Origin of the sequence: Methyloversatilis discipulorum (genome assembly GCF_018780585.1) — a bacterium.
Taxonomy (GTDB): Bacteria; Pseudomonadota; Gammaproteobacteria; order Burkholderiales; family Rhodocyclaceae; genus Methyloversatilis; species Methyloversatilis discipulorum_B.
This window is the reverse complement of sequence record NZ_JADMJL010000036.1, coordinates 1-57671: the sequence shown is the minus strand read 5'-3', so window position 1 is coordinate 57671 and position 57671 is coordinate 1. Positions and strand designations below refer to the sequence as shown.

The window sequence follows — 57671 nt, the reverse complement described above, 5'->3', positions numbered from 1 at the left end:
TCAGCGGGCCATTGTCGTACATGGCGGCAATCGCATACAGGGGCGTGTCGCCGGTTTCGATGTCGCCGGTGAAGAGTGCTTGATTGTTGCCAGCTTCCGACAGCAGCGAGGTCGTGTAAGCGGCCAGGAACTTCAGGCCAGGGGCCAGTTCCGGAGAGATGTACACAACAGCATTGTCGGCACGGTCAGCTTGACCGAGGCCAGACGTACGACCGAACAGCGAACCGGCGTTGGCAACGGTCTGGTTCTTGAACGGGTCGTACTTGCCGACGAAGGAGTAACGGGCGCCATCCACACGGCCGCCGAGGGCGGTACCGAAGGCACCGGTCAGGCCGACCCAGCTGTGACGGTTGGTGGTGCTGCCGAACGAGGTGCCGTTGTCGCCGGAGAAGCCGAATTCGAATTCGTAGATGGCCTTCAGACCGTTGCCCAGGTCTTCGGTGCCCTTGAAGCCGAAGCGATTGGTACCGAGGATGCCATCTTCGAAGTCGTTCAGGCGGCCAGTGCGGCCACCTTGCGAAGCGGCGCCGTTGTCACCACCACGCGACATGAAACCGTAGTCGACACGACCGTAGATGGTCACGTTGGAAGCTTCGGCCATGACGGCGGCCGGGGCGAGCGCTGCGGCGATGGCAGCGGCAAGCAGTTTCTTGGACATTACGCAAATCTCCTCTTGCGATGATAGTGGGTGCCCGGATCGTATTCGGCCTCGCGGCCGCTGCACTGCCGGGCTACACACCTTCGGAGCTTCAGAAGGTGTGGCGGACTGTACCGAAGCAGTAAAGTCGGCCGCAAGCCATGCGTCGAATTACGTATGCCCCCGGCTCAAGTCTTGTGGTTTTTGCGCAACAGGAGCGGTTCGCGCCAAACCGGCGAGGCATGCGCACGCGCAAGGTGCCGCGCGCCCGGTCGCTCGGCGTGCTCCGCGGCATTGAAGCCATGTGGTCGATCGCCTCCTGCGGAGCACGGACACAAAAAAGCCCGGGCCGATCAGCGCCCGGGCTCCATGTGTCTGCCAGACGGACCACTGCGTGAATTCAGACGCCGCAGCTACCGCTGCCGCCGGAGCGGCCGATCAGGTCGAAGAACTCGCGGCGGGTGCGCGCATCGTCGCGGAACAGGCCCAGCATGCGGCTGGTGACCATGGCCACGCCCGGCTTGTGCACACCACGCGTGGTCATGCATTCGTGCGCGGCCTCGATCACGACTGCCACGCCGCGCGGCTGCAGCACCTCGTACAGTGTATCGGCCACCTGCACGGTCATCTTCTCCTGAATCTGCAGGCGCTTGGCGAACACCTCGACCAGCCGCGCCAGCTTGGAAATGCCGACCACACGCCTGTCCGGAAGGTAGGCGACATGAGCGGTACCGATGATGGGCACCATGTGGTGTTCGCAGTGGCTTTCGAAGCGGATGCCGGTCAGCGCAATCACCTCGTCGTAGCCCTCGACTTCCTCGAAGGTGCGGGACAGGATTTCGCGCGGATCTTCGGCGTAGCCCGCAAAGAATTCCTCGTAGGACTTGACCACGCGCTTCGGCGTGTCGATCAGGCCTTCGCGCGCCGGATCGTCGCCGGTCCAGCGGATCAGGGTGCGGACGGCCGCTTCGGCTTCCTCGCGGGTCGGACGACCGGTGTCAGTGCTCTTCATGTTCTTCCTGTACTTATATATATGGTGGATCGGCGGCCGGCTCATGCCCGCCTTCGGCGACCCGGATCGGTCATGGTGGCGGTGCAAGTCCGGGTTTTCAAGAGGTTTGAGCACTGTGTGACCCTTGATATGGCGTTTTTGCTCCCCAGATTGAACAGCGCTAGGCCCGCGGCTTGACGATTGTTTCCGGATGCAAGCCACCGGAACAGCCCGCCGCCGGCCCCGCTCCATCGTTCGCCCACAAGTTGCGCCGACTCATTTCAGTCCGGTTGTCAGGCGCGCAAACACACGTCAGGAGAGGACATCGATGAAGATCAAGCTTTCTCGTACCGCACTCGCCGCGCTAACCGCGACCGCCTTCGGGCTGGGCGCCACGGCGACGACGGTCGACTGGATGCGCCACGCCGAAGCGGCACCGCAGTCGAAGCCGGTGCAGATTGCACAGGCGGCGACCATCACCGCGCCGACCACGGCGCCGCTGGTTGCCGGTCTGCCGGATTTCAGCACGCTGGTCGAGCAGACCTCGCCGTCCGTGGTGAACATCAGCGTGATCGGCAAGCCTTCGCGCGTGGCGGTCAATCCGAACGATCCGATGTTCGAGTTCTTCCGCCGCTTCGGCATCCCGGTGCCGCAGAACCCGCAGCGCGGCGGCGAGGGCCCGGCGCCGCGCGGCATCGGCTCCGGCTTTGTCATCAGCCCTGACGGCTACATCCTGACCAATGCGCACGTGGTGGCCGACGCCGCCGAGGTGACGGTCAAGTTCACCGACAAGCGCGAGTACAAGGCCAAGGTGATCGGCAGCGACAAGCGAACCGACGTCGCGCTGATCAAGATCGAGGCGAAAAACCTGCCGGCGGTGAAGCTGGGCAACGCCGACACCACCCGCGTCGGCGAGTGGGTGGCGGCCATCGGCGCACCCTTCGGCTTCGAGAACACGGTGACGGCCGGCATCGTCAGCGCCAAGTCGCGCGCGCTGCCGGACGAATCGCTGGTGCCCTTCATCCAGACCGACGTGGCGATCAACCCCGGCAATTCCGGCGGTCCGCTGTTCAACCTGAACGGCGAGGTGATCGGCATCAATTCGCAGATCTACTCGCGCACCGGCGGCTTCATGGGTCTGTCCTTCGCCATTCCGATCGACGTCGCGATGCGGGTGGCCGATCAGATCAAGCAGTACGGACGCGCCAAGCACGCCCGTCTCGGCGTCAGCATCCAGCCGATCACGCGCGAACTGGCCGACAGCTTCGGCCTCGACCGCGCGCGCGGCGCGCTGGTCGCCAACGTCGAACAGGGCGGCCCGGCCGACAAGGCCGGTCTGCAGGCCGGCGACGTGATCCTGTCGGTCGATGGCCGCGCCGTGTCCGATTCCTTCGACCTGCCGAAAGTGATCGGCAATCTGGCGCCGGGCAAGACGGTGAAGATGAAGGTGTGGCGCCAGGGTGCGGAACGCGATCTGAGCGCGACGCTGGGCGAACAGAGCGACAGCGAGGTGGCAGCGCTCGACGAAGGTGGCCGCGACAGCGGACCGGTCCGCGACCGACTCGGTCTGGCCGTGCGCCCGCTGACCGGCGCCGAATCGCAACAGCTGGGCGTCACCCGCGGTCTGGTCGTGGCCGACGCCGGCGGTGCGGCCGCACAGGCCGGCATCCAGCCCGGCGACGCCATCCTCGCGGTGAACGGCCAGCCGGTGGGCAGCGCGGAAGAACTGGCAAGACTGGTGGAGAAGGCCAAGGGCCGCATCGCGCTGCTGATCCAGCGCGGCGACAACCGGCTGTTCGTGCCGATCCGGGTAGGCTGATTGCCCCACCGCTGACGTCGCGGCCAAGGCTGCTCCCACAGGAACCACGCCCGGTCGGCGACCGGAGGGGTGTTCTGTGGGACGGGCCTTCTGACCCCGACATCAGCCTGTGCCGAAGCCTATGCCGCGGAACGGCCCGCGCTCAAGACGAAGGTCTAAGCCGGGCCAGCAGCCGCCAGTCCTTGCCCACCGCCCGCATGTCGCGGACGTCTACATCGATGCGCTGGGCCAGCGTGTCGAAGGGGCCCAGATTGAACAGGCCCATGCCGCGCCCGAGCACGGTGGGCGCCAGATACATCAGCAGTTCGTCCACACAGCCCTCGCGGAGCAGCGAGCCGTTCAGCTTGTGACCGGATTCGGCGTGCACCTCGTTCAGCCCCCGCGCGCCCAGCGCCTGGAACATCGCGGGCAGGTCAACCTTGCCGCCCTCGTTCGGCAGCACCAGCAGTTCGGCGCCGGCGTCGCGCAGGGCCTGCGCCTTCGGCGTGTCGTCGGACGCACACACGACCAGCAGCGGTGAACGTTCGATGTCGGCAAACAGCTTCGCCTGCGGCGTCAGCTGCAACCGCGCGTCGACAATGATGCGCAGCGGCTGGCGCGGGGTATCGACTTCGCGCACGGTCAGGCTGGGGTCGTCCTCGATCACCGTGCCGATGCCGGACAGCACCGCACAGGCGCGTGCCCGCCAGCGGTGGCCGTCACGTCGGGCCGCGGCGCCGGTAATCCACTGGCTGACGCCGTTCTCCAGCGCCGTCACGCCGTCCAGCGTCGAGGCGGTTTTCAGCCTGACCCAGGGCTTGCCGCGCGTCATGCGCGACACGAAACCGATGTTCAGTTCGCGCGCATCGCCTTCCAGCACGCCGCAGTCGGTCGCGATGCCGGCGGCGCGCAGGCTTGCCAGACCGTTGCCGGCGACCAGCGGATTCGGGTCCTGCATAGCGGCGACCACGCGCGCGACCCCCGCGGAGATCAGCGCATCGGCACAGGGTGGCGTGCGGCCGTGGTGGCTGCAGGGTTCCAGCGTGACATAGGCGGTCGCCCCACGCGCGGCTTCGCCGGCGGCGCGCAACGCGTGCACTTCTGCGTGGGGTTCGCCGGCCTTCTCATGCCAGCCTTCGCCGACGATCTGCCCGTCGCGCACGAGTACGCAGCCGACGCGCGGATTCGGCGAGGTGGTCCACAGACCACGCGCGGCCAGCTTCAGCGCGCGCGCCATGAAAAGGGTGTCAAGCGAGGCGTCGTGCGCCATTCAGCCTCCCGTCTTGCGCGGCGCGCGCGGCGGTTTGGTCACCTCGCGCACGACCTCTGAAAATTCATCGACATCCTCGAAGTTGCGATAGACGCTGGCGAAGCGGATGTAGCCGATCTTGTCGAGCTTCTTCAGTTCACGCATCACCAGTTCGCCGAGGCGGTCGGTCGCCAGTTCGCGCACCCCCATCGTGAGCAGGCGCTCCTCGATGCGGTCCATCGCCAGATCCACCGACTCGGTGGTGACCGGGCGCTTGCGCAGCGCCAGCATCATGCTGGCGCGCAGCTTTTCGCGATCGTAGTCGGCGCGCCGACCGTCCTTCTTGACGATCTGCGGCATCTTCAGCTCGACCCGCTCGTAGGTGGTGAAGCGCTTGTCGCAGTGCGCACAGCGGCGCCGGCGACGGATGATGTCGCCATCCTCGCTTTCGCGGGTTTCGACCACCTGGGTATCGGGGGAGCTGCAGAACGGGCATTTCATGGCGTCGCTCCGTGCATGGACGGCGCGAATGTTACGCCCGGATGCGGCATTGCGCCGCATTTCGTCCGTACAGGCGCAGATTCAGGCCACGTCGCTCGCTTCGATCAGCTTCTGATAGGTATAGGCCGACAGCGCCAGCCGGTCGCTGCCCTGCACCTCGACGAACTCGAGTCCGTGATGCAGTGCGAGGGTCTCGCTCTCCGGCTCCGGGTTGCTGCGTACCGAGCGGATGCCCGCCTTGACATGCACGAACTGGTCGATGTCGTCGAACTGCAGCCTGAACTTCAACTGCAACAGGTCGCCGATTTCACCCAGCGCGGCCTTGGCGGCAAGCAACGCCCCGCCCTTGCTGATATCGACCAGGGTGCCGGCGTACAGCGCTCCATACATGTCGGTGACCGACGAGATCAGCCGCACGCTGGCGCGCTGGGCGCGGCGCACGCGCATGCCACGCACCTTCTTCGGATAGCTCAGGTGCAGGTAGGGAAAGGGCGTGTTCGACATCTTCAGCACGTGCGCGGGGAAGGCGTACACGCTCTTGCCGGAGAAGAAACGGACGACGAAGGCGGCGTCCTGTTTCACCATCGCGTAGGCGCCATCGACCATCGGCGGCGTCACCATGACGCTGCGTCCCTTCGCGTAGCCGAGCAGCTTCACCGCATGGCGCGGTGCGTCGGTGGCGACGCCCTGCAGTTGCAGCAGGTCGCCGACCTGCAGCCGGATGTCCTCCAGGTCGAGCAGGATGCCGTCCTTGTCCGGTGCCGGCTCGCCGTCCGGCACGATGCTGGACGGCGCCTGCACCTGATTGGCCGCCATGCGGTCGCGGTACAGACCGCGCTCGCTCAGCACGTCGAGCTGGTTCTGCGTCTGCACCACGACGCCGGCTTTCAGCAGCAGTTTGTTGTTCTGGTCGTACAGCGAATACGGCAGGGGCTTGCCCAGCACCACATCGGTCTTGCGCACGGGAATCATGACGGCCTCGGAGGCAGCGGTATCCCCGGGGTATCGACAGACCGCGCCAAAACTTGAAGCCACCGGTCAACGCGGCTGTCCGCGCGCCTTCATCAGATCGTGCAGGCTGCGCGCGGCCGGCCGCAGCGGTGTGCGGTGTTGCGTCCAGCCCATCTGCCGGCGCGGTGCCAGCCAGCGGAAGCGGGTGGCCGCCCAGCGCAGCAGCCGGTAACGTCCGGGGCTGGCGTAGATGCCGCTCCAGAAGCGCCACACCAGCTTCTGCCCGACGCTGAACGAAGCCCCCTGCCCGGCCAGCGGCTGCGCCACCGCGGCACCAGGCGCGCGATTGGCTTCGGTACGCAGGCGCATCAGCAACGACGGGATAGGGATGCGCACCGGGCACACCTCGGCGCAAGCGCCGCACAGGCTGGAGGCGGTCGGCAGATCGCGGCTGTCGTCCAGCCCCAGCAGGTGCGGCGACAGGATCTGGCCGATCGGCCCAGGATAGGTGGTGCCGTAGGCATGGCCGCCAACGCGCGCATAGACCGGGCAGTGGTTCATGCACGCGCCGCAGCGTATGCACTGCAGCGTTGCGCGCAGCTGGGCGTCTGCATAGGCCTGGGTGCGACCGTTGTCGAGCAGCACCAGGTGCATGCGCCGCGGCCCGTCCTGGTCGCCGGGCCGACGCGGACCGGTGATCAGGTTGAAATAGGTGGTGGCGGCCTGACCGGTGGCCGAGCGCGGCAGCAGGCTGGCCAGCGGCATCGCGTGTTCCAGCGTATCGACCACCTTCTCGATACCCATCATCGCGATGTGGATGTCCGGCACCGTCGTCGACAGCCGACCGTTGCCCTCGTTCTCGACCAGCCACAGCGTGCCGGTTTCGGCGATCGCGAAATTGACGCCGGAAATGCCGATGTCGGCCTGCATGAAGCGCTCGCGCAGCACTTCGCGGCCGGTGCGGATCAGCGCGTCGACGTCCTCGGTGTAGCCGGCGTCCGGAATCTTCTGTTCGAACAGCCGCGCGATGTCCTGCTTCGTCTTGTGGATGGCCGGCATGACGATGTGCGACGGCCGTTCGCCAGCCAGCTGCACGATGTACTCGCCCATGTCCGATTCGAGACACTCGACGCCGCGCGCTTCGAGGTAGTGGTTCAGTTCCACCTCCTCGCTCACCATGGATTTGCCCTTGATCACGCGCGTCGCGCCCGCTTCGGTGGCGATGCGGTGGATGATGGCGCAGGCCTCCCCCGGCGTTTCCGCCCAGTGCACCTCGACGCCGCGCGCCTGCAGATTCGTCTCCAGCTTCTCCAGCAGTGCCGGCAGGTGCGCCAGCGCGTGCTTGCGCACCGCCTCGCCAAGATCGCGCAGCGCCTCGGTTTCGACCGGGTCCGGAAACTGGCTGGCACGCTTGTCGCGCAGGAAGTTCATCGCGCTGCGGAAGTTGTCGCGCAGCCCGTCATCCGCCAGCGCCTCGCTGACGCGATCGCGGAACTGCGCCGGCGACACGAAATGCATGGGCTGCGCACTCATGCCAAGTCTCCGTCGGCGATCACCACCACGACCAGTTCGCGCGGGCCGTGCGCGCCGTAGGCCAGCGTCTGCTGGATGTCTGCGGTACGCGACGGGCTGGACACCAGCACGCGGTTGGTCGGCATGTCGTCGGCCCAGCGCTGGCTGCTCGACGCGTGGTGGAGGTCGTCGTACAGATCGCGCGCGTCGACGCAGACCAGGCTGATCGGCGGCACCAGCGACAGCGTGCGCGGCAGCGCGCCGCCGTGGTTCAGCAGCAGCGCGCCGGTGGCCGCAATGCCGGCGGAGGCCGGTGTGAACCCGGCGTCGATGGTCGCAAACATTTCCTGCTTCCAGGACTCGATCTCGCCGTCGAAGCGCACCGCCTCGATGACGGGCGGCAAGGTCGCCGCCAGCTCTTCGGCGCGCACTTCGCCGTTCAGCGCCAGGCGACGCACGCCGCGCAGGTGCAACGCATCGGCCGCAACGCGTGCCCACTCGGCCGGCTGCGCCACCATCACGTCGGCGCGCGAGGCGCGCAGTCGTGCGCACAGTTGCTGCAGCCGCTCGCCCGGCGTCAGCCGTGGTCGCTGCGCGTAGTAGGCCGCCACGTCGGGAGGCGCCACCGGCGCGCCAGGCTCGGCCGCGCGCAGGCGGGCGAGGATGCGTTCGCGCGCGCTCATGCCTGTCCCTCCAGCCGACGCAGCAGGAAGGTCGCCAGGTGCTCGCCGCGCAACGCCCGACCCTGGTGTTCGGCGGCGTGCGAAATGTTCAGCATGCAGCCGCAGTCGGCGGTGACGAAGCGCTCGCAGACCGCCGACAGGCTGGCCACCTTGTCGTGCACGATGGCGCCCGATATGTCCGCGTGCTTGAGCGAGAACACCCCGCCGAAGCCGCAGCATTCCGATTCGTTGGCATGCGTGTCCAGCGTGACGCCAGGCAGTGCCGACAGCAGTTGCACGCCGTGCGCGCGGGTACCCATTTCGCGTCGCGCACTGCACGAGGTGTGCAGGCCGACGGTGACCGGCTCGGCGCTCGCAGCCGAGTAGTCGACGTGCAGCACGTCGACCAGGAAGCCGGCCAGTTCGTACACGCGGCCGGCCACATCGCGGGCGCGCGCCTGCATCTTCGGATCGTCGTCGAACAGCGTCGGCCAGTGGTGACGCATCATGCCGGCACAGGAGCCGGACGGCACGACGATGGGCCAGGGCTGGTCGAACAGCGCAATCTGCGCGGCGGCCACGCGGCGCGCCTCGTCCGGATTGCCGCTGGTGAAGGCCGGCTGGCCGCAGCAGGTCTGGGCGCGCGGGAAATGCACGGTCAGTCCTTCGCGTTCCAGCAGACGTACCGCATCGACGCCGGCCTGTGGCACGAAAAGGTCGATCAGGCAGGTACCGAACAGATAGACCTGATCGGGGCGCGGCGGACGATCTGCGTGCATCGGAAACTCCGGTGGGCACCCTCGGGTGCGATGGAGCGAGATGATCGCGGCGCCATTGCTTCAGGCAAAATTGGTCGGACCAATTCTTCTGCACCCGTCACCATGCCGCCCACCGCCGCCGACCGCGCCACCCGCGAACTCGAAAGCCGCCTGCTCGACGGCCGCTATGCCGCTGGCGCCCGTCTGCCGGCCGAACGTGCGCTGGCAGATGAACTGGGCGTGTCGCGCGGCACGCTGCGCGAAGCGGTGCAGCGCCTGGCAGCGCGCGGACTGCTGGCCAGCCGCGTGGGTAGTGGCGTCTATGTGACCGACCGCCTGCACGGCGGGCTGACCTCGCCGTGGCGCCAGCTGCTGACCGAACACCCGCACCTTGGCAAGGACATGCTGGAATTCCGCCGCGTACTCGAAGGTGAGGCGGCCGCCTTCGCGGCTGAGCGCGCGACGCGTGCCGACCTGACGATGCTGCGCGGCGTGATCGACCGCCTGCGCCGCGCCCGGCGCGACGACGACGAAGCGCAGGAAGTGCTGCTCGATTCGCTGTGGCACGGCGCCATCGCCACCGCTGCGCACAACGCGATGTTCGGTTACCTGCAGGCCAATCTGCTCGCACTGCACCGCGAACACATGGCACAGAATCATGCCGGTCTGCGCTTCGGCGACCGCGCGGTGGCGGAGGCGCTGTGGCAGCAGCACTTCGCGCTGTGGGAGGCGATCCGCGCACGGGCACCGGAGCAGGCCCGCGACACCATGTACGCGCACATCGACTTCGTGCGCGCGCGGCTGGCGCCCGATGCTGCGGGCGCGCTGCCCTGATCGCGACAGCGGTCTGGATCGACGTCCGCGGCAAGCATCCGCCCCGTCGCGGCCAGGGCCGCCCCCACAAAATCACTCTCGCCCCATGGCCTCAGCCGGTTCCTGTGGGAGGGGTCTTCCGACCCCGACAGCGGCCGCGATGTCCTGCGTCAGCGGCTCGGGAAGCGCCCTCGACCCAGGCCGTAGCGGCTGAGCCGGCGGTAGAAGGTGGCGCGCGGCATGCCGATCAGTGCGGCCGCCTCGGTGGCGCGCCAGCCGGTCGCTTCCATCGCTTCGACGATGCGCCGCCGCTCGTCCGCCTCGGCGTCACTGCGCGGCAGCGCGATGGCGGGTGGCGGCTCGTCGAGCGCGCGCAGGATGTTGTCCGGCAGATGCTCGCGCGACATCGTGTCCGATTCGCACACTGCCACCGCATAGCGCAGCGTGTTGCGCAGCTGGCGGATGTTGCCGGGCCAGGCGTAACCCATCAGCTCTTCTGCCAGTTCCGCCGGCAGCTCGATGTCGCGACCGGCCGCAGCGCACTCCTCATCGAACACCTGCTGCAGAACGTCGCGCCGGTCGCTGCGCGCACGCAGCGGCGGCAGCGTGAAGGTGGCGGCGTTGAGCCGGTAGAAGAGGTCCTCGCGGAAACGGCCGCCGGCGACCAGCGATTCGAGGTCGCGGTGGGTGGCGCAGATGACGTTCAGATCGACCTTCTCCGGCTCGGTGCCGCCCAGACGCAGCACCTCGCCCTCGGCCAGAACGCGCAGCAGCCGCGTCTGCAGCGGCAGCGGCATGTCGCCGATCTCGTCGAGAAAGAGCGTGCCGCCGCTGGACAGCTGGATCTTGCCCGCCTCGCCCTTCGCCTTGGCGCCGGTGAATGCGCCTTCGCGGTAGCCGAACAGTTCGCTCTCGATCAGGTTCTCCGGAATCGCCGCGCAGTTCAGCGCAACGAAGGGCTTGTCGCGCCGCTCGCTCTGCGCGTGGATGGCGTGCGCGAACGCTTCCTTGCCGGAACCTGTTTCGCCGAGCAGCAGGATGGGCAGGCGGCTGTTCACGATGCGTTTCAGACGCTGGATGTCGCTGACCAGGCGGGTGTCGCGCGCGGTCAGCGTGCTGAAGTCGTGGCGGCCCTGCACCAAGCGCCGCGCGACCCGTCGCTGTTCAGGCACGCGCACGATGGCCGACAGCGCCTGGCCTGTCGTAAGCCGGCGCAACGCGACCGGCATGCCCGGACGGTCGTGCGCCGCGCGCAGCAGTTCGTCGGCGCTCAGATCGAACACTTCGTGGAAGGCACGCGGCAGCGGACCGGCGTGTTCCAGCAGTTCGACATGGGCGAGGAAATTGGCCTGCACCACGTAGCCGCGCTCATCCAGCGCCAGCAGGTAGCTGCGCTCCGGTTCAAGCCCGCGACCGGCGCCGCCGATCTGTAGCGTCCACCGGTGGCGGTTGGCTTCGATGAACCAGGCGTTCTCGATGAAACGGGCGTTCTGCGCCACCAGCTGGAACACGACGGACTGGCTGCGCCGGTCGTCCGGTGAAGCCAGCGCCGAAGCGTTCAGCACGCCCATGATGTCGTTGTCGGGACCGAAGATCGGTGCCGCGCTGCACGTGATGCCGATGTTGTAGGCGCGGAAATGCTCACCCTTGTGTACCAGGATGGGCGCGCGGTCGACCAGCGTCGTACCGACGCCGCAGGTGCCTTCGTCCTGCTCGGACCAGCAGGCGCCGACACGGAAACCGCGCGACTTGAATTCGTGATCGATGGTCGGCAGGCCACGGAAATCGACGGTGCTGCCGTCGGCGTCGGTCATCAGCACGCAATAGCCGGCGTCCTTGATCTGGCTGTGCAGCTTGCCCACGCCCAGGCGCGCGAGCTGCAGGAAGGATTCGATGCGGCCTAAGCGCTCGCGCACCTCCGCCGCACTGAGGATGCGCGGCGCCGCCGGCACTTCGGGGTCCACCCGGTAGAGCTCCAGCGAGCGCCGCCAGGAATCGGCGATGCGCTCCTCGCCCGCCAGCGCGAGCGCGCCGGCGCGCGCATCCGACGCTGCGGCGACCCGCCGCATGTGTTGCGAAAACTCGTCCCTGAATCGCATGGCCCGTCCTCCTCCGACACGTTTTCGTCATCGCCGTGCGGTCAGGCCGCCGGCTGTTTTCGCGACAGTGTAGGAGACGCCTTCCGCGCGCTTCAAGCGGAATCTCCGCTGCACCGCAGCATCTTCACACCCATGCAAGCCACTGAATTACAAGGATTTGTCTCACTTCAAGTGAGATTCCGTCTCACCTGAGCGGGAAATCCCGCCGCCCTCGATCGGGCTCGCCCGCGGGATGGATTCCCTGCGCTGGCGGGCAAATTCGGCGTCACTGCGTCGTTTGAAACACGTCTGCAACACAGTCCATCCGCATATCGAAGCCACGTCCGGCACATGGCACGCCGCTCGCTCCAAGGCTGTTCGCCACACCGAACCTGCGAGGAGACCATGGACAAGGACAACACGAAAAAAATCGCCGACAGCGCGTGCGCCCCCTGCTGCATGCAGCGTCGCGATGCAATGAAGGCCGCCATCGCGGTCACCGTCATGCTCGGCGGCGGCCTGCGTGGCGCGCAGGCCAGCGAGCCGGCCGACCTGCCGCCGCAACCGGGTGACCGCCTGGTACGCATGGACGAAGAGGGGCCGCCGCAGCCGCTGAAGGCGGCCGACATTCCGCTCGCCAGCAAGCCGGTGCGCGCACTGCCCTTCGCCGCGACCGATGCGCTGGTGCGCGACGGCAGCCGTCTGGGTCGCGTCATCCTGATGCGCTTCGACCCGGCTTCGCTCGACGAAGAAACCCGTGCCCGCAGCGCCGACGGCGTGCTCGCCTACTCGGCGGTGTGCACCCACCAGGGCTGCGAGGTCAGCGAGTGGGACGCCAACGGCGGCGCGATGTTCTGTTTCTGCCATTTCTCGAAGTTCGATCCGCTGAAGGCCGGCGCCGTCACCGCCGGTCCGGCCGGACGCGCGCTGCCCTGGCTGCCGTTGAAGAGCGAGAACGGCGAGCTGGTGGTGGCCGGCGCGTTCAGCTCCGTTCCCGGCGTGCGCAAGGGCTGACCGGCCAATCCCGCTTTACACCGCCCGGACGTCACAAGGCGAAGCGTCCGGGCTGCAGCAGCGGTCGCACCCACGAGGCGCGACCACACCTTCGCCCTAAAACACAGGAGGAAGCATGAGAACCATGATGAAGCGGACCGCCCTCGCGGCGGCACTGCTCGCACCGCTGGTGGCCGGTGCGCTGCCGGCCTACACGCCGGTGACCGACGCTCGGCTGAACAAGCCTGAGGCGCAGAACTGGCTGATGTACCGCGCTAACTACGCCGGCTGGGGCTACAGCCCGCTCAAGCAGGTGAGCGACAGGAACGTCGACAAGTTGCAGCTGGCCTGGGCGTTCTCGACCGGCATGACCGAAGGGCATCAGGCGCCGCCCATCGTGAACAACGGCTACATGTTCGTCGCCACGCCGAACAACCAGGTCATCTGTCTGGAAGCGAAGACCGGCCGCGAGATCTGGCGCTACAAGAAGACCATTCCGGACGAGCTGCAGCAGCTGCACCCGACCAACCGCGGCGTCGCGCTGTACGGTGACCGCGTCTACATGGCCACCACCGACGCCTTCCTGGTCGCGCTCGACGCGAAGACCGGCAAGGAGGTGTGGAAAACCGCGGTCGCCGACTGGAAGTCCGGCTACTACATGACGCTGGCGCCCCTGGCGGCCAAGGGCAAGATCATGATCGGCAGTTCGGGTGGCGAGTACGGCATCCGCGGTTTCGTCGCCGCCTTCGATGCCGACACCGGCAAGGAAGCGTGGCGCACCTACACCATCGCCGGCCCCGGCGAACCGGGCGGCGACAGCTGGCCGGGCGATACCTACAAGCGCGGCGGCGGCTCGGTGTGGATCACCGGCACCTACGACCCGGACACTAACCTCGCCTTCTGGGGCGTCGGCAACGCCGGCCCGTGGATGGCCGACACGCGCAGCGGCGACAACCTGTACGCCAACTCGGTGCTGGCACTGGATGTCGACACCGGCAAGCTCAAGGGCTATCACCAGTACCACCACAACGACTCGTGGGACTGGGACGAGGTGTCGGCCCCGCTGCTGATCGACCTCGAGCACAAGGGCAGGAAGGTGAAGTCGCTGGTGCACGCCGGCCGCAACGGCTATCTGTGGATGCTGGAGCGCACCGACAGCAAGGTGAATTACGTCGATGCCTGGCCCTACGTCACGCAGAACGTGTTCACCCGGCTCGACCCGAAGACCGGCCGCCCGACCTACGACCCGGCACGCATCCCGGCCACCGGCAAGACGGTGAATTTCTGCCCCTCGCTGTGGGGCGGCAAGGACTGGCCGCCCGAGGCCTACAACCCGCATACCGGCCTGCTCTACATCCCGGCGCAGAACAATCTGTGCTCGGAACTGACCGGCGAGCCGGTCAAGTACAACAAGGGCGATCTCTACCTCGGCGTGTCGATCGAGAACGTGCTCACCAATGTGCGCATGACGCCGGAGTCGAAGGTGCATATCGGCGAAGTGCAGGCCTGGGACCTCAAGACCGGCAAGAAGGTGTGGACCCACACCTACCCGGAAATGAACTGGGGCCCGCTGATGACCACGGCCGGCAACCTGGTGTTCGGTGGAGGCACCAACGACCGCAAGTTCCGCGCCTTCAACGCCAGCACCGGCAAGCTGCTGTGGGAATTCCCGACCAACTCGGGTGTGACCGGCGTGCCCTCCAGCTTCGAGGTCGACGGCGAACAGTACATCGCCGTGCAGTCGGGCTGGGGCGTCGATGCCGAACGCATGCAGGGCGCCTTCAATGCAGTGCTCGACAAGAAGACCACCGTGCCGCAGGGCGGCGTCATCTGGGTGTTCAAGCTGCCCAGGAAGTGATCGGCCGGGGCGCCCGGCCCACCGTGCGCCCGCCTGACAAACCATAACAAGGACATACCCTCATGAGCACTGCTGCAATCACTCCCGCCCGCGCCGCAAAGGCTGTCGTCTCCTCTTCCAGTATCGCACTGGCGCTGCTGTCCGGCAGCGCCAGTGCCCAGACCACCTTCGACGTGATCGGTCCGCACGAGTACGACCTGCCGGTCAATTTCGACCAGCCGTTCAACGTGTTCGTGCAGTACGCCACCGTGCAGCGCGACAGTCGTCTGTTCGACAACGACGGCGACCGTCAGCGCGGCAACAGCGCGCAGAAGATCATCGGCCTGTCGAAGTACGTGCGCTTCTGGACGCCCGAGTCGAACCGCAACATCGGTCTGGCCTTCGAGGTCATCCAGCCGACGGTGGGCATCCGCAACCGCGACGCCGTCGACCCGGACGCGCGGCACATCAGCGGTTTCGGCGACACCATCACCGGCGCGGCCATCTGGTACAAGCCGACGCCCGGTTCGACCCTGGGTTTCCAGACCTTCCTGCAGATCCCGATCGGCGACAAGGACGTCAGCGACACCAACTGGAAGAACCTGTCCAGCCTGCTGTGGTACGTGCCGCTGACCGAGCGCATCGGCTGGACCGGCGACCTGGGCTTCGTCGCGCAGAGCCGGCGCGACGACGGCAATCGCCCGGGCATGCTGTGGCACACCAACAACCGCTTCGGCTACCGCGTGAACGACTGGCTGGAGCCGTTCGCCGGTGTCGACTACGAGCGCATCAGCGGCCGCAACGGCGCCGATGACTCGTGGGGCTTCGATGGTTCGCTCGGCGTGATGTTCCATTACTACGGTAACCAGTCGATCGCGCTGCGCTACTCGCACGGCATCGAGGGCGAGAACCGGCCGGTCAACAACAGCATCAACATCAAGTACGCCTACGTCTGGTAAGTCCCGGCCGGAGGCGTGCCGCGGCGCGCCTCCGGCCTCACTCAAGGAGGCATCAAATGAAACTGCTGCACGCACTCGCACTGAGCATCGCCCTGCTGGTCGCACTGTGGGTCTGCCTGAGCATCGGCATGCCGAACCTGCAGCTGAACCCGTGGATAGGCTTCGTCGCCTGGGCCACCTTCTTCGCCGCCGGCGGCGGCAGTCAGGCGCTCGGCAAGTCGGCCTTCGCCGCGCTGGCCGGCGTCGTGCTGACCGCCGGCACGATGTGGCTGGTCGCGCTGGCCGGCGGCAGCCTGCCGGCGCTGGCGCTGCTGGTCGCGGTGCTGGCCTTCGTGCTGGTGGCGATGGCCGACGTCGCGGCGCTGTCCTACACACCGGCCGCCTTCCTTGGCGCGGCCACCTATTTCGGCGCCACCGGCGACACCTTCGAGAAGGCGCTGTTCGTCGGCCTGACCTGGGTCGCCGGCCTCACCTTCGGTTACCTGTCCGAGTCCTTCGGCAAACGCATGACGCGTGCCGCCTGATTTCCGTCCCAAGGAGAAGCTGCAATGAGTACCCATCACAATTACATCGACGGACGCTTCGACGAGGCCGACGTCGCCACCCGCATCGAGGTGTTCAATCCGGCCACGCACGCCTTGCTCGACACGGTGCCGGAAGCCGGCGTCGCCGCGGTCGAGCGTGCGATCGCCGCCGCCCGCGCGGCGCAGCCCCTGTGGGCGAAGCTGCCGGCCATCCAGCGCGCCGGCTGGCTGCGCAAGGTGGCCGAAGGCCTGCGCGGCGTGCGCGAGGAGATGGCGCGCCTGCTGACGCTGGAACAGGGCAAGACGCTGGGCCTGGCGCGGGTCGAGGTCGACTTCACTGCCGACTACCTCGACTACATGGCGGAATGGGCACGCCGCATCGAAGGCGAGGTGCTCACCAGCGACCGCCCGGGCGAAAGCATATTCCTGCTGCGCAAGCCGGTCGGCGTGGTTGCCGGCGTGCTGCCGTGGAACTTCCCGCTCTTCCTGATCGCCCGCAAGATGGCGCCAGCGCTGGTCACCGGCAACACCATCGTGATCAAGCCGAGCGAGGAAACACCGCTCAACGCCTTCCTGTTCGCCAAGCTGGTACATGCCGCCGAACTGCCGCGCGGCGTGTTCAATCTGGTCGGCGGCCGCGGTGAAACCACCGGCGCCGCGCTGACCGGCAGCCGCGCCATCGACATGGTGAGCTTCACCGGCAGCGTCGAGACCGGCAGTCGCATCATGCAGGCCGCCGGCCGCAACCTGACCCGCGTCAATCTTGAACTGGGCGGCAAGGCGCCGGCCATCGTGCTGGCCGACGCCGACCTCGATCTCGCCTCGACCGCGATCACCGCCTCGCGCGTCATCAACACCGGACAGGTGTGCAACTGCGCCGAGCGCATCTACGTGCAGCGCGCAGTGGCCGACGAGTTCATCACCAAGCTCACCGCGAAGATGGCGGCGACCCGCTACGGCGACCCGATCGCCGACCCGAGCATCGACATGGGCCCGCTGGTGAACAAGGAAGGCCTGGACAAGGTCGCCGCCATGGTCGAACAGGCGAAGCGCGACGGCGCCCAGTGCGTGCTCGGCGGCCAGATCGCCGACCGCGCGTCCGGCTATCACTACGAACCCACCGTGCTGATCAACTGCCACGCCGACATGGACATCATGCGCAAGGAAATCTTCGGCCCGGTGCTGCCGGTGCAGCTGGTCGACGATCTGGACGAGGCGGTGGCCCACGCCAACGCGTCGGACTACGGCCTGACCTCGTCGGTCTATACGCGCGATCTGAATGCTGCAATGCGCGCGATCCGCGACCTGCAGTTCGGTGAAACCTATGTCAATCGCGAGAACTTCGAGGCGATGCAGGGTTTCCACGCCGGCCGCCGCAAGTCGGGCATAGGCGGTGCCGACGGCAAGCACGGGCTGTACGAGTACACGGAAACCCACGTGGCCTACATACAGCACGGCTGACGCGCGATCCGGGTGAGGCGATCCTTCACCCGTCGTACGCCATCCGGGTCTTGTACAAGACCAGACGATCTCCTCGGTTGCGGGCACTCCGGCCCCGGAGTTGCCCGCTTTTTTGCGGCCGGACGACCGGATTTCGGTTTTCCACCACTGGCGGCAAGTCCGGGGGGTGTCCATAATTGCGACACGTCGACGCGGGCGATCCCTGCGTTCGACGCTGCCATGGCAGCTACCCGCTGCCGCTTCAGAGCTGTCGACACTTGCATCACCCATGCGCAGACGGACAGGCGCCTCGGACGAGCATCTCCTCGCCCGGCACGCTGACGACCCCGGGCGGGCTCCATGCCCCGACCGGGTTGTGCATCGGCGGTGCATTTGATCGAACGGCTCGATCAAAAAAGAGGAGAAAGCCTGGATGTCTGCACTACCCAATCCCCTGCTCGCTTCCGACCCGGACGCCGTCGAAACCCAGGAATGGCTCGACGCGCTGGAAGGCGTGATCGAACACGCCGGCGAGCAGCGTGCGCATTACCTGATCGAGCGGCTGACCGAGCTGTCGCGGCGCGCCGGCATCAACATTCCGTACTCGGCCACCACCGCCTATGTAAACACCATCCCGGCCGGCAAGCAGGTGCAGGCACCCGGTGATTACGAGATCGAGCACCGCATCCGCAGCTACATCCGCTGGAATGCGATGGCCATGGTGCTGCGCGCGAACAAGGACACCAACGTTGGCGGCCACATCGCCAGCTTCGGCTCCAGCGCCACGCTGTACGACGTGGGCTTCAACTGGTTCTGGCACGCCCCCAGCCCGACTCACGGCGGCGACCTGATCTACTTCCAGGGTCACTCGGCGCCCGGCATCTACGCCCGCGCCTTCATGCTCGACCGGCTGAGCGAGGCGCAACTCGACAGCTTCCGCCAGGAAGTCGGCGGCAAGGGTCTGTCGAGCTACCCGCATCCGTGGCTGATGCCGGACTTCTGGCAGTTCCCGACCGTATCGATGGGCCTGGGCCCGCTGCAGGCCATCTACCAGGCCCGCTTCATGAAGTATCTGCAGGACCGCGGCATCGCCAACACCGAAGGCCGCAAGGTGTGGTGCTTCATCGGCGACGGCGAGACCGACGAGCCGGAAACGCTGGGCGAGATCGCGATGGCGGCACGCGAAAAGCTCGACAACCTGATCTTCGTCGTGAACTGCAATCTGCAGCGCCTCGACGGCCCGGTGCGCGGCAATGGCAAGATCATCCAGGAACTGGAGGGCGATTTCCGCGGCGCCGGCTGGAACGTGATCAAGCTGCTGTGGGGCAGCTACTGGGATCCGCTGCTGGCACAGGACAAGACCGGCCTGCTGGCGCAGCGCATGATGGAAGTGGTCGACGGCGAATACCAGACCATGAAGGCGCGCGACGGCGCCTATGTGCGCGAGCACTTCTTCGGCAAGTATCCGGAGCTGGCGGCCATGGTCGCCAACTGGAGCAACGACGACATCTTCCGCCTGAACCGCGGCGGTCATGATCCGCACAAGGTGTATGCCGCCTACCACTCGGCGGTGAACCACACCGGCCAGCCCACCGTCATTCTGGCCAAGACCATCAAGGGCTACGGCATGGGTGGTTCGGGCGAGGCGCAGAACATTTCGCACCAGCAGAAGAAGGTCGATCTGGAATCGCTGCGCGAATTCCGCGACCGCTTCGACCTGCCGATCAAGGACAGCGAACTGGAATCGCTGCCTTATCTGAAGTTCGACGAGAACTCGAAGGAAGTGGCCTATATGCGCGAGCGCCGGATGGCGCTCGGCGGCTACCTGCCGCAGCGTCGTTCCAAGGCCGAACCGCTCGAAGTGCCCCCGCTGTCGGCCTTCGATGCGCTGCTGAAGGCGTCCGGTGAAGGCCGCGAACTGTCCACCACGATGGCCTTCGTGCGCATCATGAACATCCTGCTGCGCGACCCGCACATCGGCAAGCGCGTGGTGCCCATCGTGCCCGACGAATCGCGCACCTTCGGCATGGAAGGCATGTTCCGGCAGATCGGCATCTGGAACCAGGAGGGCCAGAAGTACGTGCCGCAGGACGCCGACCAGCTCATGTTCTACAAGGAGTCGAAGACCGGCCAGATCCTGCAGGAAGGCATCAACGAAGCCGGTGGCATGAGCGACTGGATCGCCGCTGCCACCGCCTACTCGGTGCATGGCGTGGCGACGATTCCGATCTACATCTTCTATTCGATGTTCGGCTTCCAGCGCATCGGTGACCTGATCTGGGCCGCCGGCGACCAGCGCTCACGCGGTTTCCTGGTCGGCGGCACGGCCGGTCGCACCACGCTGAACGGCGAAGGGTTGCAGCACGAGGACGGCCATTCCCACCTGTGGTCGGGCGCGGTGCCGAACTGCATCAGCTACGACCCGACCTTCTCGTACGAAGTCGCGGTGATCGTGCAGGACGGTCTTCGCCGCATGATGGCCGAGCAGGAGGACGTGTTCTATTACCTGACGGTGATGAACGAGAACTACGAGCACCCGGCGATGCCGGAAGGTGCCGAGGCGGACATCCTGAAGGGCATGTACCTGTTCCGCCGCGGTGCTGCCTCCAACGGCCCGCGCGTGCAGCTGACCGGCAGCGGCACCATCTTCCGCGAAGTGATCGCCGCCGCCGACCTGCTGAAGAGCGACTGGGGCGTCGAAGCCGATCTTTGGTCCTGCCCGAGCTTCACGCAACTGGCCCGCGACGGCGCCGACTGCGCACGCTGGAACCTGCTCAACCCGCTGGAGACGCCGCGCGCCTCGCACGTCGAGAACTGCCTGCGCGACACGCGCGGTCCGGTGATCGCGGCGACCGACTACGTGCGCCTGTTCGCCGAGCAGATCCGCGCCTACGTGCCGCGTCGCTACGTCGTGCTGGGTACCGACGGCTTCGGCCGCTCGGACACGCGCGAGGCGCTGCGCTCGCATTTCGAGGTGGACAGACACTGGGTGACGGTGGCGGCGCTGAAGGCGCTGGCCGACGACGGTGCGCTGGACCGGGCGAAGGTGGCGGAAGCCATCGCGCGCTACGGTCTGGACGTGACCAAGCCGAACCCGCTGTACGTCTGAGTCGGAAGAAGCGGACCGCGGATCGACGCCGACACGGCTGATCGCCCCGGATGAAGACGCTTCACGGTCTTTGTCCGCGGTGACCGGACCTGTCCGCGCCGATCGACGGTCGGCCTTCAATACCCACGCCCCGGTCGCGCTGTGCGCGGCCGCATCGAATGCGAGGCTTGAATGAGCACGATCAATATCGAAGTACCCGACATCGGCGACTTCTCCGATGTCCCCGTCATCGAAGTGATGGTCAAACCCGGCGACCGCGTCGAAGCCGACGCGCCGCTGGTATCACTCGAATCGGACAAGGCCACGATGGACATTCCGGCGCCGCACGCCGGCGTCATCGGCCAGATCACGGTGAAGGTCGGCGACCGCGTGTCGCAGGGCAGCGTGATCGGCACGATGGAGGTGGGCGAGGCGCCCGCCGCCGCGCCCGCCGCCGCACCCGCCGCTGCGCCGGCGCCCGCATCGGCGCCTGTTGCGGCCGCCGCGGCGCCGGCTCCGACAGCGGCTGTCGCCGCCGCGCCGGTCGCCGCTCCCATCACAGCCGCCAGCGCTGCACCGGCCACGACCACGCAGTCGGCCCGCGGCGACTACACGCCGGCCGCCGGCGCAGTCGCCCTGCCCAGTGCCGCGGACATCGCGGCCGAACTGGTGGGCGGCAAGAAGGCGCACGCCAGCCCGTCGATGCGTGCCTATGCGCGCGAACTGGGCGTCGATCTCGCCCGCGTGAAAGCCAGCGGTCCGAAAGGCCGCATCACACGCGAAGACATCAACGCCTTCGTCAAGGGCGCGCTGCAGGCGCCGGCCACCGCACCGGCCGCGACCGGCGGCGGTGGAGGACTGGATCTGCTGCCCTGGCCCAAGGTCGATTTCACGAAGTTCGGCGAAATCGAACGCAAGCCGCTGTCGCGCATCCGCAAGCTGTCGGCCGCGAATCTGGCTCGCAACTGGGTCATGATCCCGGCGGTCACCTACCACGAAGAAGCGGACGTGACCGACCTCGAAGCCTTCCGTCAGCAGATCAACGCGGAACAGGCCAAGGCCGGCGTCAAGCTCACCATGCTGGCCTTCATCATCAAGGCGGTGTGCGCGGCGCTGAAGAAATTCCCCGAGTTCAACAGCTCGATCGACCTGCAGGCGGAAGAACCGGCGCTGATCATGAAGCAGTACTGCCACATCGGCTTCGCCGCCGACACGCCGGGCGGTCTGGTGGTGCCGGTCATCCGCGACGCGGATAGAAAGGGCGTGGCGCAGCTGGCAGCCGAGTGCGGCGAACTGGCGGCCAAGGCGCGTGACGGCAAGCTGTCCGCGGCGGAAATGCAGGGCGCCTGCTTCACGATTTCCAGCGTGGGCGGCCTCGGCGGCACCGGATTCGCGCCCATCATCAATGCGCCGGAGGTCGCCATCCTCGGCGTCAGCCGCACCACGATGAAGCCGGTGTGGGACGGCTCGGCCTTCCAGCCACGCCTGATACTGCCGCTGTCACTGACCGCTGATCACCGGGTGATCGACGGCGCAGCGGCCACCCGCTTCAATGCCCATGTCGCCGCACTACTGGCTGACATGCGTCGCGTACTGATGTGAGGGGAACGGCCATGAGCACACTGACTGTAAAAATCCCCGACATCGGCGACTTCAAGGACGTGCCCGTCATCGAAATCATGGTGAAACCGGGCGACGCCGTGGAGGCGGACGCGCCGCTGATGTCGCTCGAGTCCGACAAGGCCACGATGGACATCCCCGCGCCGCAGGCCGGCCGCATTGTCGAACTGATGGTGAAGGTCGGCGACCGTGTGTCCGAAGGCAGCGTCGTGCTGACGATGGACGCCACGGGCGCTGCCGAAGCGGCGCCTGCGCCGGCACCGGCGGCTGCTCCGGTCGCCCCGCCCCCGGCACCGGCCGCAGCCGCCGCGCCAGAGGCCGCCACCGGCAGCACACCGGCCAAGGTCGATGAAAGCTGCGCCGTGCTGGTGATCGGTGGCGGCCCCGGCGGCTACTCGGCCGCCTTCCGCGCCGCCGACCTCGGCCTCGATGTCGTCATCGTCGAGCGCTACGCCACGCTGGGCGGCGTCTGCCTGAACGTCGGCTGCATCCCGTCCAAAGCGCTGCTGCACGTGGCAGCCGTGGCCGACGAGGCCGAAGCGCTGGCCGCGCACGGCATCAAGTTCGGCGCGCGCGAAGTGGATCTCGGCGCATTGCGCGGCTGGAAGGACAAGGTGGTCGGCAAGCTGACCGGCGGCCTGGCCGGCATGGCCAAGGCACGCAAGGTGAACGTGGTGCGCGGCACCGCCCGCTTCGTCGATCCGAACCATGTCGAGATCGCACTGACCACGGGCGACGGCAAGGCTGAAACCGGCGAGAAGAAGATGCTGAAGTTCGGCCACTGCATCGTCGCCGCCGGCAGCCAGGCGGTGAAACTGCCTTTCATGCCGGACGACCCGCGCGTCGTCGATTCAACCGGCGCACTACTGCTGGCCGACATTCCGAAGCGCATGCTGGTGATCGGCGGCGGCATCATCGGCCTCGAAATGGCCACCGTCTACTCGACGCTGGGTGCCCGCATCGACGTGGTCGAAATGACCGGCGGGCTGATGCAGGGCGCCGACCGCGATCTGGCCAAAGTGTGGGAGAAGAAGAACGCCCACCGCTTCGACGCGGTCATGCTGAACACCCGGGTGACCGGCGCCGAAGCGACGGCCGAAGGCATCAAGGTAAGTTTCGAAGGCGCCAACGCGCCGGCCGGGCCGCAGACCTACGACCGCGTGCTGGTGGCGGTCGGCCGCTCGCCGAATGGCCGCAAGCTGAACGCGGAAGCGGCCGGTCTGCACGTGGACGAGCGTGGTTTCATCCCGGTGGACAGCCAGATGCGGACCAATGTGGCGCACATCCACGCCATCGGCGACATCGTCGGCCAGCCCATGCTGGCGCACAAGGCGGTGCACGAAGGCCACGTCGCGGCGGAAGTGATCGCCGGCCACAAGCGCCACTTCGACGCCACCGTGATTCCGTCGGTCGCCTACACCGATCCGGAAGTCGCCTGGGTCGGCCTGACCGAGGACGACGCGAAGGCCCAGGGCCGCAAGGTGACGGTCGGCAAATTCCCGTGGGCGGCCAGCGGACGGGCCATTGCCAACGGTCGGGATGAGGGTTTCACCAAGCTGATCTTCGACGCGGAAACCCACCGCGTCGTCGGCGGCGGCATCGTCGGCACCTCGGCCGGCGACATGATCGGCGAAGTGGCGCTGGCTATCGAGATGGGTGCCGACGCGGTCGATATCGGCCACACCATCCACCCGCACCCGACGCTGGGCGAATCGATCGGCCTCTCCGCCGAAGTCGCCGAAGGCAGTTGCACCGACCTGCCGCCGCTACGCCGCTGACACAGCGCTGCGACGCGGGTCCGACCCGCTGCCGGGCAGGCCTTGCAGGCTGTCCGGCAGCGGCCGTCGGCGAAATTTACAGTCCCCCCGGCAAGCCCCGGCGCAATGATTGAAAAAATATGAAAACACACATTAAATCATTCGCTTACATGGAAAAATCACAAGCGGTCCGCTTCTTGCTAGTCATCGGCTATCCAACGATCGCCTGATGCAAGCTGCGCATCCTCAGGTCGCCGTGATCAAGTCGGCGCGCCAGCACGGACAAGCGCGCTAACATCCGCGGCAACGTGCCTTATCGGTGAAATCAAATGAACGAGCTCGACAAGAACAGCCAGACCGACGCAGTCCCCACCCCGCAGACCGAGCAAGTGGATGCCGCGCGGCGGCGTCTGACCCGCGGCGGTGCAGCGGGCGCCGGCGTGCTGCTGTCGGTGGCGAGCCGTTCCGCTTTCGGCACCGGCACGTGGGGCACCTGCACCGGCTCGGAAATCGCTTCCGGCAACCTGTCGCGTGACGGCACGCCGCGCCCCTGCGGCTGCAGCCCCGGCTTCTGGGGCAACACGAATGGCAAGAAAATCTGGGAGAACCCGGATCTCATCCCCTTCATCTACGCGCAAGGCCAGTACTTCAACAGCGTGTTCGGCGTGCCCTTCTTCAAGCCGTCGAAGAACGAAACGCTGCGCGAGGCGATCGACAAGACCGGCGTGATCTACGACAAGACGATGAGCGGCGGCTGGTGCCCGACCAACAAGCTTAACAACATGAAGACCTGCGCCTTCCACGCCGTGGCGGCGCTACTCAACGCGCAGTACTACGGCAACCGCTACCCGGTCATCGGCATGCAGTCGCCTGAGGCGGTGATCTCGGCCTTCCAGACCGCATTCAGCGGCGGCGTCAGTGCCCTGGAGTCCTTCATTTCCAAGGTCGATGTCTATACCTCGGGCGTCTGGTGCGAAGGCCAGAACGGCTGATCGCGACGTGACCGCAGTGCAGTGGTCTCTGGTGACGCCGGAGGCCATGTCGGTTCTGAACTGGCCAGACGGGTCAGTGCTGTACAACGCGAGAACCACGACCACGACGATGCTCGCGCCCACTGCCGGCGCCATCGTCGCACGGCTGAAGGCCGGTCCGGCCGACACGGATGCGCTGGCCGAAGTGCTGCCGTCTGATGACGACCTGCCGCTTTCCGAACTGCTGGATGCCCTTGCACGGCACGGCATCGTGCGGGCCGCAGGCTGAACGGCCCGTGTCGCCACGCCTCCATCTCTCTGCATTGCCCCCCGCCGAACTGCGTCAGCGGCTGCGCAGCCGCAACGGTCTGCGGCTGCAGCTCGGCCGCTTCGTCGCCGGCATCCGTTCCAACTTCGATTCGGTCGCGGAAGGTCTGCACGCACTTTACGCTGACTACCCGGTCGCGTCGGACGACGATTTCTGTGATTACCCGGTCGAAGTGCGCAGCAGCGGACTGCGTCGCTATGTGCGTCCGCAGGCCATCTTCCGCTTCGAGGGCATGCAGCCGTTCAAGCCGCTGCCCGGCGATCAGGCGGTCGCCATGCTCGAATGGGGCCTGAACTGGGTATTCACCAACCACGCCCAGCACTACCTCATCATCCACGCCGCCGTGCTCGAGCGCGACGGGCTGGGCCTCGTCATGGCCGCGCCGCCCGGCTCGGGCAAGAGCACGCTGTGCGCCGCACTGGCGTTGCGCGGCTGGCGCCTGCTGTCGGACGAACTGGCGATGGTCGGCCTCGACGACGGTCTGCTGATGCCGCTGCCGCGACCGGTCAGTCTGAAGAACCAGTCGATAGACATCGTCCGCCAGCTCCCGGGCCAGCCGGTGATCGGCCCGATCGCCCACGACACCGCCAAGGGCACGGTGGCGCACATGCGCGCGCCGCGCGCCAGCGTCGAGGCGGCGCTGAAACCGGTGCAACCGCGCTGGATCCTGTTTCCGCAGTTCGCGGCCGGTCATGCACTGGACATCGAAGCAAACGGCAAGGCGCACACCTTCATGCAGCTGGTGAGCAATTCCTTCAACTATCCGCGGCTCGGCGTCACCGGCTTCGAGGCGATGGACCGTCTGGTCGATGGCTGCGACGGTTACACTGCGCGTTACGGCTCGCTCGACCAGATCGTGCCGGCACTCGAATCGATCTGCACGCGTAGCGCCTGAGGCGGGCCGGCACCGCCGGCCGCTGCGCCCCGACCGGAACATGAGCCGACAGACGGACACCCACCTGGCGAGAACACTCGCCACACCCGAATTCACCGAACGCTTCGACGCGCGCGACTGGGAAGCCCTGATCGGGCAGGCGCGCACCAGCGATCTGCTCGGTCAACTGGCCGAGCGGCTGCACGACACCGGGCGCATCGAGCGCGTGCCGCCGCAGGTCCGTTTCCATCTCGACGCAGCGCTGCGCATCGCCGCGCTGCACCGCGATTCGCTGCTGAATGAACTGGCGGTGATCGGCGACGCGCTGCAGTCGCTCGGCCAGCCGGTGCTGCTGCTCAAGGGCGCCGCCTATGCCGCAGCCGGCCTGCGCGCAGGACGTTCGCGGCTGTTCAACGACATCGACCTGATGGTGGCAAAGGACGTCATCGAGCGTGCCGAAGGCGCCTTGTTTCGCTGTGGCTGGCGCCCGACCCACCTGAATTCCTACGACCAGCGCTATTACCGGGAGTGGATGCACGAGCTGCCGCCGATCGAGCACATGACGCGTGGCACCGTGATCGACCTGCACCACACCATCGTGCCGCCGACCTCCGGCCACATTCCCGACGCGGCACAGCTGATCGCCGACGCGCGTCCGGTCGCCTTGCCGCACTGCCCGGATGTGTTCCACGTGCTGTCACCGGTCGACATGGTGATGCACTCGGCCTGCCACCTGTTCTTCGGCGAGTTGCAGAAGGGCTTGCGCGATCTCTACGACCTGCACTGCCTGCTGGACGAGTTCTCGCCGGAGCCCGGATTCTGGACAGCACTTCTGCCGCGCGCACGCGCGCAGCAACTCGAGTATCCGGTACTGCTGACACTGCGCTTCGCGCAGCGGATCTTCGGCACCGACATTCCCGAGGCGGTGGCGAGCGAAGGCCGCAAGCGACTGGCGGCCCGTCCGACCGGTGCGCTGACCGACCACTTGATCGACGCGTCGATGTATCCGCTGCACCCGAGCAGCGATTCTCCGTGGCGTCGCGCGCGCCGGCAGATCCTCTACGCGCGCAGCCACTGGCTTAGAATGCCCTTGCACCTGCTGATTCCGCATCTTGCATACAAGGCCTTCATCCACGACGATGGCAAGGCCGCCTGAATACCGAGGACTCCGTTCGATGACCGCCGATGAACTGAAGATTGCCGTAGCCCGCGCTGCCCTGCCCCACGTCATACAGGGCGACCTGCTGGGTGTGGGTACCGGCTCCACCGCCAACCACTTCATCGACCTGCTGGCCGCCGAGAAGATCGAGATCGCTGGCGCGATCGCCAGTTCGGAAGCGTCCGCCGCCCGCCTGCGCGGGCACGGCATCAAGGTGCTGACGCTGGACGAGGCGATCGCCTCCGGCCGCCGCATACCGGTCTATGTCGACGGTGCCGACGAGATCGACCCCGGCCTCAACCTGATCAAGGGCGGTGGCGGTGCGCTGACGCGGGAGAAGATCGTCGCCGCCGCGTCCGACTGTTTCGTCTGCATCGCCGACAGTTCGAAGTGCGTCGACATGCTGGGGCGCTTCCCGCTGCCGATCGAGGTCGTTCCGATGGCACTCGGCCTGGTCGCACGCGAACTGGCCAAGCTCGGCGGCGTACCGAAGCTGCGTGAAGGCTTCGTCACCGACAACGGAAATCTCATCCTGGACGTTGCAGGGCTGAAGATCGCCGAACCGGCACTGTTCGAGAGCGAACTCGACCATCTGACCGGTACCGTGACCAACGGGCTGTTCGCCCGCCGACGCGCCGACCTTGCGCTGGTGTCGTCAGCCGACGGCGTGCGCACGCTGCACGCCTGAACATCGACGCCCGCACGGGGTCGAACACTCAATACTTTCAGGATCTGACGTCATGAGCGAACACATTTCCAAACGCTACGATGCCGAACTCGAAAGCGTCCGCACCGGCCTGCTGCAGATGGGCGGCCTGATCGAACAGCAAATCGAACACGCGATGCGCGGCGTGATCGAGCGCAACCTGCCGTTGCTCGAAGAAGTGATCGCCAACGACAAGAAGGTCAATGCGATGGAGATCGAGTTGGACGACGCCTGCAATCACCTGATTGCCAAGCGCCAGCCGGCCGCCAGCGACCTGCGCGTCATCATGTCGGTGGTGAAGACCATCACCGATCTGGAGCGCATCGGCGACGAGGCGAAGAAGATCGCCAAGATGGGACGTCACATCCTCGAGTCCGACGCCATCTTCGTGCCGCGCGTCGAACTGCGGCACGCGGCCTCGATGGCAGTGGACATGCTGCGCCGCACGCTGGACGCGCTGGCGCGCATGGATCTCGCCAGCGCCACCGAGGTGGTGCGTCAGGACAAGGAGGTGGATGCCGAATTCAAGTCCATCATGCGTCAGCTCATCACCTTCATGATGGAAGACCCGCGCACCATCTCCTGCGGCCTCGACCTGCTGTTCATCGCCAAGGCGATCGAGCGCATCGGCGACCACTCGAAGAACATGGCGCAGTACGTGGTGTTCATGGTGAAGGGTACCGACGTCCGCCACGCCGGACTGGCCGCGATGGAAGCCGCCGCAGCCGCCGATTGAGTTTCAGCGCGGCGAGTCGGTCGCCGCCGGGGCGTCGCCTTCCCCGGATGCGGTAGAACTGGCGATGTCGGGCAGCGGGGCGTCGCTCTCGGGCATTTCGGGCGCGCGCGACAGCTGCTGCGCCAGCGCCAGCTGATCCGGCTTGAGCGACGCCGCGATTTCGTCCCGCGCCCCGCGCGCCGCGCCGTGGCCCTGTGCGGCAGCCCGATTGAACCACGCGTAGGCACGCACCAGATCGAGCGAGACGCCCTCGCCGATGCGGTGCAGGCGGCCCATGTGGTATTGCGCGCCGACATGGCCACTGCGCGCCGCGGTGCGGAACCACCTGCCTGCGGCCTTGTAATCCTGCAGCGTGCCGCGGCCGAGTTTCAGCGCCAGCGCAAGTTCGTACTGCGCCCGCGCGTGTCCCTGTTCGGCCGCCTTCTCCAGCCACTTCACCGATTCCGCCACATCCGTCGCTTCGCCGGTCCCGCCCTGGGCCAGCATCATCCCGTAGGCGTACTGCGCTTCGGGGTCACCGGTTTCAGCGCGCAGACGCTCCGCCTCCAGCGGTTCCAGTTCGGCAATGAGCTGTTCGTGCTCGGTCGGCGTGCGCGTCTCGACACCCTGGACGGTGACCACGATGGCCACCAGCAGACCGAGCGCAAGTGAGCCGCCGACCGCCGCGAGCGGAATACGCCGGAAACGGACGAAGCGCTTGTGGCAGTTGCGGCAACGTACCGGCTTGAGCCAGAAGCGTCCGGCCTTCTCGTCCGAGTTCTTCCAGCTGGAGTCCTTCGTGTTGCTGCTGAGGCAATACGGACAGCAACGCGGCCCCTGCAGGACGCTGGACAGGCGGGTGGATACAGTCATGATGAAAAGCTATCACGCACCCTGGACGGCTCCCGTGAAGAACTGTGTCGATCAGGCGGCCGGCGGCACGAAGCCCGTGACCTGGTCCGCACCTTCGCCAAAAAAGTGCTTTTCCATCTGTTCCGCCAGATACTTGCGTGCGCGCGGGTCCATCAGGCTGAGACGGTTTTCGTTGATCAGCATGGTCTGGTACTTCACCCACTGCTGCCACGCTTCCTTCGACACCGATTCGAAGATGCGTGCGCCCAGCGCGCCGGGCACCGGCGGAAAGTCGAGGCCTTCGGCCTCGCGACCCAGTTTGATGCATTGAACCATGCGTGCCATCTGTAACTCCTGTAAACGTTGGATGTATCGAATTCTAGGCCCTGTGCCGGGCGCTGAATCGACATGTTGAATCATGAAGACGGCCGCGTCAGGTGCCGTGCCGCCGCTGCGACATCCGGAATGCGTTCTTGCCGTCGTTCTTTGCCGCGTACATCGCCGAATCCGCGGCGCTGAGCAAGGTTTCGCCGCTGTGCGCGTGCAAGGGATAGATGCCGATGCCGGTACTGGTGGTGACGCAGGCCTGGGCGCCGTCGAACTCGAACACCATGCCGGCGACGCGCTCGCCGATGCGGCGGGCGAGGCCGGTCAGCGCGGTCTCGTCGGTATCCGGCGCGAGCACCGCGAATTCGTCACCGCCGAGGCGGAAGAACATTTCGTTGCGCCGGATGATGGCACCGACGTCGCGCGCCAGCCGCGTCAGCACCTCATCGCCGGCCTGATGGCCGAAACGGTCGTTCACCGGCTTGAAGCCGTCGAGATCGAACAGCAGCAGGCCGAGCTGGGTGCGGCGGCGGGCGGCGTCGGCAATCATCCGTGCGAGCTCCTCGTGGAAGCGGCGACGGTTGTACAGATTGGTCAGCGGATCGCGTTCCGCCATATTAACCAGCGCCTCGGCGGCCCGCCGCTCGGCGGTGACGTCCTCGTAGAGCCAGACGCGGCCGAGGAAGCGGCCGGGCGTGGCCGACGGCACCAGGGCCGACTGCTCGCGGATAATGCGGCCATCGCGCAGCGGAATGTCCTGCGGATCGGTCGGCGCACGCGCGGCCAGTATCGACTTCACGCGCTCGCGGTAGATGTCTTCGTCGGCCCGCAGCACCGCTGTGCGCTCGATCAGCACGGCATCGCGCATGCCGGACAGGTTCTCGTTCTCGGCAAAGCCCCAGATCGTCTTCAGCATCCGGTTGGCGTGCTGGGCGCGGCCATCGCGGTCGACGAAAAGCACGCCCAGCTTGATCAGATCGAGCAGCGCTTCCAGCCGCGAACGCTCTTCCTCGCTGCGCGTCAGGTAGTAGTCGCGCAGGCCCTGTTCGCGGCGCAGCGCGGTCACCGTGTCGAGCAGCTTCAATTCGGCTTCCTTGCGGCTCTGGATGTCGTCGGCCGACACGCGCACGCCGAGGCAGGTACCCGACTCGTCGTAGATGGGCTGCCAGTTCAGTGAAACCCACACGATCGACCCGTCACGGCGCAGCAGCCTCACCTCGAAATTCTCGCCACTGGCGCCGGCCAGCGCGTCGGCCGCGCGGGCGGCAAAAATCTTGCGGTCCTTCTCGTGAATCAGCATGCTCGCCAGATCCTCGGCCAGCAGACAGTCGAGCGGACTGTGCCCGGTCACCCGTTCGATCGAGCGGTTCACCCAGATGAGCCGCCCCTGCGGACTGAACCAAGCCTCGACGCCAAAGGTGAAGTCGGCGATCGCGTGGAAGCGCGACTCGCTCTTGCGCAGCGCGGTGACGCGCTCTTCCAGCGCCTGCACCATCTGGTTGAAGGCGCGCGTCAGCCGGGCCAGCGCGTCGTCGCCGCGCACCGGCAAGGGATCGACCTCTTCGGCGCGACGCAGCGCCACTGCCCGGGTTTCGATCGCGCTGACGCCTTCGAGCACCCCGCCCAGCACCCAGCGCGCCAGCCAGACATGCAGCAGCAACACCAGCCCGCCGAGCGCCAGCGCGCCGTTGCGCAACATGGCCAGCGAGGAGAGCAGCCCCGACAGGTCGACGCTGGCGCGCAGCACACCGACCGGCACACGCCGGCCCGGCTGCAGCAGATCGATGCGCATGTCGTAGCGACCACGCCCGGATTCCAGGGCCTCACGAATACTGCCGTGGGCCGCACCGAGCACGGCCGGACCACCGTCGGCGATCAGGACGCGACCCGCCTCGTCCCGCACCTCGACATAGTCGAGCTGGCCGACGCGCCGGAGCATGCTCACCTCCGCCCCCAGCCGCGCCGGATCAGCGATCAGTGCGGCAGCGAGCCGGGCCTGCATGTCGGCGACGAGGTAATCGATGCGCGCCGACTCCCGCTCGACCAGGTGCATGGAAATGAGGCCGTAAGCCCACAGCAGCGCCACGCACAGCACACCGCCCAGAAGGATGCCGGAGGCGAGCAAGCGCCCCTGCAGCACGCCGATGCGACGTGTCAGAGCACTGAGCATGAGCGGGCTCCGGCTGCGATCACAGGCGTTTTACCAGGACCTTGCTGCGCCGCTGCGGGTTGTAGTTTTCTCGACGCACGCGCGGCAGCGCATCGACACCGGCCTCGACGAACCCCCGCTCGACGAACCAGTGCGCGGTCACCGTGGTGAGCACGAACAGCTGCTTGATCCGCTCGGCGCGAGCACGCGTCTCGACATAGCTCAGGATCTGCTCGCCGTAGCCGTGGCGACGGTATTCCGCCATCACCGCCAGACAGGCCAGCTCAGCCATCTGCTCTTCCGGATAGGGATAGAAGGCGGCGCAGCCCATGATCACTTCGTCGTGTTCGAGCACGCTGAAGCGCTCGATCTCGCGTTCCAGCCGCTCGCGGCCGCGGCTGACCAGCGTGCCGTCGGCCTCCAGCGGTGCGATCAGGCCGGCGATGGCGGGTACGTCGTCCACCCGCGCGTTGCGCATCAGTGCCAGCCGCTCGCGCGAAATGACGCTGCCCACGCCCTGGGTGGTGAAGAATTCGAGCAGCAGTGCGCCATCGAGATCGCGATCGATCATGTGGGCGCGCGCCACGCCCAGCTTCACCGCGCGGATGGCGCGCGGCAGGTAGAGCCCGAGATCTTCGGTAATGCCGCGCCCGGCCTTGAGCCACTGCGCCGCTTCGTCGGCGGTCAGCTCGGGCACCAGCGCGCCCTGTTCGTCGACGATGCCCGGCGCGTCGCACAGGTAGATGAGCTTGGTCGCCTGCAGCGCGACGGCGACCGATTCGGCCACCTCTTCCATGCTCAGGTTGAACACCTCGCCGGTCAGCGAGTAACCGTAGGGCTGCATCAGTACGATGTCGCTGTCGGCCAGCGCGTCGTTCAGCGCCTCGACATCGACCTTGCGTACGGTGCCGGTGTAACCATGGTCGATGCCATCGACCACGCCCACCGGGCGCGCGGTCAGGAAATTGCCGGAGGCAACCTCGATCGTGCTGCCGGCCATCGGCGTGTTCGGCAAGCCCTGCGAGAACAGCGCCTCGACGTCGATGCGAATGGCGCCATTGGCGCGCTTGACGCAGTCCATCGCCTGCGCGTCGGTGACCCGCAAGCCCTTGTGATAGCGCGGCGGCAGGCCGCGTGCGGCCAGTTCCTCCTCGATCTGCGGGCGGGCCCCTACCACTAGCACCAGCTTGATGCCGAGCGCGGCGAGCAGGTTGCAGTCCTGCACCAGCGAATTGGCCAGCGGCCCCTGCAGCACCTCGCCGCCGACCGCGATGACGAAGGTTCGACCGCCGAAGGCGTGGATGTAGGGCGCGGCACTGCGCACCCAGGCAACGAAACGCGGCGAGTCGGGATCGGCGTGCATGCGGGTTCCGATGGGAAAATTCAACGAATTCTAGCCGAGCGCGCGCCAGCGGACGCGCCGCAGAACTTGCGTTGTCTCAATTCCGGCACGTTCAGCCCAGTTCCGACTCGAGGCGATCGCACAGGGCGTCGAGTATGGCCAGCCGCGCACGGTACTTGTCGTCGGCGGACACCACGTTCCACGGCGCCTGCTCGGTGTGCGTGCGCACCAGCATGTCCTGCACCGCGGGCACGTACTGCGACCACTTGTCACGGTTGCGCCAGTCCTCGGGCGTGATCTTGAAACGCTTGAAGCGCTGGCGCCCGCGCTCGTTGAAACGGCGCAGCTGCTCGTCGGAACTGACTTCGAGCCAGAACTTGCAGACGATGATGCCGTGTTCGGTCCACTCCTGTTCGAACGCGTTGATCTCCTCGAAGGCACGCGACCAGTCGGCTTCCACGGCAAAGCCCTCGACCCGCTCGACCAGCACGCGGCCATACCAGGAGCGGTCGAACAGCGAAACCCGGCCATCGCGCGGCACGTCACGCCAGAAGCGCCACAGCCACGGATAGAGGCGCTCGTGCTCGGTCGGCGCCGCCACCGGGTGCACACGGTAATTGCGCGCATCGAGCGCGTGCGTGATGCGGCGTATCGCGCCGCCCTTGCCGGCGGCGTCCATGCCTTCGAACACCACCGCCAGCGCGCGCCGGGCAAAGGCCGGATGGCGCAACAGCAGGTTGAGCCGGCCCTGCAGGCGTTCGAGTTCGGGCTGATAGTCGTCCTTGCGCATCGGCTTGGACGGTGCACGCGCGGGCTGAGCCGGCTGTTCGCTCGGCACCACCAGCGGAGGCAGCGCCGGCGCAAGTGGCTTGCGCGGCCCCGCCAGCGCTTCTCGGAGCGCCTTCAGGACGATGCGGCCGACCACCAGTTCGGTCTGCGCGGCGTCGCTTGCGTCGACCAGGTGCCAGGGCGCATGCGAGGTGTCCGACAGCCGGATCGCCTCTTCCGCCACCTTGCAGATGCGCTTGTGCCGGCGATTCGCACGCCAGTCCTCGGCAGTCACCCGCCAACGCGTCGCCGCGTCACGCTCCAGCGCACGGAAGTGCGCACGCTGACGGTCGGCATCGAGGTGCAGCCAGAACTTCAGCAGCACCGCGCCTTCCATCGCCAGCATGCGTTCGAAGCGCTGGATCTCGTGCAGGGTGTGCCAGAAGGCGCGCCGCTTGATCCGGCGCTCGACGCGGGCGTTGATCGCCTCGCTGTACCAGCCCTCAAAGATCATCGCGGTACGACCGCGCGACGGCAGCGCCTGCCAGTAGCGCCACATGTGCGGTCGCTGCCGTTCCGCCTCGTCGCGCGGCCCGAAGGCACTGGTGCGGATGTGACGGGGGTCCATCCATTCGTTCAGCGTATTGACCAGGCGTCCGCGTCCGGCACCAGCCACACCGGCGATCAGCAGCACGACCGGCGTACGCCCCTGTTCCAGTATCGAGTACTGGGCGTCGAGCAGATCGGCACGCAATCTGGACACCGCGCGTTCGAGCCGGGCTTCGTCCAGCGGGGCGACGGCAGGCAGCGCATCGAACATCAGAAATCTCCGATCAGGGTATTCAGTGCCGACAGCACGGCAACGCCCGCCGTCTCCGTGCGCAGCACGCGCGGCCCCAGCGTCAACGCGGCAAAGCCGGCAGCGCGCGCAGCGGCCAGTTCGTCGGCATCGAAGCCGCCCTCCGGTCCGATCAGCACGGTAATGGGTTCATCGGCGCGCAGCCCGGCCGACTTCAGCGGCACGCCGCCTTCCGGGTGCAGCAGCAGGCGCTGCCCGCTCGCGGCCGCAAGCGCCTGCGGCAAGGTCAGCACGGGCTGTACCTCGGGCACGCAATTACGGCCGCACTGTTCGCAGGCCGACACCGCCACCTGCTGCCAGTGCTCGACCCGCCGCTGCGCACGCTCGCCGGCCAGCTTGACCACGGCGCGCCGGCTGGCCACCGGTTGCACCCGCGCCACACCGAGCTCGACCGCCTTCTGTACGATCCAGTCCATCTTGTCGGCGGCGGCGAGGCATTGCAGCAGCGTGACGTCGAGCGCGGACTCGCGCTGTGGCGTCGATTCGGCGCCGACCGCGGCATCGACACTGCGACCGTTGCGCACCAGGCGGGCGGCGAATTCGCTGCCGCGACCGTCGAACAGCGTGATCGCATCGCCGTCGGTCAGGCGCAGCACACGGTCGATGTGATGCGCCACCGGCGCCGGCAAGGTGATCGTTCCGGCCGGTTCCGCGGGCAAGGGACAAAAGAAGCGTGGAATCATCGTGTTATATTTGTGCACTGCAAGAACACCCGCCGGCGAGGCTTTTTGCACCGTCGGCGACGATCGGCCCCTCATGGTCGGAATGTCCGTAACCGTTATGGCATCAGGGCATCCGACGACGGGCTGCCGCCGCGAACGATACTGCCACGCCAGCCGGCCGGAGTGCTTCCGGCGTCGCGACGCGGCTCACTGACGAACGACCATGAGCTCAACCACACTGCTACAGATCGTCGACACCGCACGCAGCGTCGCCCGCGAGGTGATCATGCCGCACTTCCTGACCGCGCAGCGCAACCAGAAGGACGACGGCAGCCTGTTCACCGTGGTCGATCTGGCAGCACAGGAAGCGCTGATCGAACGACTGCCCCGCATCATCGACCGCCCGGTTCTCGGCGAGGAAATGCCGGAGTCAGTGCAGTTGCGCTTGTGGCACGAAGGTCACGACGGCATCTGGTGCATAGACCCGATCGACGGCACCACCAACTTCGTCAACGGCATCCCCTTCTTCGGCGTCGCGATCGCGTACATCGAGGAGGGCCGCACGCGCCACGGCGTCGTCTACAACCCGATGACCGACGAAGCCTTCTACGCGGAAGAAGGTGGCGGTGCCTTTCTCAACGGCAATGCGCTGCCGCTGCGCACGCCGGCGCGCCATCTGCTGGATGCGGTGGCAGGCGTCGATTTCAAACGGATTCCGAAGGCACTTGGCGACGCACTGGCCACCCAGTCGCCCTTCTACTCGCAGCGCAACTTCGGTTCCAGCGCGCTCGAATGGTGCTTCATTGCCGCCGCCAGGCTGGACGTTTACCTGCACGGTGGCCAGATGATGTGGGACTTTGCCGCCGGCAGCCTGATCGCCGCCGAAGCCGGTGCACGCTGCTCGATGCTGGATGGCGAGCCGCTGGACATGGCGCCTGGCCGCAAGACGCCGGTGGTGGTCGGCGCCAGCGCCGACCTCTACCGTGAATGGATGGACTGGCTGGCCGCACACGGCGGCCGCTGATCTGTCCTCAGGGGTGGTGCACCGGCAGATGGACCGGCGCCACCTGCGAATTCACCAGCCGCCCCCCCTCGTGCATCAGGAAATCACGTAGCGCGAGGGCGGCAGGCAACAGATTCTTGCGATCCCTGTATACAACGTGCCAGTTGCGCACGATGGGCGTGCCGGGCGCCGCGATGCGGCACAGCACGCCGGTGCGCAGTTCGAGCTGGCAGGTGTGCTCGGACAGGAAGGCCAGGCCCATGCCGGCGATGGCCGCCTGCTTGATGATTTCATTGCTGGGCAGTTCGATGATTTCGGCCGGGCGTATGCCCTGCTCGACCAGATAGCTTTCCTGCGTCACCCGCGTACCGGACCCCCGTTCGCGGATCAGGAAGGCCTCCTTGCCCAGATCGTCGGCCGTGACGGTGCGACCACCGGCCAGCGGATGGCCCTCGCACGCCAGCACCGACAGCGGGTGTTCGGCAAAGACATGCGCCTCGCAGCCCAGCGCTGCCGGTGGGCGGCCCATGATGGCGATGTCGATCAGGTTGTCTTCGAGATGACGGAAGATGTCGTCGCGGTTGTGCAGGGAGATGCGGACCTGCACGTCCGGGTAACGCTCGCGGAAAGCCATCAGCAGACGCGGGGCGACGTATTTGGCGGTACTGACCACGCCGACCGACACCAGGCCCGAATGTCCGCTCGCCATCTGCGCCAGCGCGGCCTCGGCCTCCGCCAACTGGTGGTCGATGGCGCGCGCGTGCCGGGCGATCTCCATGCCGACTTCGGTCACGCGCAACTTCTTGCCCAGGGTCTCGATCAGAGGAAGGCCGATCAGCCCGTCCAGCGCCTTCACCTGCATCGAAACTGCCGGCTGCGTCAGATGCAGTTCTTCCGCGGCGCGGGAAATCGAGCCCAGTCGTGCGACCGCCTCGAATATTCTCAACTGGCGGAGAGACACCCCGCGCGTCCATTGTGTCGCCATATCAGTCTAAATAAGAATGTTTGATCGATCTTATCAAAACAACTTATTTTCAACCAAGGCCAGTTCCAGATATATTGCACTGCAACAGCAACGGAAACGCAGCGAATACCGCCTCGCAGGCACTGCAAACCGAAGCGACCAGTTTAGCGTCAAAGCCTGTCAGCTCAACAAAAACGGACAGGTGACCCAGGCTCCTCCTCCACAACCTTGTTTGTGGATTCATACCCCGGCTCGCAAGAGTCCGGGGTATTTTTTTGCATTGCACACTCTGTTGCAACGAACGGAACACATCGCTCCGGCGGCGCAGCAACACCCCTCCTGCACGACTTCCCGAGTGCCTTGGCCGAACCGCATGTGACAGCGATCGCGCGCTGCGGCTACGATGGAATCGACACCGGGACCCGAGGAGGCTGCCATGAGTGAAGGGCGCAAGACCCTGACGCGTTACACCATCGAGGCGCAGCAGCGCCACCCGCACGCCAGCGGGATCTTTTCCAGCCTGCTGAACGCCGTGGCCACCGCGGTGAAAATCATCGCCAATCACGTGAACAAGGGCGCGCTGGTCGGTTCGCTCGGCAGCTTCGAAGCCGTCGGCAGCGGCGCCGCCATCAATCTGTCCGGTCGCGTCACGCAGAAGCTCGACACCATCGCCAACGAGGCGATGCAGCGCGAGTGCGAATGGGGAGGCCATCTGGCCGCGTTGGCGCCGGAGGGTCTGGAAGGCTTCATCCCGACACCGGACGAGCCGCCGCGCGGCAAATACCTGCTGCTGTTCGATGCGCTCGATTGCAGCAACAACATCGACGTGAACCTGACCGTAGGCAGTCTGTTTTCGGTGTTGCACGCGCCGAACCCGGGCGCCGAACCGCAGTTGTCCGATTTCCTGCAGCCGGGCACCGAACAGGTGTGCGCCGGTTTCGCGCTGTACGGCCCGTCGACGATGCTGGTGCTGACCACCGGCGAGGGCGTGGACGGCTTTACGCTCGATCGCGACATCGGCGCCTTCATCCTCACGCACCCGCAGATGCGGATTCCCGAGCACACGACCGAATTCGCGATCAACGCGTCGAAGTCGCGTTTCTGGGAGCCACCGGTCAAGCGCTACGTCGAGGAATGTCTGGCCGGCCAGACCGGACCGCGCGGCGAGGATTTCAACATGCGCTGGATCGCCTCGCTGGTGGCGGAAACCTTCCGCGTGCTGACGCGCGGCGGCGTCATCATGTATCCGGAAGACACGATGCAGAGCGCGTCGCCGGGCCGCATTTCGCTGATGTATGAGGCGAATCCGATCGCCTTCCTGATCGAACAGGCAGGCGGCGAAGCCACCAACGGTCGGCAGCGCATCATGGAACTGACGCCGCGCAGCCTGCAGAGCCGCACGCCGCTGATCTTCGGCTCGCGCGAGGAGGTGCGCCGCATCGTCCAGTACCACACGGAAAGCGACCAGGGACTCGATCGGGAATACACTTCGCCGCTCTTCAACGTGCGCGGCCTGTTCTCGGCGCTCTGAGCGGTCGCGCGCACCAGCCCACGGGAAAGTACTCCGGATGTCCGCCCGCCACCCTGTCATCGCGATCACCGGCTCATCGGGTGCCGGCACGAGCACGGTCACGCGCACCTTCCAGCACATCTTCCGCCGCGAAGGCGTCAACCCGGTCATCGTCGAAGGCGACGCCTTCCATCGCTACGACCGCGAGGAAATGAAGGCAGCGATGGCGCGCGAGGCCGCCGCCGGCAACGAACACTTCAGCCACTTCGGTCCGGACGCCAATCTGTTCGAGGAACTGGAGACGCTGTTCCGCCAGTACGGCAACGACGGTAGCGGGCGCATCCGCAAATACCTGCACAACGAGTGTGAAGCCGCTCCCTATCAGCAGGCGCCCGGCACCTTCACGCCGTGGGAGGACATCCCAGCCGGCACTGACATCCTGTTCTACGAGGGCCTGCATGGCGCGGTGAAGACGGACAAGGTCGATGTCGCCCAGCATGTCGATCTGCGGATCGGCGTGGTGCCCATCATCAATCTGGAGTGGATACAGAAGCTGCATCGCGACCGCGAACAGCGCGGTTACACGACCGAGGCGGTGACCGACACCATCCTCCGCCGGATGCCCGAGTACGTGCACTTCATCTGTTCGCAGTTCGAGAACACGCACATCAACTTCCAGCGCGTACCGATGGTGGATACGTCCAACCCCTTCATCGCGCGCTCGATTCCGACGCCGGAAGAATCAATGGTGGTGATCCGCTTCGCCAACCCGCGCGGCATCGATTTCCAGTACCTGCTGGCGATGATGGGCGGCGCCTTCATGTCGCGCGCCAACACCATTGTGATTCCCGGCGGCAAGATCGACCTGGCGATGCAGCTCATCTTCACGCCGCTCATCCTGCGACTGGTCGAGAACGGCCGCAAAGCGCGCGCTCGCTACTGAAAAGCACGGCAACGCCGCTGTTGCCGCCACTGCTCCACCCCGATCGCCGGCAGATCCGCGCCCTTCCTGCGCCGCAGCACGGCTGGCGTGACCCCTTGTTTTCGCGGATAATTGCGGGTTTTTCCGGCCGGAACCCCCTCTGATGAGCGCGCCCTCCATCACCCCGAAAGCAGGCTTCAACCCGATCACCGGCGCAATCCGCGCCCTGGCGATGGACGCCGTGCAGAAAGCCAATTCCGGTCACCCCGGCGCCCCGATGGGCATGGCAGAGATCGCCGAAGTGCTGTGGCGTCACCACCTGAAGCACAACCCGGCCAACCCGAACTGGGCTGACCGCGACCGCTTCGTGCTGTCGAATGGCCACGGCTCGATGCTGCTGTACGCGCTGCTGCACCTCTCCGGCTACGACCTGTCGATCGACGACATCAAGTCCTTCCGCCAGCTGCACTCGAAGACGCCAGGCCACCCGGAGCACGGCTACGCGCCGGGCGTCGAAACCACCACCGGCCCGCTGGGCCAGGGTCTTGCGAACGCGGTCGGCATGGCGATCGCCGAACGGGCGATGGCGGCGCAGTTCAACCGCCCCGGCCACACGGTGGTCGACCACTACACCTATGCCTTTGCCGGTGACGGCTGCCTGATGGAAGGCATCTCGCACGAGGCGTGTTCGCTGGCCGGCACCCAGGGTCTGGGCAAGCTGATCGTGTTCTACGACGACAACGGCATTTCGATCGACGGCCACGTCAAGGGCTGGTTCGCCGACGACACGCCGAAGCGCTTCGAAGCCTACGGCTGGCAGGTCATCCCGGCGGTCGACGGCCATGACGCCGCCGCCATCGACGCCGCCATCCGCGCCGCCAAGGCCGACACGGCGCGCCCGACGCTGATCTGCTGCCGCACGGTCATCGGCCTCGGTTCGCCGAACAAGGCCGGCGGTCACGACGTGCACGGCGCGCCGCTCGGCGCCGCCGAAATCGAGGCCGCCCGCGCCCACATTGGCTGGACGCACGCACCGTTCGAGATTCCGGCCGACGTGTACGCCGCCTGGGATGGCCGTCCGGCCGGCAAGAAGGCGGAAGAGGAATGGTCCGCCCGCTTCACCGCCTACAGCGCCGAACACCCGGAACTGGCCGCCGAATTCACCCGCCGCATGCGCGGCACGCTGCCCGACAACTTCGAAGAGGTGGTCGCCGACACGATCGCGAAGTTCGACGGCAAGGCCGAGAACATCGCCAGCCGCAAGGCCAGCCAGAACTGCATCGAAGCGTTCGCGCCGGCATTGCCGGAGCTGCTGGGCGGCTCGGCCGACCTGGCCGGTTCCAACCTGACGCTGTGGTCCGGCTCCAAGGGCATCTCGCCGAAGAACCCGGGCGGCAACTACATCTACTACGGCGTGCGCGAATTCGGCATGGCGGCCATCGCCAACGGCATTGCGCTGCATGGCGGCTTCATCCCCTATACCGCCACCTTCCTGATGTTCTCCGAGTACGCGCGCAACGCGCTGCGCATGGCGGCGCTGATGAAGGTGCGTCAGGTGTTCGTGTTCACGCACGACTCGATCGGCCTCGGCGAAGACGGCCCGACCCACCAGCCGGTGGAACAGACCGCCACGCTGCGCCTGATGCCGAACATGGACGTCTGGCGTCCGTGCGACACGGTTGAATCCGCCGTGGCTTGGGCCAGTGCGATCAAGCGTGCCGACGGCCCGACCTCGATGATGTTCTCGCGCCAGAACCTGCCGCACGTTCCGCGCGACGCCGCGACCACCGCCGCCATCGCGCGCGGTGGTTACGTGCTGTCCGATGCGGCCGGCAAGGTGGAAGCCGTGCTGATCGCCACGGGCTCGGAAGTATCTCTGGCACTGGCCGCACAGAAGACGCTGGAAGCGGAAGGCATCACGGTGCGCGTGGTGTCGATGCCGTCGACCAGCGTGTTCGACCGTCAGGACGCCGCCTGGCGCGAAACCGTGCTGCCGCGCGGCATTCCGCGCGTCGCGGTGGAAGCGGGCGTGACCGATCTGTGGCGCAAGTACGTCGGTCTCGAAGGCGCCGTGGTGGGTCTGGACCACTTCGGCGAGTCCGCTCCGGCCGGCGAGCTGTACAAGGCTTTCGGCATCACCGCCGACGCGGTGGCGCAGGCGGCACGACAACTGCTTGGCAGGTAAGCGCCGACGCGGCGGAATGAAGTCCCGATCCGCCGCGTTTGCGTTTCCAAATGCCAATTTAGGCGCAGCGCAGCCACAAGTTGCGCCGCACAATCGAAGACTTTTCTTGAATCCACACCCAACGGAGAGGGAGTTGCTGAAATGACGATCAAGGTTGCGATCAATGGTTACGGGCGTATCGGCCGCAATGTGCTGCGTGCGCACTACGAAGGCGGCAAGCGCCACGACATCGAGATCGTCGCGATCAACGACCTCGGCGACCCGAAGACCAACGCGCACCTGACGCAGTACGACACCGCGCACGGCAAGTTCCCGGGCACGGTCAGCGTCGACGGCGACTACATGGTGGTGAATGGCGACAAGATCCGCGTGCTGGCCAACCGCAACCCGGCCGAACTGCCGTGGGGCGAACTGGGCGTCGACGTGGTGATGGAATGCACCGGCTTCTTCACCACCAAGGAAAAGGCCTCGGCCCACCTGAAGGGCGGCGCCAAGAAGGTGATCATTTCCGCCCCGGGCGGCAAGGACGTGGACGCCACCGTCGTCTATGGCGTGAACCACGGCGTGCTGAAGGCCACCGACACCGTCATTTCGAACGCCAGCTGCACGACCAACTGCCTGGCGCCGCTGGCCAAGCCGCTGAACGACAAGATCGGCATCGAAACCGGCCTGATGACCACCATCCATGCCTTCACTAACGACCAGGTGCTGACCGACGTCTATCACGAAGACCTGCGCCGCGCCCGCAGCGCCACGCAGTCGATGATCCCGACCAAGACCGGCGCCGCCGCCGCGGTCGGTCTGGTGCTGCCGGAACTGAATGGCAAGCTGGACGGTTTCGCGATGCGCGTGCCGACCATCAACGTGTCGGTGGTCGACCTGACCTTCACCGCCAAGCGCGCCACCACGGTGGATGAAGTGAACGCCATCCTGAAGGCCGCATCGGAAGGCGAACTGGCCGGCATCCTCGGCTATAACACGCTGCCGCTGGTGAGCATCGACTTCAACCACGATCCGCGTTCGAGCGTGTTCGACTCGACCCAGACCCGCGTGTCGGCCGACGGCAAGCTGGTCAAGGTGCTGTCCTGGTACGACAACGAGTGGGGCTTCTCCAACCGCATGCTGGACACCACCGTCGCGCTGATGAGCGCCAAGTAAGGACACGGCATCGACGAGCGGGGTTCGGGCGCGTGCGCCCCTGCCCCGCTTCGTTTTTCCCCTTCCCGAAAATCCACTCGATCACGCTCATCACGCACCGCGCGGAGGATTCATCATGCAGTTCAAGCGACTTTCCGATCTCGATCTCAAGGGCAAGCGGGTATTCATCCGCTCCGACCTGAACGTACCGCAGGACGACGCCGGCAATATCACCGAAGACACGCGCATCCGCGCCTCGCTGCCGGCCATCCGCGCCGCCCGCGACGCCGGCGCCGCCGTCATGGTCACCTCCCACCTCGGTCGTCCGACCGAAGGCGAACTGAAGCCGGAAGACTCGCTGGCGCCGATCGCCCGCCGCATGTCGGAACTGCTGGGCTTCGAAGTGAAGCTGGTGGCGAACTGGGTCGATGGCGTGCAGGTCGCGCCGGGCGAAGTGGTGCTGCTGGAGAACTGCCGCGCCAACAAGGGCGAGAAGAAGTGCGACGATGCGCTGTCGAAGAAGCTCGCCGCGCTGTGCGACGTGTGGGTGAACGACGCCTTCGGCACCGCTCACCGTGCCGAAGCGACCACCTTCGGCATGGGCCAGTACGCCCCGATCGCCTGCGCCGGCCCGCTGATGGCGAGCGAGCTGGACGCGCTGGGCAAGGCGCTGGGCCAGCCGGCCCGCCCGCTGGCGGCCATCGTCGCCGGTTCCAAGGTATCGACCAAGCTCACGCTGCTGGAAAACCTGGCCGACAAGGTCGACCAGCTCATCGTCGGCGGCGGCATCGCCAACACCTTCCTGCTGGCTGCCGGCAAGAAGATCGGCAAGTCGCTGGCCGAAGCCGACCTGGTCGACGCTGCAAAGCGCGTGATGGCCAAGACGAACGTGCCGCTGCCGGAAGATGTCGTATGTGCGAAGGCCTTCGCCGCCGACGCCGAAGCCACGGTCAAGGCGGTCGATGACGTGGCCGACGACGACATGATTCTGGACATCGGTCCGAAGGCCGCGGCCAAGCTGGCGGAAACGCTGAAGGCCGCCGGTACGGTCGTGTGGAACGGCCCGGTCGGCGTGTTCGAGTTCGACGCATTCGGTCACGGCACCGAAACGGTGGCCCGCGCGATCGCCGAATCGAAGGCCTATTCGATCGCAGGTGGTGGCGACACGCTCGCCGCCATCGCAAAATACGGGATTGCCGACCAGGTGAGCTATATCTCGACCGGCGGCGGCGCCTTCCTCGAATTCCTCGAGGGCAAGACGCTGCCGGCAGTCGATATCCTGCTCAAGCGCGCCAACGGCTGAACATTACAGAACGCGCATACAAAACAACGAGGAGTCCGCCCAGCCATGCATCGCTTCACCAAAATCGTCGCCACACTCGGCCCCGCTTCCAGCGACCTGGCCACGCTCACCCGCCTGGTCGAGGCCGGGGTCGATGTCGTGCGGCTCAACTTTTCGCATGGCAAGGCGGACGACCACCGTGCGCGCGTCGAAACGCTGCACGCGGTCTGCGCCAAGGTCGGCCGCACGGTCGGCATCATGGCCGATCTGCAGGGCCCGAAGATCCGCGTCGGCAAGTTCGCCGGCAGCAAGGTGCTGCTGAAGGCCGGCCAGAAGTTCGTGTTCGACATCGAGTGCCAGCTCGGCGACGCCGACCATGTCGGTCTGGACTATCCGGAACTGGTAAACGATGTCGAACCGGGTGCCGTACTGCTGCTCGACGACGGTCGCATCGTGATGGACGTGAAGTCGGTCACCGACACGCAGATCCACTGCACGGTGCGCCACGGCGGCGAGCTGTCGAACAACAAGGGCATCAACCGCCAGGGCGGCGGCCTGTCGGCGCCAGCGCTGACCGCGAAGGACATGGAAGACATCAAGGTGGCGGCGTCGCTGAATGTCGACTTCGTCGCGGTGAGCTTCCCGAAGAGCGGCGCCGACATGAGGCAGGCGCGTGATCTGCTGCGCGCGGCCGGCTCCAACGCGCAACTGATCGCCAAGATCGAGCGCGTCGAGGCGATCCCCGCGCTCGAGGAGATTCTCGAAGCGTCGGACGGCGCCATGGTGGCGCGCGGCGACCTCGCGGTCGAAGTGGGCGACGCGGCCGTACCGGCGATGCAGAAGCGCATCATTCGCGTGTCGCGCGAAATGAACAAGCTGGTCATCACCGCCACGCAGATGATGGAATCGATGATCAGCAGCCCGGTGCCCACCCGCGCCGAAGTGTCGGACGTCGCCAACGCGGTGCTCGATGGCACCGACGCCGTCATGCTGTCGGCCGAAACCGCCTCCGGCCAGTACCCGGTCGAAACGGTCGAGGCGATGAGCCGCATCTGCATCGAAGCCGAGAAATCGGCCGAGGTGAAGCTGGATCAGGAATTCCTGCAGCGCGTATTCACCCGCATCGACCAGTCGATCGCGATGGCCGCACTGTTCTCGGCCTTCCACCTGAAAGTGAAGGCGATCGCCACGCTGACGCAGTCCGGCTCGACCTCGCTGTGGATGTCGCGCCTGAACAGCGGCGTGCCCATTTACGCGCTGACACCGGAAGTGCGCACCCGTTACAAGTTGTCGATGTACCGTGGCGTGACGCCGCTGATGATCAAGCTCGATCCGGACGCCGACCGCGACCGCATGCTGATCGACGCCGAGGCCGAACTGCTGCGCAGCGGTGCCGTGAAGGTCGGTGACCTCATCGTGCTGTCCTTCGGCGAGCCTATTGGCGTTCCGGGCGGTACCAATACACTGAAAATCGTCAAGGTCGGGGAGTATCGTCAACTCTCCACCGTAATCTGAACTCGCAGGAGAAACTCATGCCTCTGGTATCCATGCGCCAACTGCTCGACCACGCCGCCGAAAACGGCTACGGCCTGCCGGCATTCAACGTGAACAATCTCGAGCAGGTGCAGGCGGTGATGAGCGCCGCCGACGAAGTCGGCGCCCCGGTCATCCTGCAGGCCAGTGCCGGTGCCCGCAAGTACGCCGGCGAGAGCTTCATCAAGCACCTGATCCAGGCCGCGGTCGAAGCCTATCCGCACATCCCGCTGGTGATGCACCAGGATCACGGCCAGTCGCCGGCGATCTGTCAGGGCGCCATCGATCTGGGCTTCGGCTCGGTCATGATGGACGGCTCGCTGAAGGAAGACGGCAAGACCCCGGCCTCCTTCGACTACAACGTCGACGTCACCCGCCGCGTGGTCGACATGGCGCACAAGGTCGGCGTCACGGTCGAAGGCGAGCTGGGCTGCCTCGGCTCGCTCGAAACCGGCATGGCCGGCGAGGAAGACGGCCACGGCGCCGAAGGCAAGCTGGACCACTCGTCGCTGCTGACCGACCCGGAAGAAGCCGCCCAGTTCGTCAAGGCCACCCAGCTGGACGCGCTGGCCATCGCCATCGGCACCAGCCACGGCGCCTACAAGTTCACCCGCAAGCCGACCGGCGACATCCTGGCGATCTCGCGCGTCAAGGAAATCAACAAGCGCATCCCGAACACGCACCTGGTGATGCACGGTTCGTCGTCGGTGCCGCAGGACCTGCTGGCCATCATCAACCAGTACGGCGGCAAGATGAAGGAAACCTACGGCGTGCCGGTCGAGGAAATCCAGGAAGCGATCAAGTACGGCGTGCGCAAGATCAACATCGACACCGACATCCGCCTGGCGATGACCGGCGCGGTGCGCAAGTTCCTGGCCGAGAACCCGGACAAGTTCGACGCCCGCGAATGGCTGAAGCCGGCCCGCGAGGCGGCCAAGCTGATCTGCAAGGAACGTTATCTGCAGTTCGGTTGCGAAGGCCAGGGCAGCAAGATCAAGGCCATCCCGCTCGACGAGATCGCCCGCCAGTACGCCAGCGGCAAGCTGGCCCAGACCGTCAACTGATCCTTACCGAAGACCGCAACGAAGATCGAAATGGCCGACGCACTGTTCGAATCCAGCATCAAGAGCCTGCCGCTGATCGCCCGCGGCAAGGTCCGTGACATCTACGCGATCGACGACGAGAAGATGCTCATCGTCACCACCGATCGCCTGTCGGCGTTCGACGTCATCCTGCCCGACCCCATCCCGGGCAAGGGCAAGGTGCTGACGGCCGTTTCGAACTTCTGGTTCGGCAAGCTGGCCGGCGTATCGCCCAACCACCTGACCGGCATCGCGCCGGAGTCGGTGGTGACCGCGGACGAACGCGATCAGGTCGAAGGCCGTGCCATCGTCGTGCGGCGGCTCAAGCCGCTGCCGATCGAAGCGGTCGTGCGCGGCTACCTGATCGGTTCCGGCTGGGGCGACTACTCTCGCACCGGTTCCGTGTGCGGCGTGCAGTTGCCGCACGGTCTGCGCATGGCCTCGAAGCTGCCGTCGCCGATTTTCACGCCGGCCACCAAGGCGGCGGTGGGCGACCACGACGAGAACATCAGTTATGCCCAGACCGAAGCGCTGATCGGTGCCGCCATGGCGGCCAAGGTGCGCGACACCGCGATCGCGCTGTACAGCGCGGCCGCCGACTACGCGAAGAGCCGCGGCATCATCATCGCCGACACCAAGTTCGAGTTCGGCCTCGACGCGGACGGCAATCTGATCCTGATCGACGAGGCACTGACGCCGGATTCGTCGCGCTTCTGGCCGGCCGACCAGTACCAGGAAGGCAGCAATCCACCGTCCTTCGACAAGCAGTTCGTGCGCGACTACCTGGAAACGCTGGACTGGAACAAGACTGCGCCGGGCCCGCGCCTGCCGGCCGACATCATCCAGCGCACCGGCGACAAGTACCGTGAGGCGCTGACGCGGCTGATCGGCTGACCCGCCTTCCGCCCCGACACAACGGAGCGCTCCGCCCTGGCGGACCGCTCCGTTTTCGCTTCTGTCGTTCTCAGGTGCCGGTACGCGGTACCGTCCCGGTCCGTGCCGGTGCGTCGGCCGGCACGGCGTCCGCCTGATCGAACGGACGAAAGCCCGCCAGCGTGAAACGGAAGGTGGCGCCGCGCCCCGGCGCCGCCTCGACGCCGATGACGCCGCCGTGCCGCTCGACGATGCGCTTGACGATCGCGAGCCCCACCCCGGTGCCCGGAAACTCTTCCGCGCCATGCATGCGCTGGAACACGCCGAACAGGCGATCGGCGTAGGCCGGATCGAAGCCGACCCCATTGTCGCGCACGCAGATCGCCGCGATGCCGCGCCGGCTCTCGACGAACACCTCGACCCGCGGTTGCGGGCTGCGCGACGAGAACTTCAGCGCATTGCCTATCAGGTTAACGAACACCTGCCGCAGCATGGACGGGTCGCCGCTGGCATGCCCCAGCGGCGACAGTTCGACGCTGGCCGCCGGGTACTGTTCGGCCAGATCGGCGACGACATGGGCCGCCAGCGTATCCAGATTGATTTCGCTGTGCGCCATGTCGACGCGCGACACCCGCGAGAAATGCAGGATGTCGTCGATCAGCAGACCCATGCGCGTGGCGCCGCGCTGTATGCGCTCCAGCATGTCGCGCCCTTCGTCGTCCAGCGCCGCGCCGGCGTGCTCGGCCAGCAGGTGCGCGAAGCCGTTGATCGCCCGCAGCGGGCTGCGCAGATCGTGCGACACCGAGTATGAGAAGGCTTCCAGTTCGCTGTTTGCCTGCTCCAGCAACGTGGTGCGCTCGGCCACGCGGCGCTCCAGCGATTCGTTCAGTTCGCGCACCTGGCGCTCGGCGCGCGCCCGTTCGAGCGCCAGCTGGGCAATGTCGACCAGCCGCTCGATCACGTTCTCGTCCGCCCGCCCGGGCCGCCAGGCCTGCGGGTGCAGGATGATCAGTCCGCCCAGCACTGCGCCGTCCTGCGCCGCCAGCGGCAGCGCCCACAACGCACGCACGCCCTCGGCGGCGAACAGCGCACGACAGCCCTCGAGATCGGGCGACGCCTGAACATCCTCGCACAACAGCGGACGGCGCCCCGCCAGCGTTTCGAGAAGGCGCCCATCATGGTCGGCACCGGCCGGACTGCGGCGCAGCCAGTCCCCAAGCACAGTCGGCAGATTCGCACCAACCACATCGACCACGGCGCTCGTATTCGGTGTCAGCGTAAGCACCGCGCAGATCGAGTCCTCGTTGAGCAGGCCGGACACCAGCCGCGCAAAACGCGACATCACTTCGGTCAGCGGCATGGCGGCGGCGATCAGCGACAGCAGTTCGCGTTCGGCCACATCGACCTCTTCCAGCCGTTTGCGCAGTGTGATGTCGGCCACGGTGCCGACGACGCGGCTGCTGCGTCCGCTGGCGTCGCGCTGTGCGACGCCACGCAGCAGGAACCAGCGGTAACCGCCGTCGGCATGACGCATGCGCAGTTCCTGCTGGAAGTGATCGCTGCGCCCCTTCAGATGGCTGGCAACCATGGCCGACCAGGCCTTGCGGTCGTGCGGGTGAATGCCGGCGACGAACTCGCGCACGCGCATGCGGCGGCCACCCGCGTCGTAACCCATGATCTGCGACAGACGTGGCGACACATACATGCGGTCGCTGCCGGTGATCCACTCGGCCAGCCCCTCGTTCATGCCGCGCAGGGCCAGTGCGTAGCGCTGCTCGCTGGCGCGCAGCGCACGCTCGGCGCGAATGCGCGCGGTGAGATCGGAATAGGACGCCACCACGGCGTACGGCCGCTTGCTGCCGGCGTGGAACAGCGGCTGCGTGTTGACGGTCAGCCAGCGCATCTGACCGGACGCGCTCTCGGCACCGATCACCACGTCGCGCGCCGGCAGACCATCAGCCAGCGACCGGATGACCGGGTGCATGTCGCGCGCCAGCGACCGCCCCTGTTCATCGCACAGCGTGAATTCGTCGCCGCCGCCAGGCAGACCAGCGTGTGCCGCGTCGAGCCAGGCACAGGATTCGGCCGAGCGGTTGCTGGTCAGCACCCGGGCCTGCGCGTCGTAGAGCACGACCGCCTCCGACAGCGCACCGAGCAGCACGCGGAAACGCTCCTCGCTGGCGGCCAGCGAGCGCTCGGCCTGCTTGTGTCCGGTGATGTCGTGGCAGATGACCAGCAGTGCCGGCAGCCCCTGATGGGAAACCGGACGGGTGGCCGCCGACACCCAGCGCACCGAGCCATCACTGCGGCGCAGCGGCAGTTCGACGTCATCGGTGCCGCGCCCCTGCGCCAGCACTTCGACCACGCGCGATCTGTCCTCGGCGTTCTGGCAGAACTCCACGATGCTGCGACCGCACAGCGCATCGGCCGCCTCGTTGGCCATCGTGGCGAGCGCCGCATTGAGCTCGCGCATGCAGCCGTCGGGCAGCGAGCAGATGCAGGCGGGCATCGGCAAGTCGTGCAGCAGTTCGGCCGTATCGTCGGCCGGCACGGCCACAGGCTCGGCCGGCTGCGACGCCGACGCGGCACGTACCAGCCAGACGCCGCAGGCCACGCACCAGGCCAGCCAGCCGACCTGGGCCACCCAGGGGTGGTCGATCAGGACAAAGGCCCCGGGCACCCAGAGCGCCGCCACGCCAAGCGCCAGGCGCGCACGGAAGCGACCGGGTGTGCGGAGCGGGCCGAAAAAACCGGACAGGAGGCCTCTCGACAAGGTCATCCATTTCTCCAGGAGCAAACGACGAGCGGGGTTCTGGCTCGGGGCCGGCGTGCTGCGGCGCTGCTGCACGCACCGGAAGCGGCCGTCTTCGCACCTTCGAGTGGCGGGAAGTGGAGGCGTTCCGGTCTCGGGGATAGTACAAGGAAATAAGTACGCGGCAAGATCGCTTGACGTCGATCACGTCGTAGACCTCGAAATTCGCACGCACAGCCCCTAAACTCGGACACATGTCGAAACGAGAACACTGGGGACTGGGCGCCAAGCTGGCTGTTGCAGCGGCGCCGTTCGCCCTGCTCGCGCTGCTGTCGATCACGCTTACGCTGTGGATGTCCTGGCAGCTCGACGGCGGCGCAGCTGCCGTCAACGAGGCCGGTCGCATGCGCATGCAGGCCTACCGGATGTCGCTGCTGGTCGCCACCGGCGAACGCGAAGCGCTGCCGCACGCGCGACGCGAATTCGACCGCAGCCTTGAACTGCTGCATGCCGGCGACCCCGAACGCCCGCTGTTCATGCCGCTGGACAACGACATCCGGCGCAGCTTCGATCAGGTACGCGGCGACTGGCGTATCTACAGCGAGCGCTGGCTCGACGCTGCACCACGCGGCACCGACGGTCTGCGCGACGACACCGCGCGCTTCACCGGGCGCATCGATGCGCTGGTGGCCGGCATCGAGAACCACATGTCGCACTGGACGGCGCTGCTCAACCTGCTGCAACTCGCAACGATGGCGCTGGCGGTGATCGGTGCGGCCGTCCTGCTCTACATCGGCTATCTGTTCGTTCTCGAACCGGTGGGTCAGCTCAAGCAAGCGCTGGAACGGATACAGCAGGGCGATCTGGGTGCCCGCGTCGAACGCGGCAGCAGCGACGAGTTCGGCACGCTGGCCGACGGCTTCAACGACATGGCGGAACAGATACAGGCCATGTACCGCAATCTCGAAGCGAAGGTGACGAGCAAGACGGCCGAGCTGCAGGAGAAGCGCGAGCGGCTGGAGGCACTGTACGAAGTGACCTCGCTGATCGCCACCGCCCGCTCGCTGGAAGAACTGGCGCGCGGCTTCGTTGGTTACGTCGCGCGCGCCGTGCACGCCGACGGCGTCGCGCTGCGCTGGTCCGACGAATCGAACCAGCGCTATCTGCTGCTCGCTTCGCAGGGGCTGCCCGCCTACATGACCGACGGCGAACGCTGCCTGAAGGCGGACGAATGCCATTGCGGCGCGCCGAACGCCCCGCCCTACGCCCGCGTCATTCCGATCCGTACGATGGGTGGCGAGGCACTGCAATACTGCGGCGAAGCGGGCTTCGAAACCCTGGTGTCGGTTCCGGTCCGCCTGAAGGACAGGCTGATGGGCGAGGTCGACCTGTTCTTCCATGCCAACGTCGAACTGTCGGCGCCCACGCGTTCGCTGCTCGAAGCGCTGGCGACGCATCTGGCCAGCGGCATGGAAAACCTGCGCCTGAACGCGCTGCAGAACGAGGCTGCGGTATCGCAGGAACGCAACTTCCTGGCCAGCGAACTGCACGACTCGATCGCACAATCGCTGGCTTTCATGAAGATGCAGGTCGAAATGATGCGCGAGGCGCTGGCCACGCACGACGAAGCCAGTGCGCGCACCATGCTGGACGAACTCGATGCCGGCCTGCGCGAAAGTTCGGGCGACGTGCGCGAACTGCTGCTGCACTTCCGGACGCGCGCCAATTCCGAGGACATCGAAGCCGCCCTGCTGTCGACGCTGCGCAAGTTCGAGCACCAGAGCGGCGTACGCGCCTCGCTGGCGATGCGCGACCACGGTCTGCCGCTGTTGCCGGACGTGCAGATACAGGTGCTGCACATCGTCCAGGAAGCCCTGTCGAACGTACGCAAGCACGCGCGCGCCAGCCATGTCTGGCTCGACGTGCAGCAGCAGCCGCAGTGGCGCTTCGAAGTGCGCGACGACGGTCGCGGCTTTTCCACCGACGGCCGACCACCGGACGAAACCCACGTCGGCCTGCGCATCATGACTGAACGCGCCGCACGGATAGGCGCCCGCATCGAGGTGTTCTCGACCCCCGGCCGCGGTACCTCGGTGGTGCTGACGCTGCCGGCCAGCGACCCCACACTGCTCGACCTCCAGCCCATGCAGGCGGCCTCATGAACAGCACGCACAGCGACGCACCGATCCGCATCCTGCTGGTCGATGACCACACCCTGTTCCGTCGTGGCCTCACCGCGCTGCTGTCGCGCGACCCGATGCTGCAGATCGTCGGCGACGCTGCCGACGCCGGCGAAGCGCAACGGCGGGCACAGGCCCTGCAGCCCGATGTCATCCTGCTCGACAACCACCTGCCCGGCGTCAATGGCGTCGACGCGCTGCCGGCGCTGCGCGAAGCGGCCCCACAGGCACGCCTGATCATGCTCACCATCAGCGAGGACGGCGAGGATCTGGCCGCCGCGCTGCGCGCCGGCGCCAGCGGCTACCTGCTGAAGACGATGGAGGGCGAAGCGCTGTCGCGGGCCATCCACCGCGCCGTGCGCGGCGAACCGGTGGTGGCCGACGAAATGACCGGCAAGCTGGTCGAGGTCTATCGACAGGCGGCGGCACCGGTGGCGCCTGCTGCAGCGTCCGCGCCACAGAGCGGCGCATTGTCGCCGCGCGAAACCGACATCCTGCGCGGTATCGCCCGCGGTGACAGCAACAAGGTGATCGCCCGCGACCTCGGCATTGCAGAAACCACGGTGAAGATCCACGTGCAGCACATCCTGCGCAAGCTGGGCGTCGCCTCGCGCGTGCAGGTCGCCGTCATCGCGGTGGAACGCGGCCTGATCTGACATCCGCACCGCGGCCACCGCATCCGTCGCCAACTTCATGCGCAATTCCTGTGCGAGGGGCCGACGTCGCAACGCGGCGGCTGCAGTCCGCGTTCTTTGATCCGGCCCCGCTGTCGCGTTCAGAAGACCGCGGCCGCAGAATCCCGCCCGGGCGACCGGTCCAGGCGTACGCCCTGTAGGAGCGGTCCTCTGACCGCGACGCGGCGGTCGCAGGCCACCGGCTTCGATACCGGTTGCTGTCGCGATCGGACGCCCGCTCCCACGGGAATCCAGCTCCTGCGACCGCTCAGGCGCGCCTCCTCTGAGCACGAGGGGTCAAGGCGCCTGCGCGACACCTTCCAGCGTCCGCGTATTGACCCTGGTCAACCCTCGTCCAACCGGACGATGCAGTAGTTCTTCAGAACTACACGAAGGCCCCGGCCATCGTTCTTCCGCACTCTCGGCGCGCTACCACCGAAGGATGCCGCCGTACTGCCCCGCTCCCTAAGATCGCCTCAGTCTTAAAGGGAGGATTCCGTCATGACCAGGAAAGGGCAGGCACTGTCGGTGCTGATCGTCAGCACCCTGGCGTTCACCGTGTGTTTCATGGTGTGGATGATGTTCGGCGTGATCGGCATACCGATCAAGAAAGCGCTCGATCTCAATGCCACCCAGTTCGGTCTGCTGACCGCCACGCCGGTGCTCACCGGCTCGCTGGTGCGGGTGCCGCTGGGCATCTGGACCGACAAGTACGGCGGTCGAATCGTGATGACGCTGCTGATGGCGGCCACCGTGCCGGCGATCTGGATGATGAGCTATGCCACCGAGTACTGGCATTTCCTCGTCATCGGCCTGTTCGTCGGCCTGGCTGGCGGTTCGTTCTCGGTCGGCACGCCCTACGTCGCGCGCTGGTTCCCGAAGGCGCAGCAGGGCTTCGCGATGGGCGTGTATGGCGCCGGCAACTCGGGCGCAGCAGTCAACAAGTTCGTCGCACCGGCCCTGCTGGTCGCCTTCGGCTGGACCATGGTGCCGCAGGTGTACGCCGCCATCATGCTCGGCACCGTCATCATCTTCTGGCTGTTCAGCCACAGCGACCCGGCCCACCTGGTGCCGAGCAACGTGCGCTTCGTCGACCAGCTGAAGGCGCTGAAGGACCCGCGCGTGCTGAAGTACTGCCAGTACTACAGCATCGTGTTCGGCGGCTATGTCGCGCTCAGCCTGTGGATGGTGCAGTACTACGTCGGCGAGTACGGCCTCGACATCCGCGCCGCCGCGCTGCTGGCCGCCTGTTTCTCGCTGCCTGGCGGCGTACTGCGCGCCATCGGCGGCTGGCTGTCCGACAAGTACGGCGCGCACAGCGTCACCTGGTGGGTGCTGTGGGTGAGCTGGATCTGCCTCTTCCTGCTGAGCTATCCGCAGACGCAATTCACCGTCGTCACCATCAACGGCGAACAGACCTTCCACATCGGCCTGAACGTCTATGCCTTCACCGGCCTGATGTTCGTCCTCGGCATCGCCTGGGCCTTCGGCAAGGCCAGCGTGTTCAAGTACATCAGCAACGACTACCCGGCCAACATCGGCACCATCAGCGGCATCGTCGGTCTGGCCGGCGGCCTCGGCGGCTTCGTGCTGCCCATCATGTTCGGTGCCCTGGTCGATCTCACCGGCATACGCTCCAGCGCCTTCATGCTGATGTACGGCGTGGTGTGGGTGTCGCTGATCTGGATGTACTTCACCGAAGTCCGCCGCACCCCGCTGATGGACGGCACGTCCGCAGCCCAGTCCTGAACCGGACACCACGGAGATCATCATGAACGCAAGTACACACGCCGGCACACGTCCGGTACAGGGCGCCCCCCGCGGCCCCGATGTCGAGGACTGGCGGCCGGAGGACGATGCCTTCTGGGAATCGACCGGCAAGAAGATCGCCTACCGCAACCTGTGGATCTCGATTCCCGCGCTGCTGTGCGGATTCGCGGTCTGGGGCATGTGGGGCATCATCACCGTGCAGATGCTCAACCTGGGCTTCCCCTTCACCCAGGCCGAGCTGTTCACGCTGACCGCCATCGCCGGCATCTCCGGCGCCACGATGCGCATCCCGGCCTCCTTCCTGATCCGGCTGGCCGGTGGCCGCAACACCATCTTCCTGACCACGGCCATGCTGCTGGCGCCGGCCATCGGCACCGGCATCGCGCTGCAGCACACCGACTGGCCGCTGTGGGTGTTCCAGCTGATGGCGCTGTGGTGCGGCGTCGGCGGCGGCAACTTCGCCAGTTCGATGTCCAACATCAGCACCTTCTTCCCGAAGCGACTGCAGGGCACCGCACTGGGCCTCAACGCCGGCCTCGGCAACTTCGGCGTGACGACGATGCAGATCGTCATCCCGCTGGTGATGACCGTGCCGCTGCTCGGCGCCTTCGGCGGTGAGCCGATGACGCTGATGAAGGACAGCGGCTGGATCTTCGGCAAGATCGCCGCCGGCACGCCGACCTGGATACAGAACGCCGGCTTCGCCTGGGTGCTGTCGCTGGTGCCACTGTCCATCCTGTGCTGGTTCGGCATGAACAACCTGAAGGCCGTGTCGCCCGACACCGGCAACCCCATCGTCGCCTTCTCGAAGATCACCTATCTGTACACGCTGGCCTTCGTACCGGCGATCTTCATGCTCTATCTGTACCTGCCGGCGCCGACCGGTCTGGGCCTGCTGAACATGTGGGTGGCGATTCCGCTGGACATCATCATGGCGCTGACCGTGATGAAGCTGGCCGCCTTCGGCCCGATGCGCGAAGGCGTGACGCGGCAGTTCAGGATATTCAGCGACAAGCACACCTGGTCGATGACCATCCTCTACATCGTCACCTTCGGTTCCTTCATCGGCTTCTCGATGGCGCTGCCGCTGGCGATGAAGGTGATCTTCGGCGTCAGCCACGTGCCCGATGCCAATGGCGTCATGCAGCACACGCTGCCGAACCCGAACGCGCCCACCGTACTGGCCTTCGCCTGGATCGGCCCCTTCGTCGGCGCCGCGGTGCGCCCGATCGGTGGCTGGATTTCCGACAAGTGGGGCGGTTCCATCGTCACGCAGATCATCTCGCTGGTGATGGTGGCCGCGTCGGTGGCGGTCGGCTACGTGATGAAACTGGCCTACAGCTCCGCCACGCCCGAGCAGTACTTCCCGATGTTCCTCGGCCTGTTCATCGTGCTGTTCTTTGCCAGCGGCATCGGCAATGGCTCGACCTTCCGCACCATCGGCGTCATTTTCGATCGCCAGCAGGCCGGCCCCGTGCTGGGCTGGACGTCGGCAGTCGCCGCCTACGGCGCCTTCATCGCACCGGTGGTCATCGGTGCGCAGATCAAGGCCGGCACACCCGAGCTCGCGATGTACGGCTTCGCCGCGTTCTACGCGATCTGCCTGTTCATCAACTGGTGGTTCTACCTGCGCCGCAACGCCTACGTGAAGAACCCCTGACCCCATGCCCCCGCCGAGCCCCGCAACAGGAGAGCACACATGAGCCACTTTCTCGACCGACTGACCCACTTCTCCGCTCCGAAGGAAAGCTTCTCGGGCGACCACGGCATCGCCACCGGCGAGGACCGCAGCTGGGAGGACGCCTACCGCGACCGCTGGGCGCACGACAAGATCGTGCGTTCCACCCACGGCGTGAACTGCACGGGTTCCTGCTCGTGGAAGATCTACGTCAAGGGCGGCATCGTCACCTGGGAAACCCAGCAG

Annotated in this window: 47 protein-coding genes (1 of these 47 running past the window's edge); 30 read left to right on the top strand and 17 right to left on the bottom strand. The window is 66.6% G+C overall.

The window, feature by feature from the left end; translation table 11 throughout:
* Positions 1-658, bottom strand: partial view of a porin gene (locus tag IV112_RS15585; RefSeq protein ID WP_304004903.1) — the 5' portion only. The gene continues 521 nt to the left of window position 1, outside the view; only the first 658 of its 1179 coding nucleotides appear in the window; its start codon is at positions 656-658; its stop codon lies off the left edge, out of view.
* A gap of 379 nt (positions 659-1037) precedes the next feature.
* Entirely contained in the window at positions 1038-1694 is a 657-nt protein-coding gene (gene folE / locus IV112_RS15580; protein WP_304004900.1) for a GTP cyclohydrolase I FolE, read from the bottom strand.
* A 262-nt stretch (positions 1695-1956) separates the two neighbouring features.
* On the opposite strand from folE, the gene IV112_RS15575 reads away from it, so the two are divergent.
* Positions 1957-3447: a DegQ family serine endoprotease gene (locus tag IV112_RS15575; RefSeq protein ID WP_304004897.1), complete on the top strand. Its 1491-nt coding sequence runs from the start codon at positions 1957-1959 to the stop codon at positions 3445-3447.
* A 142-nt stretch (positions 3448-3589) separates the two neighbouring features.
* On the opposite strand, the gene ribD is transcribed toward IV112_RS15575, so the two are convergent.
* From ribD to IV112_RS15545, 6 genes are all read right to left on the bottom strand, one after another.
* Entirely contained in the window at positions 3590-4696 is a 1107-nt protein-coding gene (ribD, locus tag IV112_RS15570) for a bifunctional diaminohydroxyphosphoribosylaminopyrimidine deaminase/5-amino-6-(5-phosphoribosylamino)uracil reductase RibD (RefSeq protein WP_304004895.1), read from the bottom strand.
* Entirely contained in the window at positions 4697-5176 is a 480-nt protein-coding gene (nrdR, locus tag IV112_RS15565) for a transcriptional regulator NrdR (protein ID WP_019919492.1), read from the bottom strand.
* Between the two features lie 81 nt (positions 5177-5257).
* Complete coding sequence (locus IV112_RS15560; protein ID WP_304004891.1) at positions 5258-6148, bottom strand: flagellar brake protein; 891 nt, start codon at positions 6146-6148, stop codon at positions 5258-5260.
* 66 nt (positions 6149-6214) lie between these two features.
* Positions 6215-7660: a LutB/LldF family L-lactate oxidation iron-sulfur protein gene (locus IV112_RS15555; RefSeq protein WP_304004889.1), complete on the bottom strand. Its 1446-nt coding sequence runs from the start codon at positions 7658-7660 to the stop codon at positions 6215-6217.
* Positions 7657-8322 carry a LutC/YkgG family protein gene (locus tag IV112_RS15550; protein ID WP_304004885.1) on the bottom strand — a complete coding sequence of 222 codons (666 nt, stop codon included), beginning with the start codon at positions 8320-8322 and terminating at the stop codon, positions 7657-7659. Before IV112_RS15550 ends, IV112_RS15555 begins: the two co-directional genes overlap by 4 nt.
* A complete protein-coding gene (locus IV112_RS15545) occupies positions 8319-9080 on the bottom strand; it encodes a (Fe-S)-binding protein (protein WP_304004884.1) in 762 nt (253 codons plus the stop codon). Before IV112_RS15545 ends, IV112_RS15550 begins: the two co-directional genes overlap by 4 nt.
* A gap of 102 nt (positions 9081-9182) precedes the next feature.
* On the opposite strand from IV112_RS15545, the gene IV112_RS15540 reads away from it, so the two are divergent.
* Positions 9183-9893, top strand: coding sequence for a FadR/GntR family transcriptional regulator (locus IV112_RS15540; RefSeq protein WP_304004881.1), 711 nt, complete (start codon positions 9183-9185; stop codon positions 9891-9893).
* A gap of 149 nt (positions 9894-10042) precedes the next feature.
* Here IV112_RS15540 and IV112_RS15535 read toward each other — a convergent pair whose 3' ends face one another.
* Positions 10043-11971 carry a sigma-54-dependent Fis family transcriptional regulator gene (locus IV112_RS15535; protein WP_304004879.1) on the bottom strand — a complete coding sequence of 643 codons (1929 nt, stop codon included), beginning with the start codon at positions 11969-11971 and terminating at the stop codon, positions 10043-10045.
* A 384-nt stretch (positions 11972-12355) separates the two neighbouring features.
* On the opposite strand from IV112_RS15535, the gene IV112_RS15530 reads away from it, so the two are divergent.
* The 14 genes from IV112_RS15530 (at position 12356) to phoU (ending at position 28942) form a co-directional block, all read left to right on the top strand.
* On the top strand, positions 12356-12964 hold the full coding sequence (locus tag IV112_RS15530; protein ID WP_304004877.1) for a ubiquinol-cytochrome c reductase iron-sulfur subunit: 609 nt from the start codon (positions 12356-12358) through the stop codon (positions 12962-12964).
* A 115-nt stretch (positions 12965-13079) separates the two neighbouring features.
* Positions 13080-14801 (top strand): methanol/ethanol family PQQ-dependent dehydrogenase, encoded by a 1722-nt coding sequence (locus IV112_RS15525; protein ID WP_304004874.1) that lies wholly within the window; start codon positions 13080-13082, stop codon positions 14799-14801.
* 62 nt (positions 14802-14863) lie between these two features.
* A complete protein-coding gene (locus tag IV112_RS15520; protein ID WP_304004835.1) occupies positions 14864-15739 on the top strand; it encodes a transporter in 876 nt (291 codons plus the stop codon).
* A gap of 56 nt (positions 15740-15795) precedes the next feature.
* A complete protein-coding gene (locus IV112_RS15515; protein ID WP_018230257.1) occupies positions 15796-16263 on the top strand; it encodes a DUF1097 domain-containing protein in 468 nt (155 codons plus the stop codon).
* A gap of 24 nt (positions 16264-16287) precedes the next feature.
* Positions 16288-17724 (top strand): aldehyde dehydrogenase, encoded by a 1437-nt coding sequence (aldA, locus tag IV112_RS15510; protein WP_304004831.1) that lies wholly within the window; start codon positions 16288-16290, stop codon positions 17722-17724.
* Between the two features lie 412 nt (positions 17725-18136).
* Positions 18137-20812 (top strand): pyruvate dehydrogenase (acetyl-transferring), homodimeric type, encoded by a 2676-nt coding sequence (aceE, locus tag IV112_RS15505; RefSeq protein WP_304004829.1) that lies wholly within the window; start codon positions 18137-18139, stop codon positions 20810-20812.
* 171 nt (positions 20813-20983) lie between these two features.
* Positions 20984-22393, top strand: a complete 1410-nt coding sequence (aceF, locus tag IV112_RS15500; RefSeq protein ID WP_304004827.1) for a dihydrolipoyllysine-residue acetyltransferase — start codon at positions 20984-20986, stop codon at positions 22391-22393.
* 11 nt (positions 22394-22404) lie between these two features.
* Entirely contained in the window at positions 22405-24189 is a 1785-nt protein-coding gene (gene lpdA, locus IV112_RS15495) for a dihydrolipoyl dehydrogenase (RefSeq protein ID WP_304004824.1), read from the top strand.
* 308 nt (positions 24190-24497) lie between these two features.
* Positions 24498-25160, top strand: coding sequence for a hypothetical protein (locus IV112_RS15490; RefSeq protein WP_304004821.1), 663 nt, complete (start codon positions 24498-24500; stop codon positions 25158-25160).
* A gap of 7 nt (positions 25161-25167) precedes the next feature.
* Positions 25168-25428, top strand: coding sequence for an HPr-rel-A system PqqD family peptide chaperone (locus IV112_RS15485; RefSeq protein WP_304004818.1), 261 nt, complete (start codon positions 25168-25170; stop codon positions 25426-25428).
* A 7-nt stretch (positions 25429-25435) separates the two neighbouring features.
* Positions 25436-26362, top strand: coding sequence for an HprK-related kinase A (locus IV112_RS15480; RefSeq protein WP_304004816.1), 927 nt, complete (start codon positions 25436-25438; stop codon positions 26360-26362).
* A gap of 40 nt (positions 26363-26402) precedes the next feature.
* Entirely contained in the window at positions 26403-27497 is a 1095-nt protein-coding gene (locus IV112_RS15475) for a nucleotidyltransferase domain-containing protein (RefSeq protein ID WP_304004813.1), read from the top strand.
* Between the two features lie 19 nt (positions 27498-27516).
* Complete coding sequence (rpiA, locus tag IV112_RS15470; protein ID WP_304004812.1) at positions 27517-28188, top strand: ribose-5-phosphate isomerase RpiA; 672 nt, start codon at positions 27517-27519, stop codon at positions 28186-28188.
* A 52-nt stretch (positions 28189-28240) separates the two neighbouring features.
* Entirely contained in the window at positions 28241-28942 is a 702-nt protein-coding gene (gene phoU, locus IV112_RS15465) for a phosphate signaling complex protein PhoU (protein WP_304004810.1), read from the top strand.
* A gap of 3 nt (positions 28943-28945) precedes the next feature.
* Here the strand turns inward: phoU and IV112_RS15460 are convergent, their stop codons facing one another.
* From IV112_RS15460 to IV112_RS15435, 6 genes are all read right to left on the bottom strand, one after another.
* Entirely contained in the window at positions 28946-29794 is an 849-nt protein-coding gene (locus tag IV112_RS15460; protein WP_304004808.1) for a tetratricopeptide repeat protein, read from the bottom strand.
* A gap of 51 nt (positions 29795-29845) precedes the next feature.
* Positions 29846-30118 (bottom strand): oxidative damage protection protein, encoded by a 273-nt coding sequence (locus IV112_RS15455; RefSeq protein WP_019919514.1) that lies wholly within the window; start codon positions 30116-30118, stop codon positions 29846-29848.
* Between the two features lie 88 nt (positions 30119-30206).
* Positions 30207-32270, bottom strand: coding sequence for a sensor domain-containing diguanylate cyclase (locus IV112_RS15450; RefSeq protein ID WP_304004804.1), 2064 nt, complete (start codon positions 32268-32270; stop codon positions 30207-30209).
* Between the two features lie 19 nt (positions 32271-32289).
* The gene (argA, locus tag IV112_RS15445; RefSeq protein ID WP_304004801.1) at positions 32290-33612 is read right to left on the bottom strand and encodes an amino-acid N-acetyltransferase; all 1323 of its coding nucleotides are present in this window, start codon (positions 33610-33612) and stop codon (positions 32290-32292) included.
* A gap of 91 nt (positions 33613-33703) precedes the next feature.
* Positions 33704-35179 (bottom strand): polyphosphate:AMP phosphotransferase, encoded by a 1476-nt coding sequence (gene pap / locus IV112_RS15440; RefSeq protein WP_304004798.1) that lies wholly within the window; start codon positions 35177-35179, stop codon positions 33704-33706.
* On the bottom strand, positions 35179-35901 hold the full coding sequence (locus tag IV112_RS15435) for a 16S rRNA (uracil(1498)-N(3))-methyltransferase (RefSeq protein ID WP_304004795.1): 723 nt from the start codon (positions 35899-35901) through the stop codon (positions 35179-35181). Before IV112_RS15435 ends, pap begins: the two co-directional genes overlap by 1 nt.
* 202 nt (positions 35902-36103) lie before the next feature.
* On the opposite strand from IV112_RS15435, the gene IV112_RS15430 reads away from it, so the two are divergent.
* Complete coding sequence (locus IV112_RS15430) at positions 36104-36904, top strand: inositol monophosphatase family protein (RefSeq protein WP_304004792.1); 801 nt, start codon at positions 36104-36106, stop codon at positions 36902-36904.
* 7 nt (positions 36905-36911) lie between these two features.
* Here the strand turns inward: IV112_RS15430 and IV112_RS15425 are convergent, their stop codons facing one another.
* Positions 36912-37868, bottom strand: coding sequence for a LysR family transcriptional regulator (locus IV112_RS15425; protein WP_368500548.1), 957 nt, complete (start codon positions 37866-37868; stop codon positions 36912-36914).
* Between the two features lie 415 nt (positions 37869-38283).
* Between IV112_RS15425 and IV112_RS15420 the strand changes: the two genes are divergently transcribed.
* From IV112_RS15420 to IV112_RS15385, 8 genes are all read left to right on the top strand, one after another.
* A complete protein-coding gene (locus IV112_RS15420; protein WP_020163519.1) occupies positions 38284-39378 on the top strand; it encodes a class 1 fructose-bisphosphatase in 1095 nt (364 codons plus the stop codon).
* A 37-nt stretch (positions 39379-39415) separates the two neighbouring features.
* Positions 39416-40300: a phosphoribulokinase gene (locus IV112_RS15415; RefSeq protein ID WP_304004786.1), complete on the top strand. Its 885-nt coding sequence runs from the start codon at positions 39416-39418 to the stop codon at positions 40298-40300.
* Positions 40301-40442: 142 nt separating this feature from the next.
* Entirely contained in the window at positions 40443-42464 is a 2022-nt protein-coding gene (gene tkt, locus IV112_RS15410; protein ID WP_304004784.1) for a transketolase, read from the top strand.
* Between the two features lie 141 nt (positions 42465-42605).
* Positions 42606-43622 carry a type I glyceraldehyde-3-phosphate dehydrogenase gene (gap, locus tag IV112_RS15405; protein ID WP_304004782.1) on the top strand — a complete coding sequence of 339 codons (1017 nt, stop codon included), beginning with the start codon at positions 42606-42608 and terminating at the stop codon, positions 43620-43622.
* Between the two features lie 115 nt (positions 43623-43737).
* Entirely contained in the window at positions 43738-44904 is a 1167-nt protein-coding gene (locus IV112_RS15400) for a phosphoglycerate kinase (RefSeq protein WP_304004779.1), read from the top strand.
* A gap of 45 nt (positions 44905-44949) precedes the next feature.
* The gene (gene pyk, locus IV112_RS15395; RefSeq protein WP_304004776.1) at positions 44950-46398 is read left to right on the top strand and encodes a pyruvate kinase; all 1449 of its coding nucleotides are present in this window, start codon (positions 44950-44952) and stop codon (positions 46396-46398) included.
* 17 nt (positions 46399-46415) lie between these two features.
* On the top strand, positions 46416-47480 hold the full coding sequence (gene fba / locus IV112_RS15390; RefSeq protein WP_304004773.1) for a class II fructose-bisphosphate aldolase: 1065 nt from the start codon (positions 46416-46418) through the stop codon (positions 47478-47480).
* A 30-nt stretch (positions 47481-47510) separates the two neighbouring features.
* Positions 47511-48392: a phosphoribosylaminoimidazolesuccinocarboxamide synthase gene (locus IV112_RS15385; RefSeq protein ID WP_304004771.1), complete on the top strand. Its 882-nt coding sequence runs from the start codon at positions 47511-47513 to the stop codon at positions 48390-48392.
* A gap of 70 nt (positions 48393-48462) precedes the next feature.
* Here IV112_RS15385 and IV112_RS15380 read toward each other — a convergent pair whose 3' ends face one another.
* Positions 48463-51150, bottom strand: coding sequence for a PAS domain S-box protein (locus tag IV112_RS15380; RefSeq protein ID WP_304004768.1), 2688 nt, complete (start codon positions 51148-51150; stop codon positions 48463-48465).
* A 227-nt stretch (positions 51151-51377) separates the two neighbouring features.
* On the opposite strand from IV112_RS15380, the gene IV112_RS15375 reads away from it, so the two are divergent.
* The 5 genes from IV112_RS15375 to IV112_RS15355 form a co-directional block, all read left to right on the top strand.
* Positions 51378-53285: a type IV pili methyl-accepting chemotaxis transducer N-terminal domain-containing protein gene (locus tag IV112_RS15375; RefSeq protein ID WP_304004765.1), complete on the top strand. Its 1908-nt coding sequence runs from the start codon at positions 51378-51380 to the stop codon at positions 53283-53285.
* A complete protein-coding gene (locus IV112_RS15370; RefSeq protein ID WP_304004764.1) occupies positions 53282-53959 on the top strand; it encodes a response regulator in 678 nt (225 codons plus the stop codon). The genes IV112_RS15375 and IV112_RS15370 overlap by 4 nt, the downstream gene beginning before the upstream one ends.
* Before the next feature lie 519 nt (positions 53960-54478).
* Entirely contained in the window at positions 54479-55726 is a 1248-nt protein-coding gene (locus IV112_RS15365) for an MFS transporter (RefSeq protein ID WP_304004761.1), read from the top strand.
* Positions 55727-55748: 22 nt separating this feature from the next.
* Positions 55749-57407, top strand: coding sequence for an MFS transporter (locus IV112_RS15360; protein ID WP_304004758.1), 1659 nt, complete (start codon positions 55749-55751; stop codon positions 57405-57407).
* Positions 57408-57446: 39 nt separating this feature from the next.
* A partial coding sequence (locus IV112_RS15355) for a hypothetical protein (protein ID WP_304004757.1) occupies positions 57447-57671 on the top strand: 225 nt, incomplete at its 3' end.

Coding starts and splice junctions, on each gene's coding strand:
- IV112_RS15575 (WP_304004897.1), top strand. CDS start 1,957: ATGAAGATCAAGCTTTCTCGTACCGCACTCGCCGCGCTAACCGCGACC.
- aceF (WP_304004827.1), top strand. CDS start 20,984: ATGAGCACGATCAATATCGAAGTACCCGACATCGGCGACTTCTCCGAT.
- IV112_RS15475 (WP_304004813.1), top strand. CDS start 26,403: ATGAGCCGACAGACGGACACCCACCTGGCGAGAACACTCGCCACACCC.
- IV112_RS15550 (WP_304004885.1), bottom strand. CDS start 8,322: ATGAGCGCGCGCGAACGCATCCTCGCCCGCCTGCGCGCGGCCGAGCCT.
- pyk (WP_304004776.1), top strand. CDS start 44,950: ATGCATCGCTTCACCAAAATCGTCGCCACACTCGGCCCCGCTTCCAGC.
- IV112_RS15415 (WP_304004786.1), top strand. CDS start 39,416: ATGTCCGCCCGCCACCCTGTCATCGCGATCACCGGCTCATCGGGTGCC.
- IV112_RS15380 (WP_304004768.1), bottom strand. CDS start 51,150: ATGACCTTGTCGAGAGGCCTCCTGTCCGGTTTTTTCGGCCCGCTCCGC.
- lpdA (WP_304004824.1), top strand. CDS start 22,405: ATGAGCACACTGACTGTAAAAATCCCCGACATCGGCGACTTCAAGGAC.
- IV112_RS15360 (WP_304004758.1), top strand. CDS start 55,749: ATGAACGCAAGTACACACGCCGGCACACGTCCGGTACAGGGCGCCCCC.
- aceE (WP_304004829.1), top strand. CDS start 18,137: ATGTCTGCACTACCCAATCCCCTGCTCGCTTCCGACCCGGACGCCGTC.
- IV112_RS15525 (WP_304004874.1), top strand. CDS start 13,080: ATGAGAACCATGATGAAGCGGACCGCCCTCGCGGCGGCACTGCTCGCA.
- IV112_RS15490 (WP_304004821.1), top strand. CDS start 24,498: ATGAACGAGCTCGACAAGAACAGCCAGACCGACGCAGTCCCCACCCCG.
- tkt (WP_304004784.1), top strand. CDS start 40,443: ATGAGCGCGCCCTCCATCACCCCGAAAGCAGGCTTCAACCCGATCACC.
- gap (WP_304004782.1), top strand. CDS start 42,606: ATGACGATCAAGGTTGCGATCAATGGTTACGGGCGTATCGGCCGCAAT.
- ribD (WP_304004895.1), bottom strand. CDS start 4,696: ATGGCGCACGACGCCTCGCTTGACACCCTTTTCATGGCGCGCGCGCTG.
- phoU (WP_304004810.1), top strand. CDS start 28,241: ATGAGCGAACACATTTCCAAACGCTACGATGCCGAACTCGAAAGCGTC.
- aldA (WP_304004831.1), top strand. CDS start 16,288: ATGAGTACCCATCACAATTACATCGACGGACGCTTCGACGAGGCCGAC.
- argA (WP_304004801.1), bottom strand. CDS start 33,612: ATGCACGCCGATCCCGACTCGCCGCGTTTCGTTGCCTGGGTGCGCAGT.
- nrdR (WP_019919492.1), bottom strand. CDS start 5,176: ATGAAATGCCCGTTCTGCAGCTCCCCCGATACCCAGGTGGTCGAAACC.
- IV112_RS15520 (WP_304004835.1), top strand. CDS start 14,864: ATGAGCACTGCTGCAATCACTCCCGCCCGCGCCGCAAAGGCTGTCGTC.
- IV112_RS15430 (WP_304004792.1), top strand. CDS start 36,104: ATGAGCTCAACCACACTGCTACAGATCGTCGACACCGCACGCAGCGTC.
- IV112_RS15375 (WP_304004765.1), top strand. CDS start 51,378: ATGTCGAAACGAGAACACTGGGGACTGGGCGCCAAGCTGGCTGTTGCA.
- fba (WP_304004773.1), top strand. CDS start 46,416: ATGCCTCTGGTATCCATGCGCCAACTGCTCGACCACGCCGCCGAAAAC.
- IV112_RS15530 (WP_304004877.1), top strand. CDS start 12,356: ATGGACAAGGACAACACGAAAAAAATCGCCGACAGCGCGTGCGCCCCC.
- IV112_RS15545 (WP_304004884.1), bottom strand. CDS start 9,080: ATGCACGCAGATCGTCCGCCGCGCCCCGATCAGGTCTATCTGTTCGGT.
- IV112_RS15560 (WP_304004891.1), bottom strand. CDS start 6,148: ATGATTCCCGTGCGCAAGACCGATGTGGTGCTGGGCAAGCCCCTGCCG.
- IV112_RS15515 (WP_018230257.1), top strand. CDS start 15,796: ATGAAACTGCTGCACGCACTCGCACTGAGCATCGCCCTGCTGGTCGCA.
- IV112_RS15455 (WP_019919514.1), bottom strand. CDS start 30,118: ATGGCACGCATGGTTCAATGCATCAAACTGGGTCGCGAGGCCGAAGGC.
- IV112_RS15555 (WP_304004889.1), bottom strand. CDS start 7,660: ATGAGTGCGCAGCCCATGCATTTCGTGTCGCCGGCGCAGTTCCGCGAT.
- IV112_RS15385 (WP_304004771.1), top strand. CDS start 47,511: ATGGCCGACGCACTGTTCGAATCCAGCATCAAGAGCCTGCCGCTGATC.
- pap (WP_304004798.1), bottom strand. CDS start 35,179: ATGTTCGATGCGCTGCCTGCCGTCGCCCCGCTGGACGAAGCCCGGCTC.
- IV112_RS15370 (WP_304004764.1), top strand. CDS start 53,282: ATGAACAGCACGCACAGCGACGCACCGATCCGCATCCTGCTGGTCGAT.
- IV112_RS15540 (WP_304004881.1), top strand. CDS start 9,183: ATGCCGCCCACCGCCGCCGACCGCGCCACCCGCGAACTCGAAAGCCGC.
- rpiA (WP_304004812.1), top strand. CDS start 27,517: ATGACCGCCGATGAACTGAAGATTGCCGTAGCCCGCGCTGCCCTGCCC.
- IV112_RS15420 (WP_020163519.1), top strand. CDS start 38,284: ATGAGTGAAGGGCGCAAGACCCTGACGCGTTACACCATCGAGGCGCAG.
- IV112_RS15535 (WP_304004879.1), bottom strand. CDS start 11,971: ATGCGATTCAGGGACGAGTTTTCGCAACACATGCGGCGGGTCGCCGCA.
- IV112_RS15460 (WP_304004808.1), bottom strand. CDS start 29,794: ATGACTGTATCCACCCGCCTGTCCAGCGTCCTGCAGGGGCCGCGTTGC.
- IV112_RS15365 (WP_304004761.1), top strand. CDS start 54,479: ATGACCAGGAAAGGGCAGGCACTGTCGGTGCTGATCGTCAGCACCCTG.
- IV112_RS15425 (WP_368500548.1), bottom strand. CDS start 37,868: ATGGCGACACAATGGACGCGCGGGGTGTCTCTCCGCCAGTTGAGAATA.
- folE (WP_304004900.1), bottom strand. CDS start 1,694: ATGAGCCGGCCGCCGATCCACCATATATATAAGTACAGGAAGAACATG.
- IV112_RS15450 (WP_304004804.1), bottom strand. CDS start 32,270: ATGCTCAGTGCTCTGACACGTCGCATCGGCGTGCTGCAGGGGCGCTTG.
- IV112_RS15400 (WP_304004779.1), top strand. CDS start 43,738: ATGCAGTTCAAGCGACTTTCCGATCTCGATCTCAAGGGCAAGCGGGTA.
- IV112_RS15435 (WP_304004795.1), bottom strand. CDS start 35,901: ATGATTCCACGCTTCTTTTGTCCCTTGCCCGCGGAACCGGCCGGAACG.